Consider the following 56,314-nt stretch of genomic DNA (forward strand, 5'->3'; position numbering starts at 1 on the left):
CACGGCAAAGAGACCAGATCCAGCAACCCGCGACCCCGCCGAACAGGTTAAAACTCAAGCTAGGTGCTGTCCTGCAAGTTCGTTCAGTGAGAGGCGCGGGCGAGCGACCCGGAGACGGTGCCGCCGCCACGCCCTCATACCGGGCCGTATCCGGGCGTTGCGGCGGTGCCGTCTCCGGGGCCCTCGGCCGCCACTGTCGCCCAACGAACTCGCAGGACAGCGCCTAGCTCTTGCGGCGGCGAGGTGCGGCCGACCGCGGTGGGGTCGAGCGCATGTGGTCGCGCACCGGCGCGAGCAGTCCGGCGAGGGTGTGGACGTCGTCGCGGGAGAGCGGTTCGAAGAGCAGTCCGCTGACGACCTCGACGTGTCCGGGCAGCACCGCCGCGAGCAGCGTGCGTCCGGCTTCGGTGATGGTCACCGTGACGCTCCGCTCGTCGTCGGCGGACGGCGTGCGTTCGGCCAGGCCCGCCTTCTCCAGCAGCCCCACCTGGTAGGTCAGGCCGCTGCGGCTGTAGACGACGCCGTCGGCCAGGTCGGTCATGCGGTGGCTGCCCGTCGGCGAGTCCCCCAGCCGCGCCAGCAGCTGGAACTGCACGTAGCTCAGGTCCCCGGCGTCCTTGAGCTGCTGCTCGACCGCGTGGCGCAGCAGGCTGGTCACCTCGACGAGGGCGAAGTAGGCGCCGAGCTGGACGGGGTCGAGCGACGGCGGTGAGTCGGCCATGGCGCCAGCTTACTGCTTCGAATTCGAAGGAGCAGTTGGGCAGCGCTGGGCACGGGTGAGCACCGCGAGGCGTGGCGGCCGGGCAGCGGCGCACACCAGGGTCTGCAGGCAGGAGGCGGCGCCGCCGTCCCCACCGACCCCCGAGGACGACCTTGAGCATCCCTCACCTCGCCCAGCGGGAGGACCAGCAACAGCTCGAATGGATCGGCGGCAGCGTGTTCAGCGTCCTGCTCGACGCCGAGGCGACCGGAGGGCAGCTGACCGTCGGGCGCTTCGACGCCGCGCTCGGCGAGGCGCCGCCGTGGCACATGCACACCAACGAGGACGAGGTCTTCCTCCTGCTGTCCGGTTCCGCGCTGGTGTGGGCCGGCGACGAGGAGCACGAGCTGCGCGAGGGCGGCATCGTCTTCCTGCCGCGCCGCATCCCGCACAGCTACCGGATCACCTCCGAGAAGGCCGACCTGCTGCTCATCTCGACCCCCGGCGGACTGGAGAAGATGTTCCGCCACGCGGGTCGCGACCTGCGCGAACCGCGCCCCGAGGGGTTCGCGATCCCGCAGTCGCTGCTCGCGGAGGCCGCCGAGATCTCCGGCAACGTCGTGCTGGGCCCTCCGCGCTGACCTCCGGCGTGCCGCACGTCACTTTGCTTCGAATTCGAAGTAGGTCTACTGTCAGTTCCAGATGCTTCAAGTTCGAAGCAAAGTTGAGGGAGAGAAGCCATGAAGGCAGTGCGTTTCCACGAGTTCGGCGGTCCCGAGGTCCTGCGGTACGAGGACGTGGAGCAGCCCGTCGCCGGAGCCGGTGAGGTCCTGGTCCGCGTCACGGCCACGACGTTCAACCCCGTCGAGGGCAACATCCGCCTCGGCGTCATGCAGGGGCCGATCCCCGTCGAGCTGCCGCACACCCCCGGCCTCGACGTGGCCGGCACGGTCGACGCGCTCGGCGAGGGCGTCGAGGGCTTCGCGGTCGGCGACGAGGTCGTCGGCTTCCTGCCGATGACCAAGCCCGGCGCGGCGGCCGAGTACGTCCTCGCACCGGCAGAAGCGCTGACCCCGGCCCCCAAGGGCATCCCGCTGGCCGACGCCGCCGCGTTGCCGCTGGTGGGCCTCACCGCCTACCAGGCGCTCTTCGACCACGGCCGGCTCGAGGCCGGGCAGCGCGTGCTGGTCAACGGCGCGGGCGGACCGGTCGGCGGCTACGCCGTCCAGCTGGCCAAGCAGGCCGGTGCCCACGTGATCGCCACGGCCAGCCCTCGCAGCGCCGAGGCCGTGCGGACCGCCGGCGCCGACGAGGTCGTCGACCACACCTCCACCAGCGTGCTCTCGGCGGTGGCCGAACAGGTCGACCTCGTGCTGAACCTCGCGCCGGACCCCGAGGTCCTGGCCGGGCTGGTCACGCTGGTCCGCCCCGGCGGAGCCGTCGTCAACACGACGATCTGGATGCCCGCGCCGACCGACGAGGACCGCGACGTGCGCGGCGTCAACCTCTACGTCCGCAGCGACGCCGAGCAGCTGGCGAAGCTGGTGGCGCTGGTCGACTCCGGCGACCTGCGGGTCGACGTGGCCCAGCGCGTGCCGCTGACCGACCTGTCCGAGGTGCACGTCCAGGCCGCTTCGGGTGGCGTGCGCGGCAAGGTCGTCATCCTCGTCTCCGCCTGACGGCCCCCTGTGCCGGGTTCACCTCACCGCGACGAGCCGTGCGGTCGCCGTTCCCCTGCGGAACGGGAAGGTGTGAGCGCCGCTGACGACCACCGACCGCGCGTCCGGCGCGGCGGTGGTCAGGTGGTCGACCAGCGGCTGAGGGGAGAACGCGTCGTGCTTGCTCCGAGCCAGCGGCACCGGGCGCAGTTCGCCGACTCCAGCGGTCTCAGCGCGTTGGCTCACAGCCGGTCACTCGTCGACGACCGCGATCGCGCGCACCGGCATCGTGCCCATCCCCACGACCGGCATCGGCAGAGCCGTGAAGCGGGCACCTCGCGGGGGCACCTGCTCCAGGTTCGTCAGGTGCTCGACGATCGGGATGCCGGCACCCAGCAGCCCCTGGTGCGCCGGACGGTTCAGATCGGTGGCGTCGTCGATGTTGAGCGAGTCGATCCCGACCAGCGCGGGCTCCACCTCGATGAGCGCGCCGACGACGTCCGCGGTGATGAAGGGATGTCCGTTCTGGTAGGCGTCCGTGCCCCAGTTCCGGGACCAGCCCGTGTGGAACAGCACCGCGTGTCCCTTGAACTCCGGGAGGATCGGATCGCCGAGCCGCACCACGGCGACGGGCACGTCCACGACTCGCTCCAGCGGCAGTCCCGCCGTGTCGTAGCCGCCCGAGTGGTAGTGCGACGGCGTGTCCAGGTAGGTGCCGGTGTTCGCGATCAGGTCGATCTGCCCGATCTCGAACGACACGCCGGGCCCCATGCGGGCCGCGGTGTCGTCCCGGCTCACGTAAGTGGTGACACGAGGCGGCCTCATACCGCCCATCGTCACCATGCCGTCGACGATGGGGTGGCTGAGGTCCACGATTCGGCGCATGCGCAACATTGTTGACCATCGCCGAGCGACGGGCTTCGAGGGTCCACTGAGGACTCGCCCCGGCGATCAGGCGAGGAGCTTGCGGATGACCTCGGTGGCGGTGTCGATGTCCGGCGGGGCGCCCGTGATGACGTCGGAGTAGCAGAAGGACTCGGCGAGCCGCACCACCGCGTACGCCAGTTTGGTCGCCGGGATCTCCGACGTGTCGTCGCCGCGTTCGGCGCGGATGAGGTCGGCGAGTCCGGTCACGAGGCGGTGCTGCACGACCCCCTTCTGCGAGGTCAGCACTCGCAGTGCGGTCTCGGGGTCGCGTTCGAGCAGAGCGCGCAGGGCCGGTGAGCCGACGGTGTCGCGCATCGCCTGGTCGAGCACCGCCACCACCCTGGTCATGCCCCGTTCCGGGCTGGCCTGCCACAGGCGCGCCCACGCCCGGTGCGTGATGGCCCACAGCACCTCGCCCAGGACGCGGTCGCGGTCGCCGTGCCGCCGGTAGAGGGTGGCCCGGCCGATGCCGGACTCGGTGGCGAGGTCGCCCATGTCGATGCGGCTCTCGCGGAGGAACTGCCGCAGCGCGCGGGCGATGACCGGGTCCACCTCGGGCTCGGTGGTGAGGTCCGTGTTGGCCGCGGCGTGAGACAGCATGTATAAAGTGTCTCACTGAGACATTCAGACGGAATGTCTCACCCTGCGCGAGGAGGACCGCATGCGGCGGGTATGGGGCATGCTGCCGTTCGTCCTGGTCGGGGTCGCGTTGCTGCTGGCCCCGGCCACGGCGGGGCTCGCCTGGTGGAACCTGGTGGTGCAGGTCGTGCTGTTCACCGCGGCGGCGGCGATCCCCGGGCACCTGACCCGGCACGTGTCGTACGTCGACGTGGCGTGGCCGTGGGGTCTGGTGGGCATCGGCCTGGTCACCGTCCTCACGTCCGGTCCGCTCACCGCGACGACGGTCGCGATCGCCGCCGTCTACCTCGTGATGGGGGCGCGAATGGGGCTGTGGAGCCTGGTGCTGACCGTGAAGCACGGCTGGTGGAGGCCCGGCTCCCCCAAGGCCGAGCTCCCCCGCTACCAGTACCAGCGGCGGCGCTGGGAGCGACAGGGGTTCCGCAGCGAGGCGTGGTCCGTGCAGTACGAGATCTGGTTGCAGGGGCTGGCGAACGCGTCGGTGCTGGCCGTTCCCGCGTTCCTCGTCGCCGCCGACCACGATCGGCAGCTGTCGTTCTGGTCCGTGGCCGCCCTGGTCCTGTGGGCCGCGTCCTACGTGCTGGAGTCGGTGGCCGACAGGCAGAAGCAGCGGTTCGCCGCCCGCGGCCGGCGGGAAACCTGCGACCAGGGGCTGTGGGGCTACAGCAGGCACCCGAACTACTTCTTCCAGTGGATGCAGTGGAACTCCCTGGCGCTGCTCGCACTGCCGTCACTGTTCGCCCGGTTCCAGGACACCACGCCGCTGGTGGCCGCGGTGCTGGCCCTGGGCCTGTTCTTCGCCTCCTGGACGTTGTACGTGACGCTGACCAAGCACACCGGCGCCCGGCCGGCCGAGTACTACAGCCTGCGCAAACGGCCGGACTACGCGCAGTACCAGGCCACCACCAACATGTTCTTCCCCGGTCCTCGCAAGACCGCGCACGTGAGCGCGTCCGACTAGAAGGCGTACCGGACGCGCAGGTACGGGGCGTGCTCCTCGACGAGCGCGAGGAACGAGTCGAGGAGCTCCCGCTTGAGCCCCCGCCGGTAACGGACGTTGATCCCGCCGCCCTCGCTGCGCTTGACCTCCTGCAGCTCCGGGCGCCACAGGAGGTCCTCGGCCTTCGGGTGCCAGCGCAGGTTGACCTCGTGCAGCTGCTGGTTGTGGGTCAGCATGATCACCTCGGCCGCCAGCTGGTCGCGCGTGGCGGGCGAGGTCGCGTCCCCGAGCGACTCGAGCAGCTGCCGCCAGTCCTCGAGCCAGCCGTCGTGCACGACGACCGGGCTGAGGTTCACGTGCACCTCGTAGCCCGCCTCGCGGAAGTCCTCGAGGGCGGCGAGGCGTTCCGCGATCGGGGTGGTGCGGATGTCGAGCAGTTTCGCGGTGCTCTCGGGCATCAGCGAGAACCGGATACGCGTGCGGCCCCGCGGATCCCACCCCAGCAGGTCGCGGTTGACGTACTTCGTCGCGAAGGACGCCTTGGCGGTGGGCAGGCCGCGGAACAGCCGCACCAGGTCCCGCACGTTGTCGCTGACCATCGCGTCCACCGAGCAGTCGGAGTTCTCGCCGATGTCGTAGACCCACGCCCGGTCGTCGATCTGGCCCGGCTCGGTCATCGGGCCCTGCCTGCCGACGTGACGGGTCAGGTAGCCGGTGATCTGCTCGATGTTCGCGAACACCGTGATCGGGTTCGAGTACCCCTTGCGCCGGGGCACGTAGCAGTAGGCGCAGGCCATCGCGCACCCGTTGGCCGTGGACGGGGCGATGAAGTGCGCCGAGCGCCCGTTGGGCCGCGCGCTGAGCGACTTCTTCACCCCGAGCACCAGCGCTTCGCGTTTGATCCGCACCCACCGCCGCGCGTTGGCCTCGTCGCCGTGCAGCTCGGGGATCTGCCAGTGGCTGTCGACCTCGACCCGGTCCGCGTCGGGAAACCTGTCGAGCACCTCACGGCCCCGCGGCAGCAGCGCGGCGGCAGGCTCCACGTAGATCCGGGTCGGGCTCAGCAGCGGTGTCGAGGTGCTCACCCTTGCAGTGTCCGGACGACACCGACAAAAACGCCGCTTGCACCGACCGCGGTGGTGGCCGTCACCGTCAGTGCGCTCCAGCCGGCACCGGGGACCGGACACCGCGGACGAGCAGGTAGAGCATCAGGCCGAACTCGGCCAGCGACGTGGGCACCGACACCAGATCGCGGACCAGGCCGGGCGCGCCGGGCAGGGCGAACGCGATCACCGGATCGGCGATCCACGCGAAGCCGCCGACGACGAGCAGCACGCCCAGCGCCTTCGGGAACAGGGCGGAGCGCAGGGCGAGATAGCCCATGGGCAGCAGCCACAGACCGAAGAACACGCCTCCGAGGGTGTAGCCGTACCCGTGCAGGTCGAGCAGCAGCAACGCGAGGTCGTCGGAGTACGCGGGATCGGTGGCCACTCGCAGGGCTCCGAAGTGGAACGCGAGGTTGAGCAGGATGGAGCCCGCGCCGACCGAGACGAAGACCAGGAGCGCTGTCGCGGCGCGTTCGTCGACGTGGTGCAGCAGCCGGTGCAGGGCGAGCCCCAGGAAGGCGAAGACCACCGCCATCAGCACGTCCGCCGCGAGACCCCAGCGGAAGAGCGCTTCGTGCGCCACGAGGTTCGCCGCGGTCGTGGCGGGATCGCCGGGCACGTGCACGCTGTCGCGCACGACCAGCTCCGCCCACGTGCCTAGGACGACGAGTGCCAGGTACAGCAGACCGGCTGCTCTCGCGAGTGTCGTGGGCTTGGTCATGGAATCTCCTCGGGGCGCGCTGTGATGACGCCGCCAACGTTGTCCTGGCCGGGCCCCGGGCAACTCCCCATCGGGGCTCGGCCTTCTCCACCCCGAGGTGGAGGCGGTCGAGCCTTGCGACGGATCTGCGTCCCGCTTCGCGCCCTCTACGCTTCGGCCATGCCGGAACTGCCGCGTCCGTGGTCCCGCGCCTGGCGCTACCTGCTCGCGGCGGCCGTCGGCGTGGCGGCGTGGTGCGCCATGACCGCGGTGGTGCTGTCCGGGCCGTTGACCGCAACCCAACAGGACGTCGTGGGCGCCGTGCTGGTGTTCGACCTCGTGGTCGGCGCGGTGACGCTCGCGCTCCTGCCTCTGCGGCGGCGCCATCCTCTGGCCGTGGCGTGCTTGACGAGCGCCGCCTGTGCCGTGTCGGTGACGAGCATGGGCCCGGCCGCGCTGGCCGTCGCCTCACTGGCCACACGGCGGCGACGGGTGCCGATCGCCGCGGCCGTGTTCCTCGCGGGCTCGCTCATGTCCGAGTTCGTCTACCAGCCTCGTTTCCTGTTCACCGAGGTCAGCGGCGTCGGGGCGGCAGGCGGCGTCGTGCTCGGCGGAGCCTTCTTCGCCGCCGCCGCGGCCACCGGCTACTACGTCGCCGCCCGCCGCGACCTGCTCGACTCGCTGCACGAGCGCGCCCTCACCGCCGAACGGGAGCAGGCCCTGACCGCGACGGTCGCCCGCGAGGCGGAGCGGAACCGGATCGCCCGGGAGATGCACGACGTGCTGGCGCACCGCATCTCCATGGTGGCGCTGCACGCCGGCGCGCTCACCTACCGCGAGGACCTCGACCGCGCGCAGACGGTCGAGACGGCGCAGACCATCCAGGAGAACGCCCGGCTCGCTCTGGCCGAACTCCGGGAGGTGCTGGGCGTCCTGCGGGCGGGCGACCCCGCGGACACCTCGGCCGGGAGTCCGACGCTCTCGCAACTGCCCGCGCTGCTCGCCGACGCGCGGGAGGCCGGGTCGGAGGTCCGCCTCGACAGCGGCGGCCTGCTCGCCCACCGGTTCCCGGAGACCTTGTCCCGCACGGCTTTCCGCATCGTGCAGGAGGCCCTGACCAACGCCCGCAGGCACGCACCCGGCGAACCCGTCGCCGTGCGGCTCACCGGCGCCGCCGGAGGTGTGCTCGAAGTGGAGGTCCGCAACCCGTTGTGCGAGCAGGTGAACGCGGCAGCGCCGGGAGTGGGGCTCCTGGGGCTCGCGGAGCGCGCCGAACTCGCGGGCGGGACCTTCGCCCACGGGCCACGCCCGGACGGGTCGTTCGTCGTGACCGCGAGGCTGCCGTGGCAGAGCTGAACAAGGTGCGGTTGGTCGTCGTCGACGACGACCCGCTGGTGCGAGCCGGTCTGCTGATGATCCTGGGCGGCGCCGAGGACGTCGAGGTCGTCGGCGAGGCGTCCGACGGGCACGACGCGGTCGACGTCGTCGTGCGCGCACGCCCGGACGTCGTCCTGATGGACATCCGCATGCCCCGGATGGACGGCCTGGCCGCCACCCGCCGGCTGCGCGACCGCGGATCGCCGGCCAGGGTCATCGTCCTGACCACCTTCGACACCGACGAACTCGTCCTCACGGCACTGCGCGAGGGCGCGGCGGGATTCCTGTTGAAGGACACCAGACCCGCCGACATCGTCGCCGCCGTGCGCCGCGTCGCGCTCGGCGAACCGATGCTCTCGCCGAGCGTCACCAGCAGGCTCATCGCCGTGGCCACCAGGCAGGGCGACGGCTCCCGGCAACGCAAGGCCCGCGCCCTGCTCGCCCGGCTGACGGAACGCGAACGTGAGGTCGCCCGCGCGGTCGCCGAGGGGTTGTCCAACGCCGAGATCGCCGACTCGCTGCACCTCGGCCTGGCCACGGTCAAGACGCACGTCGGGAGCGTGTTCGCGAAGCTGGAGGTCACCAACCGCGTCCAGGTCTCCCGGTACGTGCACGACGCCGCATCGGTGTCCGAGGCCGACGAGGCTTGACTTCAGTCAACACTGAAGCAATAGAGACCATCACGCGTGCCCGAGCAGGTGCGCGCTCTCCTCGGCCCGCCGCAACGCACCGAGCAACGCGGCCCGCCCGGTGTCGTCGATGTCGCGGGTCAAAGCGTCCGTCGCGATGTCTCCGCCCTGCCGCAGTTCGTCGACCAGCGCACGGTGGACGGCAGCCATGCTCGCGGCGTCGAAGTCGGGGCGGACGAAGGTGAGCAGCAACCGCACCTCGTCCTCGCAGCGCCGGTAGCTGTCGAGCAGGTGCCGGTTGCCGGCGGCCGCGACGATCGCCCGATGAATGGCGCTGTGCACGCTCGTCAGCTCCCGCCACGACGGCTGCGGCGAGCGCTCGGCCAACGCCTCGAGGCGCTCGATCTCGACCAGCACCGGCTCCAGGTCCGCCCCGGCGGCCAGCGCCATCCGCAGCGCGCCCAGTTCGAGCACCTTGCGGTAGTCGAAGATCTCGTCGATGCGGGCTTTGCTGAGCGGCGCGACCACCGCTCCCCTGTGCCGTTCGTGGGCCACCAGCCCGCGCTCGACGAGCAGCCGCAGCGCTGAGCGAACCGTGTGCCTGCCGACGTCGAACCGCGCGGCCAGGTCCTCCTCCCGGAAGCGGGTGCCCACCGGGTGCGCGCCGTCGAGCAGCTCACCGCGCAGAGCTGCAGCGATCCGCTCGGGAGCTGCCATGACGTTGTCCACGCCTCGGATTGTGTCACAATCGCAGAAAGGTTGTTCTACGATCCAGTTCTGGGCTGAGTCACAATGGGGAGCACAATGCAGATCGAAGACGTGCGCGTGTACGGCGAGTCCGGTCCCCCGGTGCTGCTCCTGCCCGGCGGCGCCGAGTCCTGCGACGGCTTCTTCCCCGGTCTGCGCGAGGGCCTGACGACCAGGGCCCAGGTGGTCGAACACGACCGGCCGGGCACCGGGACGTCCACCGCGGACGGTTCGCTCGCCGGCGCCACCGCCGCGCTCAGCGCACTCGTCGAACGGCTGGACCGCGGCCCGGTCGTCGTGGTCGGCCAAAGCCTCGGCGGCGCCGTGGGAGTGCTGCTCGCCCGTGACCACCCCGAGCAGGTGGCGGGCCTGGTGCTGCTCGACCCGACACCGATCAACGACGCCCGCACCTGCAAGAACGTCGAACGCACGGCAAGCGTGCTCGCCAAGCTGGCGGCGGTGCCCGGCGTCCGTCGCCTGCTCGCATCGGGGCTGCGCGCCGCCGCGCTCCGCAACACCGGCGACCTCCGCCCCGACTGCGCCGCGGCGCTCGCACGGACGGCGAACCTCGACCTCCCGACGCTGGGCCGCGCGGTCCGCGGCCTCACCGACCTCGCCCGCGGCCTGCGGGAGTCCGACCTGCCCCAGCGCCCGGCCGTGGTGGTGACGGCCGACCGCGCACCGGACCACGCGGTCCACCTGGCCCACCGCCGCCTGGCCACCGCGTTCGGCGGCGAGATCCGATGCTGGCCCGGCGCAACGCACAGTGTGCACCTCGACCACCCCGACGAGGTCCTGGCGACCGTGCGCGAACTGGTCGACCTGGTGGCCGCGGCCACGTGAGCCACCCGCCGACCCCATCACCTGGGTTGAGCGGCTCCCCCGCGGGAATGTCCCCGAGGTTCACGACCGATCTCCCGGCGAGGTGAACTGCGCATGGCGGCCTCCGCACGTGGCATGCCCTCGGTGGCCGCGTCCAGCACCTGGCACGACGCAGACGACGTGCGGCCCGGCTGAGACGGTTCTGGCACGTGCTGTGGGTGGACGCCGCGTGGATGGAACAGAGCCTGATGCCCCAGTCATGTCCTTCGTGGACCGGACCGCGTCAGGTCGGCTGTTCGCCCGACGGCAACGCCGTCTGCATGTTGATCTCGCGCTGGTCGGCGTCCGCGTCGCGCTGCCGCACAAGCTGTTCGCGGTCGTCGAGGGCCGCGCCGCGGCGGCGTTGCGCGGCCTCGGACTCCCCCAGTTCGGCCTCGCGGCCGTCCAGTCCTCTCCGGAGTTCGTCCAGCTGTTCCTCGCGGCGGTCCAGGGCGCGGTCGCGTGCGTCGCCGGGCGCCCTCGACAGGGCGTCTGCCGAGGCGGCCACCTCGGCGTCGATCTCGGCCTGCTGACGGATCTCGTCGCCCCTGTCGCCCGGCCTGCTCATCCGCTCATTTGACCACCCGTGGCGTGGAACGCGAAGTTCGTGACGGCGCAAGGAACAGCGGGGTCAGTGGTTCGCCAGTCGCAGGACCGTGGTCGCGAGCACGTTGATGCCGGCCGTGCACGCCTCGGGAGTGGAGTACTCGCGGGGGTTGTGGCTGATGCCGTCGTACTCGCCGCGCACGAAGACCATGGCCGTCGGGGTGATCGCGGCCATCTCCTGCGCGTCGTGGCCCGCCCCGGACATCAACCGCATCGTGTCGTGCCCGAGGTCAGCGCAGGCGGCCGCGATCACGTCCTGCACGCCCTCGTCGAACGGGACGTGCGTCGTCTTGGCCATTCGCCTGGTCTCGACCCGCAGGCCCGGCTGGGTCCCGGGCAGCGTGGTGAGGAACGCGGCCAGGTCGGCTTCCGCCTCGGCCATGTGCGCGTCGTCGGGGTTGCGCAGGTCGACGGTCAGCTCGGCGCGGTCGGGCACGACGCTGGGCAGTCCCGGTGACGTCCTGAGGTGGCCGACGGTCGCCCGCAACCGGCCGTAAGCGCCGGAATCGACCATCTCGCGGAGCTTCACGACGATCTGCGCGGCGGCGAGGCCCGCGTCCGCCCTCAGTTCCGTCGGGGTGGTGCCGGCGTGGGCCGCGCGGCCGTGGACGGTGACCTTCTGCCACGAGATCGCCTGCACGCCGGTGACCACGCCGACGTCGTAACCCTGCTCGGCCAGCACCGGTCCCTGTTCGATGTGGCACTCCACGTAGGCGTGCGGCGGGTCCAGGCGCACCGGGCGGTCGCCCCGGAAGCCGATGCGGACCAGTTCGTCGCCGAACCGCAGCCCCTGTTCGTCGACCAGGTCGTAGGCGTAGTCGAGCGTCAGGCGTCCCGCGGCGACCGCGGAGCCGAGCATGTCGGTGCCGAACCGGACCCCCTCCTCCTCGGTCCAGGCGGTGACGACGATCGGGCGCCGGGTGGTGATGCCCGCGTCGTTGAGGGAGCGCACGACCTCCAGCGCCCCGAGAACGCCGAGGCAGCCGTCGAACGCGCCGGCTGTGGCGACCGAATCGATGTGCGAGCCGGCCAGCACGGGGGCGAGCCCCGGCTCGGAGCCCTCGCGGCGGCCGAAGAGAGAGCCCATCTCGTCGATGGTGACGTCGAGTCCGGCGGCGGTCATCCACTCGATCACGAGCCGGCGGCCCGCGGCGTCCGCGTCGGTCAGCGACTGCCGGTCGACCCCGGTCAGCCCGGTCGCCTCGTCGGAGTACGCGCCGATCTCCGCCAGCTCCATCAGCGAATCCCACAACCGCTCGCCGTTCACGGTCAGCAGCGTGCTCAGCACATCAGTCATGGCGCCCACGCTAGGAAGCGACTCACGATGAACCCAGACCACGAGTTCGACTGATACTCATGACGGAAAACGACGGGAGGCCGGGATGTACAACGTGCGGCGACTGCGCCTGCTGCGCGAACTGAGCCACCGCGGCACCCTGGCCGCCGTCGCCGAGGCGTTGGGGCACAACCCCTCGTCGGTCTCCCACCAGCTCACGATGCTCGAACGCGAGGTCGGCGTCCGCCTGCTCGAACCCGCCGGGCGCAAGGTCCGGCTCACCGCGGCGGCGCTCGTGCTCGTCGAGCACACCGAGACCATCCTGCTCGAGCTCGAACGGGCGGAGGCCGCCATGGCCGCCACCCGCACCGAGGTGACCGGCACGATCCGGATGGCGACCTTCCAGACCGCGGGCCACGCCCTGATGCCCGCCGCCATCGCGACCCTCGCGGCCACCTACCCCGGGTTGGACGTCGACCTCACCCACGTCGACGCCGAACAGGCGCTGCCCGCGCTCGTCGCCCGTGAGTTCGACCTCGTCCTGCACGAGCAGTACCCCGGCGCGCCCGTGCCGCCCATCACCGGCGTCACCGTCGACCGGCTCGCCGAAGACCCGATGCTGCTCGCCACCCCCGCCGGCGTCACCACCCTCGACCAGGCCGCACGGCTGCCCTGGGCCATGGAACCGGAGGACACCCGCGCCGGCGCCTGGGCCAGGTCCGTCTGCCGCGCCGCGGGGTTCGAGCCGCTGGTCCGCTACCGGTCGTCGGACGTGCTCCTGCACCGCGAACTCGTCCGCCACGGACTGGCCGCGTCGCTCCTGCCCGAGCTGGTGCTCACCGACGCGTCCGGGCTGCGCGTGACACCGCTGCCCGGTGCCCCCTGTCGATCGATCATGCTCGCCGTCCGCACCGGCAGCCTCACCACCCCAGCGTTGACCGCCGTGATCGACGTTCTGAAGACACTGCGGTGATAGCGCGCAGAACGTAGCCGGGTCCACTTTCGAGTGGTTGTGACGCGTCGAGGAAGATTCCCCTCCCCGTCGGCTATCCCTCCCGCAGTCAACCGGAGGTGCCTCGATGCGGGTGGACAACGGCCGTTTGCGTGATCGCGTGGCCTCGCGGAAGCGCTGGTGCCTCGTCGCGGTGATGTCCATGGCGGCGACGAGCTGCACCGGCGGACCGTTCGGACTCATGTCCCACGGCACGTCCGGTGCGCTGACGGCCGACGTGGCCGCACCCTCCGAGAAGACCGCCGTGCTGGACGCCGAACCGGGTCCGGCCTCCGCGATCGCCATGAGTTCTGCCCTCTTCCGCAGCGCTCCCGTCGTGGTCGTCGCAGCGGAGTCGGACCCGGCGGCCTCGGCCGGAGCGGGCACTCTCGCGAAACGGCTGGGGGTCCCGGTGCTCCAGATCCCCGCTGCGAAGGACTCCGCTCCTGAACAGCACTCCACGGCCGTGCGCGACGAGGTGAAGAGGTTGTCGCCCAAGGCGGTGCTCACCGTCGGCGTCGAGGCGCGCCGTGAGGTCCAGGCGTGGGCGGGGACGATCGAGGTGGTGGGGATCGACGCACGGGGAGGCGACGTCTCCACGGACCTGCCCGCGGGGCTGCCGGACGTCGAGCCCGCCCACCCCGTGGACGTGACGGTGCTGGCGGACACCGACCGGGACGACGTCGCCGCGATCGCCACGGCACGGGCGGCGGGCGCGCGGATCGTCGAGGTGCGCGGCACCGATCCGAGAAACGACCAGGCCGTGATGGACGCGTTGCACGCGGAGCCGTCCGGCGCGTTGCTGGCGCTGGGCAAGGACTTCGGCCCACCGGACCGGCTGCGCAAGCGGGTGGACGCGGTGGTCAGCGGCGGCGCGCTGCCCGGCGGCGGGCAGGTCCTCTTCCCCGGCAGGATGCTGGTCTGCCTCTACGGACACCCGGAAGGTCCCGCGCTCGGCGCACTCGGCGAACAGGACCTCGACGGCACCATCGCGCGCGCGAAGAAGCTGGCCGCCGAGTACGAGCCGCTCAGCGACGTGCCCGTCGTGCCGACCCTGGAGATCATCGTCACCGTCGCCCACGGCTCGCCCGGACCGGACGGCGACTACTCGGGCGAGTCCGACGTCGAGTCGTTGCGCCCGTGGGTGGAGAAGGCGGGCAAGGAAGGCCTGTACGTGATCCTGGACCTGCAGCCGGGCAGGGCCCGCGTGGTGGACCAGGCCAAGCGGTACGCGCCGTTGCTGGAGATGCCCCACGTCGGCCTGGCCGTCGACCCGGAGTGGAAGCTCGGGCCGGACCAGGTGCCGCTGCAGCAGATCGGCGGTGTCGACGCCTCGGAGATCAACGAGGTCACGGCCTGGCTCGCGGACCTGACCGCTGCCAAGTCCCTGCCCCAGAAACTGCTCGTGGTGCACCAGTTCCAGCTCACGATGGTGCGGAACGAGCAGGCGCTCGACACCAGCCGTGACGAGGTGCAGCTGCTGATCCACATGGACGGTCAGGGCACGACCGGGCAGAAGGTGTCCACGTGGGAATCCGTCGTGGGAGCCCGGCCGGGCGACCTGCCGATGGGCTGGAAGAACTTCTACGACGAGGACAAGCCGATGCTCACGCCGAAGCAGACCATGGCTTACGAACCGAAGCCGTCGATGGTCTCCTACCAGTGAGCCGGAGATCAGTCGGTCACCTGACTCCGCTGGACCTCAGGTGTCTTCCGGCGTTGCGCTGTGCCCCACGCCCACCCGGCCACCAGCGCGCACGCCAGCGCACCGGTCATGTGCCCGAGTCCCAACGCGACCACGGTCAGCAGCCCCGCGACGACCATGAGGGCCGTGCAGGCGTAGCCGTGACGTCCGCGCTTCACCGGCCAGTCAACGCTTTTCAGGGTCTGGGCGAGTTTCGGATCGTCGTCGCTGAGTCCGCGTTCGATCTCGCACAGCGTCTCGCGTTCACGGTCACTGAGCACGGCGCACCTCCACGGTCGCCCGCCCGTAGGGCACCGCGTTCAGCAACGTGACGGAGACCAGAGCACCGCCGGGTGTCCGGTAGGTGCGCTGTTCTCCTTGCCCGGCACCGTGAACCGCCGCTCCCAACGGCGAGTCCGGCGAGAAGACGTCCATCGTGCCGTGCTCCGCGCCGCGTGCGCCGAGCAGGAACGTCTCAGTCTCGCCGGTGTCGTCGAAGCGGACGGTGAGGAGCATGCCGGGTTCGGCGACGCCGTCGTCCGGAGGGTCCTCGCCCACGACCGCCTTGGTGAGCAGGTCGTTGATCTGGCGGATGCGCGCCTCCCGGTCCCGCCGGGACGCGAAGCCCGGATCGTCGTCGGGGCTGCTGCGGGGCGGCGCGAGCAGGGCAGCGAGTTCGTTGCGGAGCCGGTGGTGCGCCTGCGGTGTGAGCCACACGCGCGGGGTCGTGCTCGTCATGATGCCTCCGTGGCAGGAGTAGGTGCCGTCAGGGCGGTCTGGGGGGAGGCGCCGCCCTGACGGCGGGGGTGTCCGTGTCGGCCGGGTTCGGTCGGCCCGCGACCCGCACGGACAGGAAGGGGGTCAGTGGTGGCGTTCGCCGCGCAGCACGGCTTCGAAGTCGTGGGCGTAGCCGGACGCCACGCGCAGGAGGATGTCGCGCTGGACGCGGAGGAAGTCGTTCTCCTGGCGCAGCCACGTCAGTTCGGCCCGCTCGTCGCCGGTCAGCGGGGGTTCGGCCGTCACCTGAGCGGGTCGAACTCGCGCAGGGCGGCGGGTTGTTTGCCGGTGGTGATCTGCTCCGCCAGCAAGCGCCCGGTGACGGGCCCCTGGGCCAGACCCCACATGCCGTGCCCGCCGGCGACGTACACACCCGGCGTGCGCGTCGCGCCGATGAGCGCGCGGCCGTCCGGGGTGACCGGGCGGGGACCCACCCAGACGTCGGTGCGGTCCTCCCACGACACGCCGTCCAGCAACGGCCGCACCGAGGCGATGATCGCGTCCACCCGCGCCTCGTCCACCGGCGCGTCCGGCCGGCGGAACTCCATCGTGCCCGCGACCCGGAGACCGCCCCGGTAGGGCGTGCACGCCACGCGCACCTCCGGCAGGTACACCGGACCGGGAACCGGCCTGCGCACGGGCACGGTGAACGAGTACCCGCGCCCGGCCCGGACCGGGGTCCGGACGCCGAAGCGTGCGGCGAGCCCCGGCAGCCAGGCGCCGGTGGCCAGCACGGCCACGTCGGCGGTGAGCGTGTCGTCCCGCGTCCGCACAACCACACCGGCGCCGTCCTCGCGGACGCCGGTCACCTCGGAAGAGAGGATCGTGGCACCGCGGGCGACCACGGCGCGTCCGAGTGCCTGGACGAACCCTCCGGGGTCGGCGAAGCGCTGCCCGTCGATGCGCACACCGACGGCGAGGGCGGAGGACGTCAGCGGGACCTGGTCGCGCAGGTCCGTTGTGGACAGCCGGGTGTGGTCGACCCGTTGCCCGGCGGCGGCGAGCCGTTCCAGCTCGCGCACCAGGCCCTGCGCCTGCGTGGCGGAGGTGAAGGCCGCGGTGATCGGGGCGTCCACGGTGGGGGCGTCGACGCCGTTGGCGGTGAGCACCTCGTAGGCCTCGATGCTCTCCTCGTTGAGAGGGAGGTTCGCCTTCGCGACCCTGGTCCACGACGACCACCGGCAGTGGGCGGCGAAGCGCGTCAGGAAGGACCAGAGCTTCGGGTCCGCGGTCAGCGGGATGTGCAGCGGCGCGGCCGGGTCGAACAGGGACCGCAGTCCGTAGCGCAGGACCGACGGTTCGTTCAGCGGGATCGCGAGCCCCGGCGCGATCCACCCGGCGTTGCCCCAGGACGCACCGGCGGCGACACCCGTCCGGTCGACGACCGTCACCTCGATACCGCGCTCCTGCAGGAACCACGCCGTGGACAGGCCGACCACACCAGCACCGACCACCACCGCCGAGCGCGGACCGCCGTCAAGGCGTTCGACGCCGTTCATCCCGACCTCCTGTCATCGCTTCCCTCGATGCCAGGATGCTGTGGTTACGACGGCTACCGCTTGTCCGTTTCCTACAATCGCGGATCAGCGGTTGTAGGAATCCGACACCGTCGCCGCGAGGTCGATCATCATCGCGACGCGCTTGGCGGGGTCGTCCAGACCGAGGCTGGTCATCTCGCTCATCTTCCGGAGCCGGTTGCGCACGGTGTTGCCGTGGACGCCGAGCCGTTCACCGGCGACCGCCAGGTCCCCCTGCGCCTCGAGCCAGGCGCGCAGCGTCGCGACGTAGTCGGTGCCGTGTTCGCCGTCGTGCCGGCGCAGGTCCGCGACCGGGCCGCGCGCCGAGGCCCGGCCGACCCGTGCGGCGGTGCGCAGGCGCTGGAGCAGGATCTCGTCCCACGACTCGTCGTACGCGGGCGGTGCCGTGCCACCCGCCCGCACCTCGTGCAGCGCCAGGCACTCGTCCGCCTCCTGGCGGGCCGCGGGAAGGTCGGCGGGCTCGGCGACCGCGCTGATCCCCGCCACTGTGATCACGTTGGCCGGAAGGGCCGCCCTCAACGCGGCCAGCCAGTCCCGCGCGGCCGCGACCTGCTCGCCCGGCAGGACCGTGTAGATGCTGTTGCCCGCCAGCGCACTGCGTCCCGGCCGCGACCAGCCGAACCCGGTGGTCGCCTGTTCGAACGCCAGCAACACGGCCGCGTGCCGCTCGTCGCCGACGTGGGCGCGCACCGCGACCACCCTGGCGGGCCCCGGCGGCAGCCCGAGCTGGCTGATCACGGTCGCGGCGTCCGCCGTGCCCTCCAGCAGCCGCAGCACCCAGTCCGACTCCACCTGGCGTTCCAGGTCGGCACTGGCCCTCAACCGCAGCAGGTGCAACGCGACGATCCGGGCGCCGTCGGTCAGCGCCGTGAGCCGGGCGCCCTGCAGCGGGGCCGGGCACGCCACCCAGATCGCCCCCAGCAGCTCCCTGCCGACCCTGACCGCGACCACCATCCGCCCGGTCAGGCCGCGTGCGGGCTCCCCGGAGACGAACAGCGGCTCGTCGGACGCCAGCAGGTGCGTCCGCACTCCCGCCGCGTCGAACAGCTCCCGCACCCACGCGGGCACCTGCCGGCCCATGATGGTCTCCAGCCGCGCCGCGTCGACCTCCTGCTGCGGGCCGGAGTAGGCGAGCACGCGCAACAGCGGGTCCTCGATGGTCACGGCACCACCGGTGGCGGTGGCGAGGCTGTCGGCCAGCGCGAACAGGTCGGTGGGGCCGCGTCCCGACTCGGTCTCGCGGCCCTCCAGCACCAGGCCGTAGACGACACCGGCGAGCTGGCTCCACGACAGGGCCGGATCCGCCAGCATCACCGCGACGCCCTCGGCCTCCCCCACCGCGACGGCGTCCGCCAGCAGGTCCTCTCCGCCCCGCACGAGCACGACGACGGCACGCGCCGACACCGCCTCGCGCACCGCCTCGGCCACCGACCCGGCGCCGACGGCGAGGTACACGTCGCCGACCTCGGGCCGGTCGTCGGCGGCGTCGCGCAACACCACCCCGCGCAGCTCCGCCGACCGGGACACCGGGCAGCAGCACAACCGGACCCCGTACCCGCCGAGCACGTTGACCAGACGGTCCAGCCTCACCATCAGCGAACTCCCTGCCGCGCCACGGGCGTCACCGTAGCCGCCGGGGTCGTCGCGGGCAGCGCCGACCAGCCGGGTCAGGACGGGTCGAACTCCGGGATGAGCTCCCCGATGAGCCTGATGCTCGTCATCACCTCGTCCGCCCCGATCGGCCCGATCTGCTGCAGGCACATCAACCGGTCGATCCCGAGGTCCGCGTACGCCCGCAGCTTCTTGCGGCACGTGTCCGGGCTGCCGACGATCAGCGACTGCTGCGCCGACAGCACCTCGAACACCTCGTCCTCCGGCACGTCCTCGCCCTGGATGATCCGGCCGATCACCAGCTGCGCCTCGGTGGGGGCGGCGTCCACCTCGGCGCGCAGGAAGTCGCCGGTGAGCCCGCCGTCGCCGGCCGCGAGGACGTCCTGGTGGCGTTGCATGGTCGCGGCGAACTCGGCGGCGGCGTTGAAGAAGCGCAGCGCCGTCACCGTGTACCAGGCCGCGGCGGCCGCGGCCCCGTTGCGCATGGCCTGCTCGTCGGTCTCGGCGCAGTGCACGAAGGTGAAGTAGGCGACCTGGTCGTTGACGAACGACCCGACCGGCGAGGTGCACTGAGCGGCGGCCGCGCGGTAGAGGTCGATCATGCGGGCGACCCGGTCGAGGGACTCCCAGATCGTCGTTCCCAGCACGCCGACGCCACGACGACCGGCCTCCTCGAACGACGTGGGCGACGCGGCGGCCTGCCACAGCGGCGGGTGCGGGCTCTGCAGGGGTTTCGGGACGATCGAGACGTCGGAGACGTCGTAGTGCTCACCGGTGTGGGAGAAGCGGTCGGTGGTCCACATCTTCGGCACCATCTCGAACGCCTCGGCGGTCTGGGCGCGCGCGTCGGCGGGCTCGACGCCGAAGAGGTTCCACTCGGGGATGGTGGAGCGGGTGAGGCCGAGCTCGACGCGGCCGCCGCTGAGGTGGTCGAGGGTGGCGGCGCGCTCGGCGACGCGGATCGGGTGGTTGAAGCGGCCGGGCGCGAGCACGGCGGCGTGGCCGAGGCGGATGCGGGAGGTCTGCTGGGACAGGGCGGCGAGCATCAGTTCGGGCGCGGAGGACAGGCTGAACTCGCCCGCGCCGTGGTGCTCGACCTGCCACCAGCAGCCGTAGCCGAGCTCGTCGGCGAGGCGGGCCTGGTCGAGGGCCTGGCGGAAGCGGAACTGCTCGGGGGCAGGGCCGGGGTTCTGGATCTCGTTGAACAGGTCGATCTTCATCGGCACACCCTCACCTCGCGCGGACACCAAGGCCGATGTCTCCGTGAGCGATCGGGTCGTTACGCGGGGCTACGCAGGAACGCCCGAACGGAGCAGCCCCGGCTGACCGGGACCGCTCCGGGGCGTCGTCACCTGAGCAGGAACGCGTCGACGACCGTCTGGGTGACGGAGTTGCCGGCGGTGTCCTTCGCCGATGCCCGCAGCGACACCGAGGTGGCGCCCTTCGGGTGGCTCAGGACGGTGAACCAGTCGTCGTGGTGGCTCACCAGCGGAGCGGTCCGCCAGGTGGCGCCCCTGTCGTGCGACACCTGGACCCCGGTAGGCCGCGCGTCCGCCCCGGTGTTGTGGTTGACCGACAGCGGCACGATCGTCGACGTCGCCCGGCTCGCCCTGTTGTGACCGTCCACGGAGGGCGCGAACTTCACGGCCATCAGCGGCAGCGGCTGGGCGGGCCCCTCGGGGACGGTGTCGGAGGCGAAGGTCCAGTCGGCGACGATCTTGCTGGTCAGCGGGCGGTCCCGGGTGGCCTCCACGTGCAACCTGTAGGTGGCCGGACCGGCTCCCGCCTCGAAGAGCCCGCTGGCACCGGTGTTCCTGCCGATCTCGACGCCGTCCCGGTAAAGCGTGGCACTCCCGGTGTGCGCGGAGAACCCCTCCCGGTCGTCGCGGGAGTCGGCGAACAGCGGGATCTGGAACACCATCGTGTCCGCGGAACGGCCGGCGTACCGGGACGGCCTGTCCGGGTTCGAGGGCAGGTCGGGGCCGAACACGGCCAGGTTGAACGAGTCGGTGGCCGTCCTCCCCCGCGGAAAGCTCGTCGGAGCGCTGGAGAACAGCCTCGACTGGAACTCCCCGCCGGTCGTCGCCTCGAGGAACTCGTTGTACCACGGCGTTTCCGGCGAGTAGAGCTCCTCGAGGGCGTACGGAAGCGGTTTGGTGATCATGCCTTCACGGGTGCCGAGGGTGCCGGGCACGGTGGCGCCGTGCGTGGTGCGGACCTTGACCAGGTCCCTGTCCCGCACCCGGAGCACGGGATCGGCCGGCATGCGTCCGTCGACGTCCCCCCGCACGTTGTAGAGGTACGGGCTGGCGTCGAAACCGCCGCTGCCGTCCCGCTCGGCGAACCTGCCGCCGACGGAGTACCGGAACTGGCCGGGCGCCGAGGTCTTCGACGGGCTGATCAGGACGTCGCCGTACTGCGGCGGGCTGATCCTGGTGCGCAGGAAGTCCTTGCCGCCGTAGGAGGTCGAGCGGGCGAACTCCACGAACCGCTGGCCCGCCTCGGCGCCACGCCGGTCGAGCAGGAGGCCCGAAGGCCTGCCCTGCCGGGCGTCCGCCGTGATCGTGGTCGCCGCGGTGAGGTTCACGTCCGGTTCGACGGCGACGGAGAGCCGACCGTCCGATGTGTACACCTGGGACTCGAAGTAGTAGTGCCCCTTGGGCGCCCGGACCGTCAACGACCCCGACTCGTCGTACGGCACCCGTGCTTCCGGCTTGCTCAGGTCGACCAGCCGGAACGCGTAGTCCGGCGTGGGCTTGCCGTCGGTGCCGAGGAGGTTCACCTCGAGGTCGTAGCTCTCCACCTCGCGCGTGACGGTGATGGGTGTGCGGACGTCCCCGGCGGTGACCACACCGCTGTAGATGCCGTCGGCGCCCTCGACCTTCGTGTTCGTGGTGACCGCGGCCTGAGCGGCCGCGCCGGGAGCGATCGTCAGGGTCGGCGGGGCGACGGTGAACATCCCCGCGGGAGCGGCTTTGCCGTTGGGGTCCTTGACTTCCGCGGTCAGGTTCAAGGTCACGGGTGACGTGCCGGAGTTGCGGTACGTCACCGTGGTGGCGATCGGCGTGTCGTCGGTGTGCGGCCACCGCACGACGCCGTTGTTGATGCTTCCCACGGACGCGTGCACCGTCGTCGTCACCGCCTTGGCGACGTCGACCCGGCCTGCGCCCTGCTCGAACGGGGTCAGCGCCGGGTTCGGCTTCGCGCTGCCCATCAGGGCCGCCTTGAGCTGCGGCGCCTTCCAGTCCGGGTGCTGACCGGCGAGGATCGCGGCGGCGCCCGCCACGTGCGGGGTGGCCATGGACGTCCCGGACAGGGCGACGTGGTCCTGCCCCACCGGCGGGAACTGCCGGCCGACGGCGCTGTCCTTCGCCAGCGCGGCGACGATCTGCACGCCGGGCGCGGTGATCTCCGGCTTGATGGCGTTGTCGCGCAGTCGCGGGCCGCGGCTCGAGAAGTCGGCCAGTGCGTCGGCATGGTCGACCGCGCCGACGGTGAGCGCGGAGCTCGCGGCCGCCGGCGAGCCCGGCGTGCGTCCGTTGTTGCCCGCGGCGATCACGAACAGGGCGCCCGTCCGCGCGCTGATCCGGTCGACCGCCTGCGACAGCGGGTCGGTGCCGTCGCTGGGGGCGTCGCTGCCCAGGCTCATGTTGATCACCTGGGCGCCGGCGGCCGCGGCCCACTCCATGCCGGCGATGATCCCGGACTCCGTGCCGCTGCCGGAGTCGCCGAGGACCTTGCCGACGAGCAGCCTCGTGTCCGGCGCGACGCCCCGGTACTTCGTGTGGTCACCCGTCACGATGGACGCCACGTGCGTGCCGTGACCGTTCTTGTCGACGGTTCCGCTCGCGCTGCCGGTGAAGTCCCTGGCTTCGACCACCGCGCCGGCGAGATCGGCGTGGGTGGGCTCGATCCCGGTGTCCAGCACCGCGACCGTGGTGTTCTCGCCGGTGTGGCCCGCCTGCCAGGCGGCCGGTGCCCCGATCTGCGGGACGCTCTTGTCCAGCAGCGCGTGCACGGGACCGTCGAGCCAGATCCTGGTGGCGTCGCGAGTGGACCAGAACGCGGTGTCCTTGGCCGCGACCACGGCCGCACCGCCGATGCTCGGCAGCTCCCGCACCGTGCGCGCGTTGGGGTTGCCCGCCTGGGTGACGATCAGCGGGATGTCGCCGCGCTCGGCGTCGCCGTAACCGCTGTCCAGCAGCTCGGAGACGTTGAACAGCCGGGGGTCGAGCTGCCCGGACCGGAGCATGCCGAGCGCGTCGGACGGGGTGACGCTGACGTCGCCGTCGACGTCGGTCCGGGTGAGGAAAGCGATGCCCTCTCTGCCCTCGGCCGCACGCACCTCGGCGTGACCGGATCCTGTGAGCACCACCTGGTCACCGGTGACGAGCGTGATCGTGCGTGCCGGGCCGGTCGCCGCCGCCGGCGTGACCGGCGCCGCGGTCGCCTGGATCACCGGCCCGACGAGACCGGTCGCCGCGATCACGACGACCGAGGCACACCGTCTCCACCTGTCGCTCATACGCCCCCTTCGGAGATTCCGTGCGCCCACTCAGACATCTACTGGTTCCGCAGCCGGTTTCCACGCCTTGCCAGTTGCCAGTATTGGTCTAAACCTCTGGGGCGACGGTGCGCGAGCTCAGCCGGTGAAATGCGCGCGGCTCAACACGAGGAGCTTCTCTTGGACGGCGGGGTCGTGGGACACCGGCGGGGTGCGCGACTCCTCGTCCCGGTTGAAGTACCGGCTGGTGACACCGGCGAGCGCAGGGTCGGTGGCGAGGCGGAGCGCACTGCTCGCGCCTTCGGCGGGGGTGAGCAGGCTGCGGCGGATCAGCGGGCCCACCGGGCGCAGCAGCGAGGGCACCAGGTCGTCGATGATGCCGGTGGCGACGAGTCCGGGGTGCAGCGCGTTGACTGTCACCCCGTCGGCGGCGAAGCCGGGGGCGAGGGCGTAGCCGGCGGTGACGGTCATGAGCTTGGCGCGGGCGTAGGCCTCGAACGGCACGAAGCCCTTGGCGGAGTTCAGTTCGGCGAGGCTCTGCACGCCGGCCAGGTCCACTGTGGCCGGTCGTGGCCTGCCGGCCAGCTTGATCTGGCGGGTGTCGTTGAGGGTGTCGCTGGCGACGTTCACCACGCGGGCTCCGCCCCGGCGCAGCGGCTCGTCCAGCAGGGTCGTGAGGCCGAAGGCGGCGAGGTGGTCTAGGGCGACGTGCATCTCGACGCCGTCGACCGAGAGGCGGTGCTCGGAGAAGTGCGCGCCGGCGTTGTTGACCAGCAGGTGAATCTCGCCGTAGCGGTCCCGAATGGTCTTCGCCGCGGTCAGGACGTCCGCGCGGCGGGACAGGTCTCCGGCGATGACGTCGAGCCGGTCCGCTGCTTCCGCACCGATGCGTGCGCGGAGAGCGTCCGCTCGGGCGGGATTGCGGGCGATGGTGATCACGTGCGCGCCGGCACGGACCAGTTCGGCGGCGATGACCTGGCCCATGCCGCCGGTCGCGCCGGTGACGACGGCGACCTTGTCCGTCAGGTCGGGCACGGGCGCGTTCACCGGGTGATCCGCGGGCAGGCGTGGACGAAGCGCGGGTTCTCGGCCTCGTCGAGCAGGAACGCGGCCAGGTCGGCGCGTCCGATGGAACTCCAGAGCCGGATCCGCAGATCGGTGCCCGCCTGGTACTTCCCTATCGCGTCGTGGTCCGACAGCTTCGGCGGCCGCACGATGGTCCAGTCCAGGCCGGAGGCGGTGATCAGAGGTTCCATCGCCTCCTTGTCGCGCATTCGCTCGCCCACGTTCGCCCACACCGCCACGGAGTAGAGCGACTTGTCGTGCGTCTCCAGCACGCCGTGCGCGCTCACGGCGATCAGGCGGGTGGTCCCGGTCGCCTTCATGGCGGTGACCGCGGAGCGGACGCCGTCGGCGCAGACCGTCGTCGGCCCCTTCTCCGCGCCACCCAGTGCGCTGATCACCACGTTCGCGCCGGACAGGGCGCGGGTGAGGGCCGGGGCGTCCGTGACGTCGGGCCAGACCACCTCGTCGAGCCCCTCGACCGGCGCGAACGACCCGGCCCGGCGGACCAGGGCGACCACGCGGTGCCCGCGTTCGAGCGCGGCCGACACGACACGGCGCCCGGTCGCTCCCGTCGCGCCGAGGACGGCCACGACCTTCTGTGATACATCCTGTCTCATAGTCGAAGCATGCACAACCGGCCTGCAATGAGTCAAGTTGTCTCATAGAATCGGCGCGTGACCAGTGATGCGGACCCGAGGTTCCTGCGCAGCCGGGAAGCGATCCTGAACGCCGCGCGCGAGCTGCTGCTCGAAAGCGGCCCGACCGCGGTGACGCACGTGCAGGTCGCCGAACGGGCGGGCGTGGGGCGCGCGACGGTCTACCGCCACTGGCCCCAGGCCGAACCGCTGCTCGTCGAGGCGATGGCCACCGTCCCGATGCCGTTCCTCGACAAGCCCACGGTCCCCACCCGCGAGTGGCTCCGGCGGGAGCTCACCGCGATCGCCCGCCAGCTCGACCTCGACGACGTGCGCGCGGTGTCCACCACCCTGGCGAACACCGCGTTGTGGGACGAGGACATGGACGCGCGCCGCGCCCAGTTCGCCGGCATCCTCACCACTCGGCTCGCCGCCGCGCTCGACGACGCCCAGGCGCGCGGCGAGATCACGCTCGCACTCGCCAGTCAGGACGCGGCGGCCATGACCATCGGGCCGATGTACTACCGCAGCACGATCGAACGCGCCCCGGCCGATCCCGCGCTCATCGACGCCGCCGTCAACGCCCTGGGCACCTGGGCCGCAGGCTAGGTGCACGTCGGTAGCGCCCGGGCCCGCTCAGGCGGGCGGGTACTGGGCCTGCTTGAGCAGCCGCGCCAGGTGCACGGCGTTGCTCGCCAGCTTCTTGTTGGCCGAGGCGACGGCGTCCGGGGTCTGCTCCAGGTCGAGGTAGTCCTTGGGGTTCATCGCCTCGTTGTTCCAGTACGTCCCGCCGCTCGCCGGGATCGTGAAACCGACGTCGTTGAGCGCCTGGAAGCAGTCGGCGATGATCTTGTGCGCGCCGTCCTCGTTGCCCACCACCGCGACCACGGCGACCTTGCCGTACATCGACGGGCGGCCCTCGTCGTCGGTTTCGGACAGCTCGGCGTCCAGCCGCTCCATCACCCGCTGGGCGACGCTGGACGGGTGGCCCACCCACGTCGGCGTGGCCAGCAGCAGGACGTCGGCGGCCAGGATGCGTTCACGAATGGAGGGCCACTGGTCGCCCTCCCCCATGTCGGTCTCCACACCGGGGCGCACGTCGAAGTCCACGACCCGGACCAGGTCGCCCTCCACGCCGTGGGCGGCGAGCTCGTCCAGCACCTCCCTGGCGATCTTGTCGCTGCTGGACGGTGCGGGCGAGGGCTTGAGCGAACAGGTCAGCGCGAGTGCGGTCAACGTCGTGGGAGCCATGCCCAAGGCCTACCCGTTCATCTCGGCCTCAACCGAATGCGCGCCGGAAACCCGTCAGTCCTGAGTGGACTCGCGCGGCAGCACGACGCTCGACGGTTCCCGGTCGGCGCGCAGTCCTCGCCAGGCCGGGTGCCGCAGGCGGCCGTCCGAGGTCCACTGGCGGAACTCCACCTCACCCACCAGCTCGGGTTCGACCCAGAGGGCGTCGCGGGCGTGCTCACGGGGCACCTCGACGTCGAACGGGCTGGTGGGCCGTGCGAGCCGCTCCAGGTCCCGCTGCAGGTCGGCGAGGACGACCTGGCTGAAGCCCGTGCCCACGTGCCCGACGTAGACCAGGCCGCCCCGGCCGTCGTGGGCGCCGAGGAGCAGCGACCCGATGCGGCCCGCGCGGTTGCCCTGCCCCACGCGCCATCCCCCGATGACGACCTCCTGGGTGTACCGGAACGGCGTCTTCACCCAGGCACGTGACCGGCGGCCCGGTTCGTACCGGGACTTCACCCGTTTCGACACGATGCCCTCGAACCCGTACTGGCTCGCCACGTGCAGGACGTCCGCCGGCTCGGTGTCCGTGAAGGTCGGCGGCACCTGGACCGCGTGGTTCCCCGGCAACGCCAGCTGCACGAGCATCGCCCGACGGACGTCGTACGGCGTGGACAGCAGCGACCGACCGTCCAGGTGCAGCAGGTCGAACACGAAGTAGGCGATCCGCGGCCGCCGCAGGTCGTGCACGCCGGGAGCGGCCTTGTTGCGCTGCTGGAGCAGCCCGAAGTCGGGCCGCCCCTCCTCGTCCAGGGCCACGATCTCGCCGTCGAGCACCGCGGTCCGGTGGTGCAGCAGGTCGGGCAGCACGGCCAGTTCGGGGAACCGCCCGATGAAGTCCAGGTCGTTGCGGCTGATCAGGCGGACGTCGCGGCCCTGGCAGTGCGCCACGCCCCGGAAGCCGTCCCACTTGAACTCGGCCGCCCAGCCGTCGTCCTGCGGAACGCCGCCCTGCGTGGCGAGCATGGGACGGATGACGTCGAGCGGTTCGTTCGCCGGTGCCGCACTGCCCACCTGGCCTCACCCTCCTCCGCACGCCGTTCCCAGGTCATGGTCAGGCAGAATCGACCAGATCGCAGGGTGACGAACGGGGAGTTCCGAGCCGATCACGTGACGTCAACGGAACGCGGCGAGATGCGACATCCCGACGAACGAGATTGACGCCTTCGTGCGTTTGAGCCGGCCGCGTGCGGGGTAGTGCCATGCCGCACGGCTTCGATGAAAGGTGCCCAGCTTGACCAGCGGCGAGGATCCACCACGAACATCGCACGTCCTGGAGTTGGACGACGGTGTGCCCGACATCTCCGAAGTCCGCCAGTGGACCCGAACAGCCCTCTCCAGACTGCACGAGGACGACGCCCTCGACGTGCTCCTGATCGTCACCGAACTCGTGTCGAACGTCTACGACCACGGTCGTTTCCCCGCGCGGCTCTGCCTGCACGAGCGGACGGAACCGCGCGCCGTCAGGATCGAGGTCGAGGACGCCTCCTCGAAGCCACCCGTGCTGCAGCCCACGTCAGCGGGTGCGCAACGAGGCCGCGGCCTGATCATCGTCGACCAGCTGGCACAGGGGTGGGGCGTGGCACAGCACACCGTCGGGAAGACCGTGTGGGCACTGATCTCGTGCGTGAGCACACCTGCTTACGAGGCACGCCTCTGAGCGGGCACCGCGCGAAGGCCGGCAAGAGCGTCCGCGACGCTCGGGAACAACGGGAACTGCATGCGCACCCCGGTCATCGTCAACGGCTTCAGCACCGCCGGATGCGACGCGACGACTCCGAAGGGGACGCCCCTGCGTCTGGCCTGCTCCTCCACGGTCACCAGCAGGTTGATGCCGGAAGATCCGAAGAAGCCCACCGACCGCAGGTCCACGACCAGTCCGGCCGGGGCCAGTTCCAGGACACCCAGGGATTTCGCGAGCGGAGCCCCGGCGTTCGTCATGTCGATCTCACCGGTGAGGACGACCACCGCGACACCGTCGTGGCCGACGGCGGAGGTGACGTCCAGGGTCTCGTTGAGCTGGCGTTGCACAGCAGCACTCCTCTCGGCTGACCGCGAAAAGCGCCGACGCGAGCCGCTGCCCCACTCGGAAAACCAGTAGATTTACCTCATCAGATCGATCGCAATTTCCAGAAATCCATCCCCCACGGTATGCCCCTATTTGGTGAAGCACAACCGAGCACCGCATTCGGTCGAATTCGCCTCGTCGACACAAACCGGTATTCCCCGGTTGCGCGGAGGCGTGCGGCGCAGCCAGTATTGACGTATGTCGAACCAGGACTGCGAGCCTCTGCCGGAGGGCCTCACCGCCGAGAAGGCGGCGGAGTTGTCGACGATGTTCAAGGCTTTGGGCGACCCCGTGCGTCTGCGGTTGCTGTCGATGATCGCCTCACGCCCCGGCGGCGAGGTCTGCGTCTGCGAGCTCACGCCGGCGTTCGACCTGTCCCAGCCGACCATCTCGCACCACCTCAAGCTGCTGCGCCAGGCCGGTCTGGTGGGCTCGGAGCGCCGGGGCACCTGGGTGTACTACCGGCTGCGGCCGGAGACCACCGCCCGCATGGCAGCGGCGCTGAGCTGCGTGAACGACCGTCACGCCGTCACCGCCTGACCGTCACGGTCGCCGAACTGCTGGACTAGCGCGGCACGCTGGCGGTCGACAACGCTGCCGCGAGCACTCCGATCGCGCCCAGCACCACGAACACGGCCGGGAAGCCACCGAGCCAGGACGCGAGAGCGCTGCCCGCCCACGGCGCGATGGCCGCCGTGAGCATGACCGGAGCGGTGAGCAGACCGTTCAACTGTCCGTAGTGGACAGCGCCCCACCTGTCGGTGATCGCGGTCGCCTGCACCAGCGTGAAGATCCCGCGCGTGACACCGGCGAGGACCGAACCCGCGATCAGCAGCAGGGCCGGACCGGGCACCACGCCCAGCAGCACGGTCACGGCCGCGCTGACCAGGAGGACCAGCAGGGTGCGGGTGCGCACCGACGTCCTGGCGGCCAGCCTCGCGTAACCGAGCCTGCCGAGCACCTGCCCGATCCCGCCGAGGCCGAGTGCGACCGCGGCGGCCGTGGTCGTCATGCCGCGTTCGGTCAGCAACGGGACGAGGTTGATGACGACGGCGTACACGCTGAACGCGGCGAGGCTCATCGCGATCACGAGCACCAGGAACGGCCTGCTGCGCGCCACCGCCGACGGGGTGTGCGCGGTCTCGTGCTCGATGGCGGGCCACGGCAGCCGCAGACCCCACAGGTGCAGTGGAACCGTTGTGACAGCGAGGAATCCCGCCAGCACGAGGTAGGTTCCGCGCCAGCCCACGTGGTCGTTCAGCACGGCCGTCAACGGCGCGAACACGGTGCTGGCCAGGCCGGCGAACAGGGTCAGCGCGGTCAGCGCCGCCACCCGGCGCGGCCCGTACCACCGCGTCAGCGCGGCGAACGCCGGCGCGTAGAACACGCCGGCCATCGCCACACCGGCCAGCAGCCACGAAGCGATGAACAGTTCCAACGAGCGCGCGGTCGCCAGCGCGACGAGTGCGAGCACGGCGATGACCGAGCCGGTGGTCATGATGGCGCGTGGTCCGTGCCGGTCGAGCAGCCTGCCCACCGGAATCCCCACCAGGCCCGCGACGACCTGGCTGGCGGAGAAGCCCGCGGTGATCGCCGCGAGCGACCACCCCGTGCGGGCGCTGATGGTGGGCAGCAGCACGGGGAAGGCGTAGGAGAGCACGCCGAAGCTGATGATCTCGGTGGTGCACAACACGACCAGCACCCGGCGCAGCCCGGCGTCCAGGCCGGGCCGTGCCGTCGTGGTGTCAGCGGACACCGGGCACGAGGCCGATCGTCACGTCGCAGCCGCCCTTCTGGTCTTCGGGAGCGTCGAACACACCGGCACCACCGCACACCCCGAGCTCCGGCGGCACGAGCTCGACCCGGTCGGTCGGCGCGTGGCCGTGGCTGTTCATGCCCACCAGGTAAACGTTCGGCTCGGGGTGCCGCAACTCCCGTGCGGGTACGTCAGCTGGAGTGCCAGGTGACCGCACCCGCGGCATCCGCGCGACTGGTGCGGAACTTGTTCACCGGGTGCGCCACGTCGGGATAGCCGAACGAGACCCCCACGACCACCCGCCTGGTGTCCGGGAGCCCGAAGTGGTCGCGCAGGAAGCCGGAGTACCCGGCGAGCGCCGCCTGCGGAGCCGCCGCGAGGCCGAGGCTCTGCGCCGCGAGCAGGAACGTGCTCAGGTAGAGGCCGCAGTCGACCGCGCCGTAGACGCCCAGGTCGGCCTCCGTGGTGATGATCGCGACGTGCGGGGCGTCGAACAGTTCGAAGTTGCGCAGCATCTGCCGCCCCGCGGCTTCGTGGTCTCCGCGCTCGATCCCGACGCTCGTGTAGAGCTGCTTTCCGCACTCGCGGCGTCGTTCCTGGTAGACGCCGGCGTACTGCACGGGGAACGGGAAGTCGGGCTGGCCGGGGTGCTCCCGCAGGTGCGCGAGCAGTTGTTTGCGCAGCCGCTCGGTGCCCTCGCCCTCGGTGACGACCACCTGCCACGGCTGGGTGTTGCACCACGAAGGGGTGCGCTGCGCGAGGTCGAGCACCTGCTCGATCGTGTGCCTCGGAACCGGCTCCGGCAGGAACTGCCGACAAGTCCACCTGTCCTCGAGCAGTTGGCCGAGCGTCTCGTGCGGCTCTTGGGGCGCGTTGGTCACGGTGCCCACTTAACCCTCAAAGCCACCACTTTTCGACACCCGGACACGTGCGGGCGCCGCGGTGCGACGTGCCCGGGATAGGCCCCACCTGGCCCGGGCAGCCACACCGCGACGGGTCATCCGCGACGGGGTTCGGCGGTGCCGGTCACACCTGGCCGTTGCCGGAACCGTTCTGAGCCGGGCGGTCGACGTCGCCGCGCCAGGCACCGGTCTCCGCGCCGTCGCGCTGCTCGATGTAGGTCTTGAACCTGTCGAGGTCGCCCTGGACCCGGCGGTCGAGGATGCCGAGCTTGTCGGCGACGTTCTCGACGAACCCCTCCGGGTCGATGTCCATCTGCACCGTGACGCGGGTGTGGGCGTCGTCCAGGCGGTGCACGGTCACCACACCCGCGTGCTCGGGCCCGGTGTCGGAACGCCAGGCGACCCGCTGGTCGGGGTGCTGCTCGGTGATGGTGGCGTCGAACCCGCGCGACACGCCGGCGATGCTGACCGTCCAGCGGGTGTGGGTGTCGTCGAGCTGCTCGATCCGGTCGACGCCCTCCATGAACCTCGGGAACTCGGTGAACTGCGTCCACTGGTTGTAGACGCTGGTCACGTCTGCCTCGACGTCGACGGACTTGGTGATCGTGCTCATGGGTGACAGCTCCTAAGCCGCTGAGATGGCGTGTAGCGGGTTGAACGGCATGACGAGCCGAGTGCCAGCTCGTGTCGAACACGGCTCACGACTCGTCATCCCGCTACAGCAATACCCATCAAATCGACTCAGAAACGACTCATTCCCCACGTCCTCAGAACAGCGAAAAGTGGTGCCCTCCCGGACCTGAGGTCTGGGAAGACACCACTCGTCATGCCGCTAGGAGCACTTGCGCCCGTCGTTGACGCACTTCACGATCTTCGCCATCGTCTGGTCGGAGTTGACGTTCGCGAAGTCGTTGTGGTCGGAGAACGGGTTGTGGTTCTCCTCCGGGAACGCGTCCAGCTGGTACTGGCCCTTCTGCTGGACGTCGCGGGAGATGTTGTAGGAGATGCTGATCCGCAGCTGCGGGATCGCCTTGAAGCCCTGCGGGCACGCGCCGGACTGCTTGTCGGCGAACCGGACGTGATCGCGGTGGTTGGCGCTGTCGGCGTTCTGACCGTCCCAGCAACCCGCGAAGTCGTGCACTCGCATGACCTTGCTGCCGTTCGGGCAGATCACGTACTTGTCGGACAGGCGGTCCTCGAACCCGCTGCAGGTCCACGTCGCGCGGGCGTTGGCGGGACCGCGGCTGGTCGGCTTGGCGTCACCGACGACCATCTTCAGGAACTTCGGCATGCCCGTGACCTTGCTGGCCGCGTTGCCGCGGTACTCGATCTTCACCTGGGCCGGCCGGACGATCTTGCCGTTGTTGCCGACGAGCTCGAGGTTCTTGCCGGTGGGAGCGGCCAGCGGCGGGGCGGTGGTGGCAGGAGGCGCGGTGGTCGTGGTGCCACCGTTGTTGTTCCCGCCGTTGTTGTTCCCGCCGTTGTTGTTCCCGCCGTTGTTGTTCCCGCCGTTGTTGTTCCCGCCGTTGTTGTTGTTGCCGCCGTTGTTCTCGTTGCCGTTGTTGCCGCCGTTGTTGTCACCGGCGCCCTCGTCCTCGTTGAGGCCGCACTTCGCGAGGCGGTCCAGCCCCTGCGGCTTCTCCGCGTTGCGACCGATCGCGATCGCGATCCGGTCGAGGGTCGCGGCCCGCTTGTCCTTCAACGGCCCGAGGATCGCGTTGTCGATGAAGTTCGCCCCGCCCTGGCCCTTGCTGGTCACCAGGCGCTGGTTGGCCTCGGCGATCTGCTTGTCGAGCTGGTCGAGGTTGTTGTCCACCTCGTCGAGGGCCTGGTCCGGCACACCCGGCAGCGCCTCGCGCGCCGACGGGCACTTGATCGTCGGCGTGGCGGCGTCCTGCTCGGCGCCGTTCTGCCCGGCTGCGTTCTGCTCGTTGTTGTTCTGCTCCGCCTGCTGGAAAACGCCTTCCGCGGCGAACTTGCGGGGCTTCTGCGTGTGGCTGCCGTGGCCGCCGCCACCGCCGTGGTTGCCGTGACCGAAGCGCAGGTCGCAGTCGGCGAGCGAGGTCAGGTTCGGCTTGCGCCCCGACCGGCTCAGCGCGGTCGCGATGCGGTCGAGCGTGGCGGCCCGCTTGCTGCGCAACGGACCCAGGACGGTGTTGTTGACGAAGTTCGGGTCGGCCGGGTTCTGGGCGCGGACCACCCGGTCGTTGGCCTCCCTGAGCTGCTGGGCGAGCTGCTGGAGGTTCCTGATGATCTCGTCGCGCACGCGCTGCGGCACGGCGGGCAGGCGGGTCGAGACGCCGGGGCACGCGACCTCGCCCGGACCGTTCTCCTTGACCTTGTCCGGGTTGGAGCCCACGTCCTGCGGGTTGGCCTTGGGGTTGATGCGCACGACCGGCCAGAAGTAGGACGACTTGTCGCCGTTGCGGCACGTCGTCTCCGAGTCGACCAGGCTCTCGTCGGTCGAGTCCGCGCTGATCGACAGGTTGCCCACGAAGTCGTGGACGTGCTGGGCGCCGTGCTTCAGACCCGGCTGGGCGACCGGGTTGTCGGCGCTGAACTTGCCGTTCTCGTTGGTGCCGCAGTCGACCGTGAAGACGCCACCGGCGCCGTTCTTGCCGATCTTCGGCTCCACGACGTTCTTGCCCACCTGCTCAATGGGCACGAACGCACCGAGTGGTGCCGGGTCACCGTTCTTGGCGGCGAGCGCCACGGTGGCAGTGCCCGCTGCGACAACGGCCACCGCCGACAGCGAAGCGATCAGGCGGAACTTCCGTCTGTCCGTCACGCGGTGCGTCATTCGTCCTCCTCGTACATGCGGCGCATGACCTGGAGTACGTACGGCACCGATCATCGGCTCAAACTGATTCACATTGGTTGGCGAAGTGTTTCGGCCCGGGTCAGGAAATCGCGGTGTCGCAGACCAGCCGCACGGCGAGCGCACGGGCCGAGGTGGGGTTATGTCCGGTGTGGAGAATCCCGTCCAAGACGACGCCTTCCAACCAGTCCTCCGGCGGCCGGCTGTCGCGGCCACCCTCGGCCTTCAACCTGTCCTCCACCAGTCACTTGGCGAGCGGGGCGGTCCCGACGGCGTGCGATTCAACGCGAGCTTCACCGCTTGGTCGACGGACACCTGCGGGCCTGCCAGTGACGCGGTACAGCGCCGTTCTCAGACCGCTATCTCGCGCCTGCGAACCGCAGCAGCACCTTGCTCGACTCGGCGGGATCCCGGGCCGCCTTCATGGCCTCCTCGGCACGCTCCGCCGCATACTCCGCCGTCACGATCGGCTCGAACAGGTCTCGATGATCGGCGATCGTCCTCAGGGTCGGCTCCATCCCGCCCGCGAACCGGCTCGACCCCGACACCACCAGCTCACGCCCGACCGCGAGGTGGAGTGGAACCGTGACGCCCTTGCCGGGCAACTGACCGACCTGGATCAACGTCCCACCTGGCCGCAGCGCGCGCAGTGCCGAGGCCAGCGCCTGTGCCGCGCCGGACGACTCGAAGACGACGTCGGCTTCCGGGAGGCTCTCCTCGGCGGACACCGCACGCTCGGCGCCCACCTTCCGCGCGATCCACAGTGGATGGTCGTGCAGGTCGGTCACGACGACGGATTCGGCGCCCGCGATGTGTGCGAGTGCCACCACGAGCAGGCCGATCGGGCCCGCTCCGGTGACCAGGACGCGTTTGCCCCGGACGCCGCCGGCCAGGGCCTCGGCGCGCGTGAGGGCGTGGGCGGCGACGGAGGCCGGTTCGGCCAGGGCCGCCACGCCCAGGTCCAGGCCTTCGGGTACCGGCACCAAGCGGTGGGAGGGCACGAGCAGGCGTTCGGCGAAGCCGCCGTCGGTGTGCGGTCTGCGGGCCGCGCTGCCCAGGTAGCGCAGGTGCGGGCAGAGGTTGTTCCGGCCGGCGCGGCAGAAGTCGCAGCGCCCGCAGGTGGAAGCCGGATGTACTGCGACGGGTGTGCCGGCTGGTGGGCCCGAGCCGTCCGGGGCGGCCTCGCGCACGACGCCGACGATCTCGTGCCCCAGCACCATCGGGTCCACGAGGACGGACTCGCCGACTTCGCCGTGCTGCCAGTAGTGCAGGTCCGAGCCGCAGATGCCGCCGTAGGCCACGTCTACAACGGCGTCGCCTTGTCCCGCCTCGAAAAAGGGCAGGTCGCGGCGTTCGAGCCGGTCGGCGCCGAGCACGGTGACCGTGCGGCCCATCGGGATCACGGTCATGTCAGATCACCGCCGTCAGGCCGCCGTCGACGTAGATGACCTGGCCGTTGACGAAGTCCGATGCGGGCGAGGCGAGCCAGACGGCGGGACCGGTGATGTCCTCGGGGGTGCCCCAGCGGCCCGCGGGTGTGCGGCGGGTGATCCAGTCGGTGAACTCGGGGTCGGCCACCAGGCTCGCGTTCAGCTCGGTGTCGAGGTAGCCGGGTGCCAGGCCGTTGACCTGGAGACCGTGGCGCGCCCACTCGGCGCACATCGAGCGGGTGAGGCCGCCCAGTCCGCTCTTGGCCGCGGCGTAGGGGGCGGTCGTGGGGCGGACGAGGTGGTTCTGGACCGAGCAGATGTTGATGATCTTGCCGCTGCCCCGGGCGATCATGCCGCGGGCCACGGTGCGGCCGACGACGAAGGCGCTGGTGAGGTTGACGTCCACGACGCGTCGCCAGTCCTCGACGGGCAGTTCGGTGAGCGGGCCGCGGAGTTGGATGCCGGCGTTGTTGACCAGGACGTCCGGGTACCCGTGCTCGTCGAACAGCGAGGTCAGCGCCGCATCGGCGGCCTCGGTGTCGGAGACGTCGAACGCGCAGGTGAGGACGTTGTCGCCGAGTTCTGAAGCCGTGGCCTCCAGGGCGGTGGCGTCAGGGCTGTTGAGGATCACTCGGGCGCCCGCGGCCAGGTAGGCCTCGGCGATGGCTCGGCCGATTCCCCGCCGTGAGCCGGTGACCAGGGCCAAGCGGCCCGCCAAGTCGAAAGTCGGCAATGTCAGTTCTTCCCTTCTGATGTGCCGAGCACCTCGGCGCGGGCTTCGCGGACGAGCGTGCGCGACGCCGCCTCGGCGCCCGCCTCGTCGCCCGCCGCGACGGCGTCGACGAGCTCCGCGTGGCGGACGAGCGACAGGGCGGTCGCATCGCCGAACGAGCGGTGACCCGTGTAGCGGGCGTGCAGTGTGGCCAGGACCGTCTGCACCAGCTGGCTGAGGACGTCGTTGTGGGCGGCGCGCAGCAGGGCCTCGTGGAACGCCGTGTCGGCGGCGGCGAACTCGTGCGGTTTCTCGTCCTGGAACGCCGCTTCCATCCGCCGGAGCGACTCGCGCAGCGTGCGCACGGCTTCGGCGTCCGGTTCGGCCGCCGCTCGTTGTGCCGCCACCGGTTCGAGCGCTTCGCGCAGGGTGAGCAGCTCGCTCAGCTGTCTGCTCGAGTCGGGCCCCTCCGAGCGCCAGGCGATCACCTGCGGGTCGAGCAGGTTCCAGGCGTGCACGGGCCGGACGACGGTGCCGACGCGCTGCCGCGGCTGCACCATGCCCAGGCCGGTCAGGGTCCGCAGCACCTCGCGCACCACCGAGCGGGAGACGCCGTGCTCGGTCTCGATCCCCTCGGTGGACAGCACCGCACCGGTCACCAGCGCCCCGGTCGCGATGCGGCGCCCGATCACGTCGACGACCTGCGCGTGCAGACCGCCGGGTCCACTCAACGGGTTCACATTGCCTCCTGCTTGAGTATGATAAATCATACTTTAACGAACGGGGTAGGTATGCGAGTGATCAACGTCGAGACGTTCCTCGTCGCGCCGCGCTGGATGTTCGTCAAGGTCTCCACCGACGACGGCGTCCACGGCTGGGGCGAGGGCGGGCTCGAGGGATCGGCCGACGTCACCGCGGCCGCCGTCACCGCGCTGGCCGAACAACTGGTGGGCGAGGACCCGACCCGCATCGAGGATCACTGGCAACGTCTTACCAAAGGCGGCTTCTACCGCGGCGGACCCGAGCGCTCTTCGGCGATCGCGGCGCTCGACCAGGCGCTGTGGGACATCGCCGGACGACGCCTGGGAGTCCCGGTCCACGAGCTGCTCGGCGGCCCGGTGCGCGAACGCGTCCGCGTCTACGGCTGGATCGGCGGCGACTCGCCGGGCGACGTGGCCGCCGCCGCGGCGGCACAACGCGAAGCGGGGATGACGGCCGTCAAGATGAACGCCACCGCGCAGTTCCCGCCGCTGCCCAGCGCGCGGGACGTCGCGGAGGTCGCCGACCGCGCCCGGCAGGTGAGGGCCGCGCTGGGCGACGACCGGGACTTCGCCGTCGACTTCCACGGCCGGGTCAGCGCCGCCGCCGCTCCACGGCTGATCGAGGCCGTCGAGCCCTTCGACCCGCTCTTCATCGAGGAGCCGGTGGTGCCGGAGCAGAACCACACCAACCTGCGCCGGCTCGTCGAGAGCACGAGCCGGCCGATCGCCACCGGGGAACGGCTCTTCTCCCGCAGCGACTTCCTGCCCGTGCTGCAGGCCGGGGTGCGGGTGGTGCAGCCCGACCTGTCCCACGCGGGCGGCATCTCCGAGGTGCGCCGCATCGCCACGCTGGCCGACACCTTCGGGGCGGTGCTGGCACCGCACTGCCCGCTCGGGCCGCTGGCGCTGGCCTCGTGCCTGCAGGTCGACTTCGCCACGCCCAACTTCCTGATCCAGGAGCAGTCGCTGGGCATCCACTACAACCGCACCGGCGAACTGCTCGACTACCTCGCCAACCCCGAGGTCTTCACCTTCGTCGACGGGCACGTGGCGCGCCCCACCGGTCCCGGTCTCGGCGTGGAGATCGACGAGGGGGCCGTGCGCAAGGCCCACGAGCGCGGCATGCACTGGCGCACGCCGATCTGGAACCACCCCGACGGCTCGTTCGCGGAATGGTGATGTGCGCAGGGCGCAACAACGCCGCCGATTCGTTCGCGAAATCTTGACAGCAAAGAACCTCCACCGCAGTGTTCCGCGCAACAGCGCATATTTCGCACCAGGGTGTGCACATCGCGCAACAAAGGAGTTCGCCATGACCGTTCGCCGCACCCGGACAACCACGACCGCGATCGCCGCCGCGGCATTGCTCGTTCTCACCGGATGCTCGAAAGCGTCCGACGGCGCCCAGCAGGAATCGAACCAGAACATCGCGAAGCTGACCGGCTCGACCGAGTTCAACGACCAGCGGCTGGGCGAGCTCGCGGGGAAGATCAAGCAGGCGGTGCAGGGCAGGGACCTCGCCGCGGTGCGCGTGGCGATGGTCATCAACAGCCCGTCCGCGTACTGGACCGAGGGCCGCACCGGCATGGAGAACGCCGCGAAAGAGCTTGGTGTGCAAGCGAACTTCCAGGCTCCCGCCGGTGGCGACCTCAACACCCAGCTGTCCATCCTGGACACCCTGCGCGCCGACAAGATCGACGGCTACACGGTCTCCGCGGTGGACCCGAAGGCCGTCGCCGGCCCTGTCGGAACAGCGCAGAAGGCCGGGATCGGCGTCGTCGCCATCGATTCCCCGCTTTCCGGGACAGCGGATCCCACCGTCTACCTCGGCACTCCGAACACCGATGCCGGACAACGCGCGGGAGAAGCGATGAAAACACTTCTCAACGGCACCGGAAAGGTCGCTATCCTGACCGGTTCGCTGACCGCCGAGAATGCGGTGCAACGCATCGCCGGATTCAAGAAGGCGCTCGAAGGAACGAACATCCAGGTCGTCGACACGCTCAACGACGACGCCGACCCGTCCAAGGCCCTGTCGAACGCGCAGGCCGCACTTCAGGCCAATCCCGACCTGAACGCCTTCTACACGGTGTGGTCCTACGACGGCCCGGCGGCGGGTCAGGCGGTCAAGGCGGCGGGCAAGTCCGGCAAGGTCCTGATCGTCGCCGACGACGCCGAACCGAAGACCGTGGAGTTCGTGAAGGACGGCACCGTCCAGGCGATGATCCTGCAGCGGCCCTACCAGCAGGGCTACCTCGGCGTGTACGTGCTCACCGCGATGAAGGTGCTCGGCAAGGAGGCGGCGGCCGAGCTGCTCGAGCCCTACCTCGAGCAGAAGGATGGCGCCAGCACGCTCAGCTCCGGCATCGGCCTCGTCACCAACGACAACCTGCAGACCTACCTGGACGACCTGAAGAAGCTGGGTGTCTCCCAGTGACGGCTCACGTCGTCGCGACCGGCCTGCGCAAGCGGTACGGCACCGTCGAGGTGCTCAACGTCGACCGGCTGGAGCTGCGCGGCGGCGAGGTCGTCGCACTGCTCGGGGAGAACGGCGCCGGCAAGTCGACCCTGGTCAAGGTGCTGACCGGTGCCACCGCCGCCGACGAGGGCGAGGTCACGATCGGCGGCGCGGCACTGCGCAACGGCGACCCGGCACACGCCCAGGAGCTCGGCGTCGCCACGGTGTCGCAGGAGTTCCCGCTCGTGCCGGAGCTGTCCGCAGCGGAGAACCTCCTGCTCGGCAGGCGCGCCGGGACGAGCGGTGTCCTGTTCGACCGGCGGGCGACCGAGCGCACGGCACGGGAGATGCTGGCGCGGATCGACGCCGACATCCCGGTGCGACGGCCCGTCGCCCGGTTGTCGGTGGCCCAGCGGCAGCTCGTGGAGATCGCCAAGGCCCTCGGGCGGGACCCGTCCGTGCTGGTGCTCGACGAACCGACGTCGGCGCTCGGACCGGTCGAGTCCCGCCGCGTCCTGCGGTGTGCCCGCGACCTCGCCGCGCAGGGCAAGGTCGTGATCTTCATCGGGCACCGGCTGGACGAGGTGCGCGAGATCGCCGACCGCGTGGTCATCCTGCGCAACGGCCGCATGGTCGCCGACCTCCCGCCCGAGCGGGCGAGCACCCAGGCGATGATCAGTGCGATGGCGGGCGACGAGGCCGAGGTCCTCGTCGAGGGCGACCCTCCCCCCGTCGGCGACGAACCCGTGCTCACCGTGCGGGCGCTCGAAGCCGCCGGGATCGGCCCCGTCGACCTCGAGGTCCGCCGTGGCGAGATCCTCGGAGTGGCGGGCCTCATGGGCTCCGGCCGCAGCCGCCTCGTCCACGCTCTGATGGGTGCCCTGCCGGCTACCGCCGGGTCGATGTCCCTCGCGGGAAGCCCGTACGCGCCCAAGCACCCGGCAGACGCGGTGCACGCGGGTGTCGGCCTGATCCCGGAAGACCGCAAGCACCAGGGACTGCTGCTCGACGCCTCGGTCCGCTGGAACATCTCCCTCGCCTCACTCCCCCGCATCGCGAAACGCGGTTACCTCCGGCCGCGCGCCGAGAAGGCGTTCACCGACGAGGTCCGGCAGTCGGTGAAGGTGCGGTGCGCGACGCAGGAACAGCCGATCGGCACGTTGTCCGGCGGCAACCAGCAGCGCGCGATCTTCGGCCGCTGGTTCGCCACCCGGCCGAAGCTGCTCCTGCTCGACGAGCCGACCCGAGGCGTCGACGTCGGAGCCAAGGCCGAGATCTACCACCTCATCGAGACCTTCGCCGCACAGGGCATGGCGGTCGTCATCGCGTCGTCGGAGTTGGAGGAGCTGATGCGGCTGACGCACCGGACCGTCGTGCTCGCCGGCGGGCGCGTCGCCGCGACTCTCGAACGGCGTGAGTACAGCAAGAACGCGCTCATGACCGCCACCAACGACATCCCAGGAGGGGTGAGCGCATGACCGCCACCCGGACGGAGCCCGCGCTCGCCGCGAAGAGAGCGGACGGGCTCGCCACCTCGTTCCTGCAGACCAAGGAACTCGGCGTGGTCGGCGCGGTCGTCGTCGTGTTCGCCGCCTTCGCCCTGGCCAACCCGAACTTCGCGAGCGGCGCGAACCTGCAGACCATGGGCGTCGACCTCGCCCAGTACGGGCTGCTCGCGCTCGGCGTCAGCTTCGTGATCATCACCGGCGGGATCGACCTGTCCGTCGGTTCGGTCGTCGCCCTCTCCGGCGTCTGGTCGGCGTGGCTGAACGTCCACGCGGGCCTGCCCGACGTCGTCGCGATCGTCGTCACGCTGCTCACCGGTGTAGCCATCGGACTGGTGCACGGATTCGCGGTCACCTTCCTGGGCCTGCCCCCGTTCGTCACCACGCTGGTCACGCTCGTGGCGGCACGCGGGGCGGCGCTCGCGCTGACCCAGGGCTTCCCGATCGACGGCATCGGCGAGACGTTCGGCAGCATCGCCCAGTACCGCCTGGCGGGCGTCCCCATTCCCGCGTTGCTCTTCGTCGGGGCGTGCGTGATCGCGTTCTTCTTCCTCGAACGCACGCACGTCGGACGTCAGGTGTACGCGGTCGGCGGCAACTCCGAGGCGGCGAGGCTCGCGGGCATCCGCACGCGCCGACGGATCATCCTCACCTACGTCGTCAGCAGCACCTGCGCCGCGGCCGTCGGCGTCCTCGTCACGGCCAGGCTCACGGTCGGCCAGCCCGGTGTGGCGGTCGGCTGGGAGCTCAACGCCATCGCGGCCGCCGTGATCGGCGGGATCAGCCTCAGCGGCGGCGTGGGCCGGGTGCTGGGCGTCGCGTTCGGCGCGATCCTGCTGGTCTGCATCAACAGCGGCCTCGTGATCCTGCACGTCTCGCCCTACTACCAGCAGATCGTGCTCGGCGCGGTCCTGGCCGTCGCCATCGTCACCGACCGGTTGCGCGCCCGCCGCTCCGAACGCCTCCAGAGCTGAGGAAGGTCACCATGAGACGCATCCTGCTCGCGGCGCTGGCCCTCGTCCTCACCGCGACCTCCGCCACCGCCGTTCACGCCCAAGCGGACCCGACCTTCACCATCGTCGAGCCGTCCAGCGGCAACGTCCTGGGCCTCACCCGGTCCGGCACCGACCCGGTCGTCACCGTCGACCCGTACTCGAACGACCGCAGGCAGCTCTGGCGGCTCGCCGACATCGGCGACGGCTACTCGCGGATCATCAACGACGGCACCGGGAAGTCGCTGTCCACGGTGGACGGACAGTCCGGCGACGGCGCTGTCGTGCACCTCTGGGACTTCCTCGGCAGCTTCCCCGACCAGCACTGGCGCGTCACCGGCAACGGCGAGATCGCCAACCGCGGCACCGGCGACCGGCTGTTGTCCACGAAGGACGGTCAGACGGCGGCAGGCACCGAGACCCAGCTCTGGAGCCGGACGGCCGGTCGCGCCGGTCAGACCTGGAAGCTGGTCCCGACGGCGCTCGACCGCGGCATCACCGTGCGCACGGACGTCGTGAGCCAGGCGCCCAGCACGTCCGTCGCGACCGGCATGGAGGACGTGAACCACGAGATCTACGGCGGCATCTACAGCCAACTGGTCTTCGGCGAGGCCTTCCAGGAACCCGCGCAGGCCACCGGTGTCAGCGGCATGTGGCGGCCCGTCACCACCGGGAACGCCCGGGGCTCCCACTCGCTCGACACGACGTCGCCGTTCAAGGGCAGGCAGAGTCAGCGCGTCACGTTCGACTCGGGCCGCGGCAGCGTCGGCGTCGAGAACCGCGGGCTGAACCGGCAGGGCATCGGCGTGGTCGGCGGCAAGCAGTACGAGGGCAAAGTCACGCTTCGAACCGACCGCCGGCAGACCATCGTCCTCGCCCTGCAGAGCGAGGACGGCAGCCGCACCTACGCGCGGACTTCGGTGCGCGCCACGGGCACCGGCTGGCAGACCTACAACTTCTCGCTCGTCCCGTCCCGCACCGACGCGCACGCCCGGTTCGTGGTCGAGCTGACCGCCGCCGGCTCGATCGACATCGGCTACTCGTTCCTGCAGCCGGGCACGTGGGGCCGCTACCGCGGCCTGCCCGTGCGCAAGGACGTCGCCGAGATGATGGTCCAGCAGGGGTTGCAGGCGATCAGGTTCGGTGGCTGTGCGAACAGCGGCTGCGGCGACGTCTCCGAGTACAAGTGGAAGACCATGATCGGCGATCCGGTCACGCGGCCGGTCACCAAGGGCTTCTGGTACCCCTACGAATCCAACGGCTGGGGCATCTTCGAGTTCCTGCGGCTCGGTGAAGCCATGGGCATCGAGGCGGTGCCCTCGCTGAACATCGATGAAACCCCGCAGGACGTCGCCGACCTGATGCAGTACCTCTACGGCCCGGCTTCCTCGCCGTGGGGTGCGAAGCGGGCCGCCGACGGCCACCGGGCGCCGTACGCGGTGAACCGCATCCAGCTCGGCAACGAGAACGCCATCGACGAGCCGTACTGGCGGAAGTTCAGGGCGCTCGCCGAGGTGATCTGGGCGCACGACCCGAAGATCAAGCTCGTCGTCGGCGACTTCACCTACAGCGACGTGATCGTCGACCCGTTCCGCTTCACCGGCGGCGGCAAGGTGAACACGCTCGCCGCGCACCAGAAGATCCTGGACCTGGCCAGGGAACGGGGCACCGAGGTGCAGTTCGACATCCACCTGTGGACGCAGAACGTCCGTGACGTGCCGTCCCAGATCCGCGCGCTCGACAGCTACGCCGACCAGCTCGGGAAGATCTCCCCCGGAGCGAACTACAAGGTCGTCGTGTTCGAGCTCAACGCCGACAGCCACGACCTGGCGCGGGCGATCGGCAACGCCTACGCGATCAACGCGCTGCAGCGGCGGCCGAAGGTCGACGTGATCGCCTCGGCCAACGCCCTTCAGGTCGACGGTCAGAACGACAACGGCTGGAACCAGGGGCTGGTGTTCTTCAACCAGCTGCAGGTGTGGGGCCAGCCGCCGTACTACGTGCACCAGATGAAGAGGGCGTCCTCGCAGCCCGGTGTCCTGCGCACCGACGTCACCGGCGGCGACGAGCTGTTCGACGTCACAGCGCTGACCAGCCCGGACGGCAGGAAGCTGACCATCGACGTCGTCAACGGCACCGATGCGCCGCTCACCTACACCGTGCAGCTCGACGGGCTTCGCGGCCGGGCCGCGGTGAGCGTCCTGCAGGGACGACCCACTGCGGTGAACACAGCCGGGAACCCGCGCAACACCGTTCCCGAACAGTCCACTGTGGACCTTTCGAGCGGCTCGGTGACCCACACCTTCCCCGCCCGCTCGTTCACCTCGTTCCGGATCGGATAGGAGCACCGTGCGCACCTACCAGGCACAGGTCTGCCTCGACGAACGCGCCGGACACGCGGAAGGACCGGTGTGGGACGACGTCCGCGGTGAGTTGCTGTGGGTCGACGTCTACGCCGGCCTCGTCCGGCGCGCGCGGTGGTCGGCGGGCCGGCTCGTGCCCGTGCGGACCTACGCTCTCGGCCAGCCGGTGGGCGCGGTCGTGCCGTGCACCGACCCGGACGACGGCTGGGTCGTCGCGAGCGAGCTCGGTTTCGCCCTGCTGGGCGTCGAGGGCGAGGTGCGGGTGCTGGCCGAGCCCGAACGCGGCCGGGGCACGCGGATGAACGACGGCGCCGCCGACCCGCGGGGCCGGTTCTGGGCGGGGAGCATGGCGCACGACCGCACACCGGGCGCGGGCTCCCTGTACCGCCTGGACGGCACCAAGGCGGTGCGCGTGCTCGCGGACGTGACGATCTCGAACGGCCTCGCCTGGCGCAACGCCGACGAGTTCTACTACGTCGACACCCCCACCCAGCAAGTGGACCTGGTCGATCGGGAAGGGTGCCGCGAACCCGCGTTCCCGATCGACCCCTCGCTGGGCGCTCCCGACGGCATGTCGATCGACGCCGAGGGCGCGTTGTGGGTGGCGATGTGGGGCGGGTCCGCCGTCGTCCGGTTCAGCCCGCGCGGCGAGGTGCTCGCCCGTGTCGAGGTGCCGGCCACCCAGGTCAGCAGCTGCTGCTTCGGCGGGCCCGGCCTGACCACATTGTTCGTCACCACCTCGCAGGAGGGGTTCGGCGCGCGGCAGTCCGCCGACGAGCCGGAGGCCGGGAAGCTCTTCGCGGTCGAGACGGACGTCGCCGGCCTGCCCGCGGATCGCTACCGACCGGAAGGAGTGAGCTCATGACCAACGTCGCGTTGGTCGGGTGCGGCGCGATGGGCGAGATCGTCGCCCGCACCGTCTACCCCGCACTCGGCGGCCTCGTCGCCGCGATCGACCCCGACCCGGCCCGTGCCGCCGCGGTCGCGGAACTGACCGGCGCACGGCCGTTCACGTCGCTGGCGCGAGCCCGGCAGGAGGTGGGGATCGACGCCGTCGACGTCCGCGTCCCGCACCACCTGCACGCCACCGTGGTGCTGGAGGCGCTCGGCGCGGGGTGTCACGTACTGGTCGAGAAGCCTTTCGCCACAACGCTTGCCGATGGCCGTGCGATGGTCACCGCGGCGGAGGAGTCCGGCCTGGTCCTCGCCGTGGCCGAGAACTACCCGCACATGCAGGCCGTCCGCGACGCCCGCACCGCGGTGAGGACAGGCGTCATCGGTGAGGTCCTCGCACTGCGATCGACCCGCGCCTACCAGGTCGGCGGCGTCTGGGTGCGCGACGGCTGGCGTCACGGCACCGGGCCGTCGGGCGGGATCCTGCTGGACCAGGGCACCCACCAGGTGAGCCTGGTGCGCTGCCTCGGCGGGCCTGTTCGGGCGGTCTCCGCGGCCGGTGGCGCCGACATGGTCTCGCTCACCCTGATGATGGCGAGCGGCGTCGTCGCCCAGTCACTGCTGACCTGGTCCTCCCCCGGTCCGGCCGATCAGGCGGAGGCGACCGTCATCGGCAGCGGCGGCCGCCTCGACGTCCTCGTCGACTACGACGCCGACGGCGGTGGGTGCGACATCTGGACTCCGGGCGGGACTTCGCTTCTGGGCAAGGAGAACTACTACGACAGCCACCGGTTGATGGTCGAGGACTGGCTCCAGGCCATCTCGTCCGGGACGGAACCCGTTGTTCCCGGCAACGAGGGCCTGGAGGACCTGCGCGTTGTGCTCGCCGCGGCCAGGTCGCTGGACGAGGGCGGCGGTTTCGTCGAGGTGGCCTCGACGGAGGGGAGCTGACATGTCCCAGTCCGTCGACAGGGCGGCGACCATCCTCGACGCGTGCGCCCGCGGTCCGCAGCGCATGGCCGATCTCTCCCGGTTGCTCGACGTCCACCGCTCCACCGCGTTGCGCCTGTTGCAGACCATGGACCGGCACCGGCTCGTGCGGCAGCTGGAGGACGGCACCTGGGCGATCGGCTTCGGCCTGATCGGCATGGCGCTGGAGAGCCTCGACCGCATGGACCTGCGCACCGCCGCGCGGCCGCGGCTGGAGCGGCTCGCCCGCGAGGTCGGCCACACCGTCCACCTCGCCGAACTGCTGGGCAACGACATCGTCTACGTCGACAAGGTCGAGGGCCACGGCGCGGTGCGGATGGCGTCCCGCATCGGCGCCCCGGTCCAGGTGCACACCGCCGCCGTCGCGAAGACGATCATCGCCGGGCTCACGCCGGAACAGCGCGACACGATCCTCGCGTCGGCGACGTTCCAGCGGTTCACGGCCTCGACGATCACCAGGCCGTCGGACTACGCCGTCGAACTGGCCCGTGTGCGCAAGCAGGGCTACGCCGTCGACGACAGCGAGCACGAGAGCGTGCTGGCGTGCGTCGCCGTGCCGGTGCGCGACCACACGGGCACCGTCCACGCCGGGGTCTCGATCACCGCGCTGTGCGCGCTCGAACCTCTCGACCGGCTCAAGCGCCACCTCCCGCTGCTCTGGCGGATGGCCACGGAGATCTCCCAGCACCTCGGCTGGGACGGGACCACGGGGGTGCGCCGCCATGCCGGCTGACTTCTTCGAACGCCACCTCGTCGTCACCCCGGCGATGGTGATCCTGCGCGGGCACGACATGGCCACGACCCTGCTGCTCTGCCGCGCCGCGTACGCCCAGGGGGTCGCCCTGATCGAAGTGCCCTGGCACGGCGAGGAATCCAGGAAGTCCCTGATCGCCGCGGTCGACTGGGCCCGTCCGCTGGCCGGTGTGACGGTCGGTGCCGGAACTGTCGTGTCCCGCGAGGTCCTCGACGAGGTCGCGGAGATCGGCGCCCGGTTCACCGTCGCGCCGGGCTTCCACCCCGAGGTGGCGGCCGCGAGCGTCGAGCGCGGCCTGCCGCACCTGCCCGGTGTCGCCACGGGCACCGAGGTGGGCACCGCGCTCGCCGCCGGATTCCGGTGGCAGAAGGCCTTTCCCGCGAGCGTGCTCACACCCGCGTGGATCACCGCACTGCGTGCGCCGTTCCCCGGCGTGCGGTTCGTCGCGACCGGCGGGATCGACGCGGGCAACGCGCGGTCGTTCCTCGACGCGGGCGCCCGCGCGGTCTCCTTCGGCAGCTCCTTCACCCCGGAAGCCCTGTCCGCCCTACGAAACTGACGTGCGAGATCGGAGTACAACGATGTCCCAGCACTCTCGTCGTTCCTTCTTAGGCGCTGGAGCGGCGTTGGCCGCCACTCCCCTGCTCCAGCCCGCGATCGCCTCCGCCGAACCGTCGGCCAGAGCCGGGCGGGAACTCCTGCGCGACAACTTCGGCGCCGTCAGCGGGTGGGAACGGCGCGGCGTCGTGATGAAGCAGGACCTGCCGTGGGAGACCTCCCTCCTGCAGGACCCCTGTCTGGTCTACAACCAGGGCGGCGGGCCGAAGTTCAAGCTCTGGTACGGATCCCTCTACTACGTCGGTTACGCCACCAGCGAGGACGGCGTGAACTGGACCAAGAAGCCCGATCCGGTGCTCGTGCGTTCCATCGACGCCGACCACAACAACCTCAACCAGCCCAGCGTCGTCCACCACAACGGCACCTGGCACATGACCTACTTCGGCATCGACGCCGCCGGCAAGGGCCGCGTCCTGTACGCCACGGCCTCGAAGCCCGAAGGCCCGTGGACCAAGCACGGCGTCATCCTCGAATCCACCATGCCGTGGGAGGACGACTACATCTACAACTCCGCGCTGCACCACGACGACCGCGAACGCACGTGGAAGATCTGGTACACCGCGGGCAAGATCGCCTCAGCCGGTGGCGAACCCGAGTACATCTGCTACGCCACGGCCTCCAACCCCGCCGGCCCCTGGACGAAGTACCCGGGCAACCCGGTCCTGCGCCCGATGAAGGACGGCAGCTGGGCGTCGCTGGGCATCGGCGGGCCGAACATCCGCCGCACCCGCGACGGCGGCTACGAGATGCGCGTCGTCGGCTGGCAGGCCGACTACCCCTCCCGCAGCGGCAAGCTCCTGTCCCGCGACGGCATCCGGTGGGAGCTCACCCGCGCGAACCTCGACCTCGACCTGGGCGTCGTCGGCGGCCCCGAGGACTCGATGGTCTACCGGACGTTCGTGGTGACCCACAACGGCGCCGACCACGTCTTCTACAACGTCAAGAACCACCGCCCCGGCTGGAACGAGACGATCCAGCTCGCCGTCTGGCGCGACCGGCTGCAGATCGTCGACCCTGCCAAGTGGACGGTCACACAGGGCGTCGCGATCCCCAGCGGCGCGTCGTTCGAGGTGAGGGACAACCGCGCCACCACCCTCGGCAACGCGGCCGGAGCACCGACGCAGACGTTGCAGGGCAACGTGCCCATCCGCGCGCTGGACTACGAGCTGCAGGCCGACGTCACCCCGCACAGCGCGGCCGTGCCCGACCGGGACGCGGTGCTCATGACCCGCTACACCCAACGCGACTCGTACTACTACGCGGGAATCGCCTCGTGGGGCAACAAGTACGCGATCGGCGTCGTCGACGGCGGCACCAACGTCAAGCTCGCGGGCGTCGGCTCGGCCTCCGACATCGTCCCCGACCAGAAGCACACGCTGAGGTTCGCGGTCCGCGGCTCGACCCTGACCTTGTTCGACAACGGCCGTGAAGTCCTCTCGGTCGTGGACCCGACGTTGATCCCGCAGGAGAGCTACGTGGGCCTGCAGAGTTCCACCGGAACCGGACGGACGTCGTTCGCGAACGTCACGGTCCGCGCTCTCTGAGGACTATCGGCGGCTCCGGCCTCCCCGTGTGAGGCCGGAGCCGGTCACACCAGGCCCAGCTCGTAGGCGATGATCACCGCCTGCACCCGGTCCCGTGCGTTGATCTTGAACAGCACCCGCCCGACGTGGGTTTTGACGGTGGATTCCGAGAGGTGCAGGCTCTCCGCGATCTCGGAGTTGTTCATGCCCTTCGCGATGGCCACGAACACCTCCGACTCGCGTTCGGTCAGGTCGGCGATCCGCGGGTTCGCGCCCTGCTCCGGCCTGGGGATCCGGCTCGCGAACAGGTCCAGCATGCTGCGGGTGACGCGCGGGGAGACCAGCGCCTCGCCCGCCGCGACGACCCTGATCGCACGGGTGAGCTCGTCGGGCGGTGAGTTCTTGAGCATGAAGCCGCTCGCCCCGGCCCGCAGGCCGCCGAACGCGAACTCGTCCAGGTCGAAGGTGGTCAGCACGAGCACCTTGCTCTTCGGGGTGTCGAGCACGATCCGCCGCGTCGCCTCGATGCCGTTCATGCCGGGCATCCGGACGTCCATCAGCACCACGTCGGGCGTGAGGACGGCGGTGTGGTGGACCGCCTCCTGACCGTTGGCCGACTCGCCCACGACCTCCATGTCGTCCTCGGCTTCGAGAACCATCCTCGTGCCTCGTCGCATGAGCTCGTGGTCGTCGACGACGAGCACTCGAATCGGTGGCTTGGTCATTCGTTTCCTTTGGCTTGCGGCATTTCGACGTGTACTCGCCACCCACCCCCGGGCACGGGGCCCGCGGTGGCCGTGCCGCCGTAGAGGATCGCCCGCTCGCGGATCCCGATGATGCCGCGCCCCAGGCCCACCGAGTCGGCGGGCGGACCGGCGGCACCGTCGTCGGTGATCGTCACCGACGTGCCCTCGGCACCGGAGTTCATCGACACCGTCACGCTTCGCGGGTTGCGCGAGTAGCGGAGCACGTTGGTCAGCGACTCCTGGATGATCCGGTAGAGGGCGTTCTGCGCGCCGGGCGAGGACGGCGGGGTGCCCTCGACGTGCAGGCGGACCGGCAGCCGCGCGGCGCGGAAGGTCGTGATCAGGCCGTCCAGCTCGTCGAGTCCGGGGCTCGGTCGCAGCGACTGCCGGTCGTCACGGTCCGCGGACTCCTCCTCGCCGAGCGCGCCGAGCAGACGTCGCATCTCCGACAGCGACTGCCGCCCGAGCCCGCCGATCTCGCGCACCGCGTCCCGGCAGCGGACCGGGTCCTTCTGCGCCAGCGCGCCGGCCCCGTCCGCCAGCGACACCATGACGGACAGGCTGTGCGACAGGACGTCGTGCATCTCCCGGATGATCCGGGCGCGTTCCGCGAGGGTGGCGATGCGGGCTTGCTGGTCGCGCTCGTGCGCCAGCTGGTTCGCCCGGTCGACGAGGGTCTGGACGTAACGGCGCCGGCCCGCGACGGAGACGCCGACCAGCGCCGCGATCAACACGACGACGGTGTAGAGCAGACCGGCGACGGTGAGCGAGAAGGACGACAGCGTCTCGCCCCGCACGACGATCGACACGACGGGGCGGATCACGACCCCGATCCCCACCGCGGTGGCGAAACCGGCCCAACCGTCGCGAGTGGACCGGTAGACGAACAACGCGTAGACGGCCAGTGCCAGACCCAGTGGGTCGATCGCGTCGTCGACCACCGTGGTGGCCAAGGCGGCGCCCGTCGCCACCGCGAACGTCAGCCAGGCGCGGGACCGGCGAACCAGCAGCGCGCCGGCGGTGAGGAGGACACCGGCCGCCGACACGACCAGAGGCCCGGCGGGCTCCCACTCCCCCGACGAGAGCGGCGTGATCAGCGCCCACGTCGAGGCCGTCACCAAGTACGCGAAAGAAACCAGAACGTCGACGAACCTCGGGTGCGCACTCCAGAAACGCCGCATTGCACCGTGGGGCTGCGGCAGTTCCACCTGACCGCCGGTCGTTTCCCGAGAAGCTGACACCGCAGTACTGTACCCGGAGCGAATAGAAATACGCATTTCCGCCACGAGTTCTAACTCACTCCGACGAGCTCGGAATCACTCTGCTCCACATCTTCGCCCGACTCCGGCCGTGCGGGGAGAAACGTCACCGCCGCGCCGATCACGGCGAGCCATCCCATACCGACGGTGGTCGCGGCGAACTCGAGCAGGCTGCCGATGTCCGTGCGGACGTCGAGCAGGCACGAAACACCACCCGCGGCGGCGATCACCGCCACCAGCACACCGCACGCCCGCGACAGCCGCCGAAGCGCCGGGTGCGTGTCGGCGACGGACACCTGCACCATGGCGAGCGCGGCGAACGAGAAGCCCGCCACAGCCGAGACGACGTGCGTCAGGTCCTGCCAGGTGAAGGTGTCGCCGAGCGGCACGGGACACCCGTACGTGCACGGCACCTGCGACGCGACGAGGAAGAGGGACGACGAGATCACCACCGACAGCGAGGGCGTCCAGCGACCGGCCGCACCGAGGGCGGCTGCGCGCAAGGCCCAGGCGACCGCGTACCCGCCGGCCACGAGCAACAACAACGCGACCTCGAACGCGCCCGCGGTGGGCTCACCGTCCGCGCCCAGTCCGCTCACGTAGATCGTGCGGTCGACGCCGGCTTTGGCCGCCCAGATGATGACAAGCGAGACGCAGACGGAAATGCTTCCGCCGAGTGCGGCCAGGCGGTGGAGGTTCGGTGCGGATTCCTTTGCCTGTTCCATGAGCCCGACGGTAGGAACAGCCGGGCTTCGGCCGCGTCGGCTCGAAGTGCCGTTCCGGCGCCCGTGTAGTACCTGGGTACCACCTATTCATCCGGGCGCGCTTCCATTCGAAAGGGTTGCGTGGTCGTCATTCAGTTCTGCGTGGTGTTCACCGTTGTCCAATCATTTCGAGTGAGGAGAACGCTGAATGTCTGGGCCGCCCGGCGGGACCGCCCAGATCAGGTTCACACCGCTGCCGCGTCAGCGACCGAGGTGCGCCTGCAGCAGGTTGGGGTCCTTCGCGGTGAGGTACGCGGCGCTGGGCACGTAGACGGTGCGGCCGCGGACCGCGATCGCCGTCGGGCCCTGGAGTCCGTCGGCTTCGGTGAGGACCACTGTGTGCGAGCCGTCGGGCTTGACGAGCGCGACCTGGTTCACGGTGTCCAGCGCGGCGATGATCTCGGTGCCCCTGCCGGTGAAGGCGAAGTCGTCGATTCCGGTCAAGCCGGTGGCGACGGTCCGCGCAGGACCGGCACTGCCGTTGGCGCGCAACGGGATTCGCACGATCGTGCCCTGGTCGAGGTTGGTCACCCAGACCGCTCCGCCGCGGAGCTTGAGGCCGTTCGCGCCGAGGAAGCCGTTCGGTGCGAGCTCTCGGCCGGTCGACCAGACGCCGGCGGTGCCTCCTGTGGTGGGCACGCTCCAGATGGCACCCGCTGAATCTGCGATGTAGAGGGTGCGGGTGCTCTGGTCGAGCGCGAGACCGTTCGGCAGGCTGGTGGCGGGCAGGGGCGCGATGCGTCGTGGCGTGCCGCCGGGACGCAGGCTCCACACGCCGGTGAGGTCGGCGGTTCCGGTGGCGTAGAGGAAGTAGAGGGTGCCGTCGGCAGCCCGGTCGATGCCGAGCGTCAGGGGGAATCCCAGTGCGGGGGTGTTGACTCCGCCGTCCGCGGGTGCGGGCAGCGTGGCCAGGACGCGGACCGCACCGGTGGGCGAGATCTCGGCGATCTGCCGCGCCTTGGCGAAGGCGACGTAGGCGGTACCGCCCGGAGACAGCACGATGCTCTCCGGGGTCTGGCCCTTGCCGAGGTCGAAGTGCTGGACGACGCGAGCCGCGCAGAGCGGGGCGGTGACGGCCGACGCCGGAGTGGCACCGAGTGCGACGAGCGAGCTCGCCGCGAGAACCGCGGCCGCGAGTGCCTGCCTGGCTGACTTGGTGGACATGCTTTCCTCACTGTTTTCGGGCATGCGGCAGCGCCGCGCCCTTCAGGTGTGATTGCTGCCCGGGCGTGCTCCGCCCGGACGGCTGAGGTGGCGGCTACGCCTGCATCAGCTGGTGCGAAGCGGATCAGCCGACGAGGCCGTGGCTGGAGGACGTTCCCGCAGCCGTGCAGATCCGCTCATGGATTCGAGTATGTGCCGCGCTGTGCCGGGTTACCTGTCCCAGGCGGGGATACGCACGGCCGGGGACGGCTCGGCAGAGTTCGGAACGGCGGCTAGCTCGGCAGGTTATAACCTTCTACCGGCCATGGGACCACGTCGCTTCGCCTGTTCAGACAAGTGAGATGCCTCATAAACCGAGGTTCCCGTGGCGGTTCAACCTCACCGGTTCTGCCAACAGGTTATAACCTGTGAGCACCCGACAGGAGGCCGCATGACGCAGCCGGCAGAGCCGCACTCGACCAAGAGCGACTTCGCGTACGACCGCGTGCGTGAGCTGATCCTCTCCGGCGACCTCGAACCTGGTGCCGTCCTCAACCAGGCCCTGCTCGCCAAGCAGATCGGCATCAGCACCACTCCCCTGCGCGAGGCGCTGCGCCGCCTGCGGCAGCAGGGACTGGTGGAGCTCGACGCCCACCGGGACGCACGGGTCACGTCGCTCAACGCCGAGGAGGCGCGCGACCTGCTGGAGGTGCGCCGCTCCCTGGACCCGATGGCCGCCCAGCTGGCGGCGGAACGGCGTGCGAAGCAGGACATCGCCGAGATGCGGGCGAGCCTGGAGGGCCTCGAGTCCCTCGCGGGCAACGCGACCGTGGCACAACTCATCGCGCACCGGCGGTTCCACACCGCGATCTACCGCGCCTCGCACAACACGATGCTCATCCAGATGCTCGACGGCCTCTGGGACACCGCGGACCGCTACCGCCGGCACGGCCTGAAGGTCGAACCGAGCGAGGAAGAGCGCGCCCTGAAGGCCCACGAGCACACCCTGCTGTTCCAGGCGATCGTCGAGGGCGACGGTGAGACCGCCGCGGACGTGATGCGCGCGCACATCCGGACCAGCCTCGGCGCGAAGGCGGCCTGGCGACTGTCCAAACCGGACACTCCTTGACCGGCGTGCCGCGGCGTCGCGTGCTCGCCCTGCTGCTCGTCCACTCGGTCCTCGCGCAGGTCATCACGTTCGTGCTGCGCCCCGCCGTCACCTACCGGGCGATCGAGCTCGACGTCCCCGGCGGGTGGCTGGGCGCGCTGGCCGCCTCGTTCGCCGTCGTCCCCCTGGTGCTCGCGGTCCCGTCGGGCCAGGCGACCGACAGGTTCGGCGAGCGGCGGGTGATGATCGCCGGAGCGGTGCTGATGACCGCGTCGGCCGCGGTGCTGACGTTCGCCGGGGCGACGCCCGCCGGTCTGGCGGCCGGGATCGTCGTGCTCGGAACCGGGCACCTGCTCTGCGTCGTGGGGCAGCAGGCCGCCGTCGCCAACGCCGCTCCGACGGACAGGTTCGACGCCGCGTTCGGCTACTACACCTTCGCGGCCTCCCTCGGGCAGGCCCTCGGGCCCGGGCTGATCATCCTGACGGGCGGCGGACAGGCCGTTCCCGACACCGGCGCCCTGTTCGTGGTGTCGTTCGGCATCGGGCTCGTGCTCACCCTCTGCGCCCTGTTCCTCCGCATGCCCGCCCGGCCGCCGGCCTCGCGCGAGCAGGAGTCCGGTGGGATGCGCGGACTGGTCCGGCTGCCAGGCCTGCCGCAGGCCCTGCTGGTCAGCTGCGTCGTGCTCGCCGCCGTCGACATCACGCTCGTCTACCTGCCCGCGCTCGGCACCGACCGCGGCCTCACCGCCGGGTTCGTCGGTCTCCTGCTGACCCTGCGGGCGGTCGCGTCGATGACGTCGCGGCTCTTCCTCGGCAAGCTCGTCGTCGTCCTGGGCCGCCAACGCCTGATGGTCGGCACCACGGTCCTGTCGGCGTTGTCGATGGCGGCCCTCGCTCTGCCGCTCCCACCCGCCGCCATGGCCTGCCTGGTCGTGCTCCTCGGTCTCGGCCTGGGTGTGGGCCAGCCGCTCACCATGGCGTGGCTCGCGACCTCGACGCCACCGGGTCTGCGCGGCCGTGCCATGTCCCTGCGCCTGACCGGGAACCGGCTGGGTCAGGTCGTGATCCCGAGCGCGGTCGGCGCCGTTGCCGTCGGCGCGGGAGCAGGAGGCGTGCTCTGCGCCACCGCGGCCGCCCTGGCCGCCGTCGCGGTTCTGGCCCGCCGGACGTCCAACGGACCAGCCGCTGGTTGAGGTGCTCGCGAGGTGCTGCCACCGGCGGTCTGGCACGGTGTTCGGGGAGCCGAGTCGTGCCGCCACCCGCTCGGACGCCGGCTCGTCCGGGGGGACGAGCCGGCGTCGCGGTCAGCTGGTCTCAGCAGCGCACTTCGTGTCGTTCGGGCGTTGCCCGCCAAGGAGGTACTCGGTGACCTCGTCGTTGGCGCACTTGTTCTTGCCGATGACGTAGGCGCCGTGCCCGCCCTGGTCGATGGTGATCATCGCTGCCCTGTCGCCAAACGCGCGGCGCGTCGAGCGGGCAGCGGCCAGCGGCGTCGCGGGGTCGCGTTCGTTCTGCACCAGCAGCACGTTGCGCGGGCCCCGGTCGGACGGCAGCACCTGCTTCTCCACGGGCTTCGGCCAGAACGCGCACGGCTGGATGTTCGCCGCGGCCGCGCCGAACATCGGGTGGCGGAGGCGGTCGATCTCCACGTTGCGCTCGTACGTGCGGACCGACGACGGCCAGGCCGAGTCGCCGCACATCACGTTCAGGCGGCCCGCCAGCAGGGCCTGGACGCGGGGGACCTCCGGGTACTCCACCGGCGGCTGCGGCTGGCCGGTGTCGTAGGCCTTCCAGGAGGCGGCGAGCGCCGAGAAGGCCGCGTCACCGGTGGCGTACAGAGACGTGAAGGTGCTGAGGCGGAACACCCTGCCGTCGATGCCCTCCACCGAAGGCTTCTCGTCGAGCCGTGCGGCGAGGTCGAAGAACTTGGCGCGCACCTGCTGCGGCGTCGTGCCCAGGTTGTACTCGGGGTGCGCCGCGGCCCACTTCGCGAAGTCGGGGAACGTGTCCTCGACGCCGCGGCCCATCAGCCGGCCGCCCTCGACGTCCCAGCCGCCCTTGGGCAGGTTGCTGTCGATCACGACGCGGTCGGAGGTCTTCGGGAACAGCGTGGCGTACACCGAACCCAGGTACGAGCCGTAGGAGTACCCGAGGTACGACGCCTTCTTCTCGCCCAGCGCCGCACGGACCGAATCCAGGTCACGCGCGATGTTCGCGGTCGTGTTGTACGGCAGCTCGTCGGCCGACGACGACCTGAGGCACTGCTCGGCGATCTTCTTCACCTCGTCGGCGCGCTGGCGCACCTCGGCGGAGTTGTTGGCGTACGGCGGGATGCTCCCGTCCGCCATCTGCTCCTCCGTCATGTCGCACGTGGACGGTGAGCTGAAGCCGATGCCGCGCGGGTCCATGCCGATCACGTCGTACGCGTCCAGCACGCTCTGCGGCAGGCCGAGGGCCTTGAGCAGGAACGGGAACGTCAGCCCCTCGGC

General features: G+C 70.8%; 58 protein-coding genes (1 of these 58 cut by a window edge). 23 read left to right on the plus strand and 35 right to left on the minus strand.

Annotated elements, in window-relative coordinates:
- Positions 1-223: 223 nt before the first annotated feature.
- Positions 224-721 carry a MarR family winged helix-turn-helix transcriptional regulator gene (locus IE307_RS14185; protein ID WP_191298404.1) on the minus strand — a complete coding sequence of 166 codons (498 nt, stop codon included), beginning with the start codon at positions 719-721 and terminating at the stop codon, positions 224-226.
- A gap of 152 nt (positions 722-873) precedes the next feature.
- Here IE307_RS14185 and IE307_RS14190 point away from each other — a divergent pair, with 152 nt between their 5' ends.
- Together IE307_RS14190 and IE307_RS14195 are read left to right on the plus strand one after the other, a co-directional pair.
- On the plus strand, positions 874-1,341 hold the full coding sequence (locus IE307_RS14190) for a cupin domain-containing protein (RefSeq protein ID WP_191298405.1): 468 nt from the start codon (positions 874-876) through the stop codon (positions 1,339-1,341).
- A gap of 99 nt (positions 1,342-1,440) precedes the next feature.
- Positions 1,441-2,379 carry an NADP-dependent oxidoreductase gene (locus IE307_RS14195; RefSeq protein WP_191298406.1) on the plus strand — a complete coding sequence of 313 codons (939 nt, stop codon included), beginning with the start codon at positions 1,441-1,443 and terminating at the stop codon, positions 2,377-2,379.
- Between the two features lie 18 nt (positions 2,380-2,397).
- Here the strand turns inward: IE307_RS14195 and IE307_RS14200 are convergent, their stop codons facing one another.
- From IE307_RS14200 to IE307_RS14210, 3 genes are all read right to left on the minus strand, one after another.
- Positions 2,398-2,604, minus strand: a complete 207-nt coding sequence (locus IE307_RS14200) for a hypothetical protein (protein WP_191298407.1) — start codon at positions 2,602-2,604, stop codon at positions 2,398-2,400.
- 6 nt (positions 2,605-2,610) lie between these two features.
- Entirely contained in the window at positions 2,611-3,243 is a 633-nt protein-coding gene (locus IE307_RS14205) for a cyclase family protein (protein ID WP_229904704.1), read from the minus strand.
- 66 nt (positions 3,244-3,309) lie between these two features.
- Positions 3,310-3,885 (minus strand): QsdR family transcriptional regulator, encoded by a 576-nt coding sequence (locus tag IE307_RS14210; protein WP_191298409.1) that lies wholly within the window; start codon positions 3,883-3,885, stop codon positions 3,310-3,312.
- 61 nt (positions 3,886-3,946) lie between these two features.
- On the opposite strand from IE307_RS14210, the gene IE307_RS14215 reads away from it, so the two are divergent.
- A complete protein-coding gene (locus IE307_RS14215; RefSeq protein ID WP_191298410.1) occupies positions 3,947-4,885 on the plus strand; it encodes a DUF1295 domain-containing protein in 939 nt (312 codons plus the stop codon).
- On the opposite strand, the gene IE307_RS14220 is transcribed toward IE307_RS14215, so the two are convergent.
- Positions 4,882-5,949, minus strand: a complete 1,068-nt coding sequence (locus IE307_RS14220; protein ID WP_229904705.1) for a spore photoproduct lyase family protein — start codon at positions 5,947-5,949, stop codon at positions 4,882-4,884. The genes IE307_RS14215 and IE307_RS14220 overlap by 4 nt on opposite strands.
- Positions 5,950-6,016: 67 nt before the next feature.
- Positions 6,017-6,691 carry a DUF4386 domain-containing protein gene (locus tag IE307_RS14225; protein WP_191298411.1) on the minus strand — a complete coding sequence of 225 codons (675 nt, stop codon included), beginning with the start codon at positions 6,689-6,691 and terminating at the stop codon, positions 6,017-6,019.
- Positions 6,692-6,850: 159 nt separating this feature from the next.
- Between IE307_RS14225 and IE307_RS14230 the strand changes: the two genes are divergently transcribed.
- Positions 6,851-8,026, plus strand: coding sequence for a sensor histidine kinase (locus IE307_RS14230; RefSeq protein ID WP_191298412.1), 1,176 nt, complete (start codon positions 6,851-6,853; stop codon positions 8,024-8,026).
- The gene (locus tag IE307_RS14235) at positions 8,014-8,697 is read left to right on the plus strand and encodes a response regulator (protein ID WP_268250373.1); all 684 of its coding nucleotides are present in this window, start codon (positions 8,014-8,016) and stop codon (positions 8,695-8,697) included. Before IE307_RS14230 ends, IE307_RS14235 begins: the two co-directional genes overlap by 13 nt.
- Positions 8,698-8,727: 30 nt before the next feature.
- Here the strand turns inward: IE307_RS14235 and IE307_RS14240 are convergent, their stop codons facing one another.
- The gene (locus IE307_RS14240; protein WP_191298413.1) at positions 8,728-9,405 is read right to left on the minus strand and encodes a GntR family transcriptional regulator; all 678 of its coding nucleotides are present in this window, start codon (positions 9,403-9,405) and stop codon (positions 8,728-8,730) included.
- Positions 9,406-9,480: 75 nt separating this feature from the next.
- On the opposite strand from IE307_RS14240, the gene IE307_RS14245 reads away from it, so the two are divergent.
- Positions 9,481-10,266, plus strand: a complete 786-nt coding sequence (locus IE307_RS14245; RefSeq protein WP_191298414.1) for an alpha/beta fold hydrolase — start codon at positions 9,481-9,483, stop codon at positions 10,264-10,266.
- Positions 10,267-10,528: 262 nt separating this feature from the next.
- Here IE307_RS14245 and IE307_RS14250 read toward each other — a convergent pair whose 3' ends face one another.
- Positions 10,529-10,852 (minus strand): hypothetical protein, encoded by a 324-nt coding sequence (locus tag IE307_RS14250; RefSeq protein WP_191298415.1) that lies wholly within the window; start codon positions 10,850-10,852, stop codon positions 10,529-10,531.
- Between the two features lie 63 nt (positions 10,853-10,915).
- Positions 10,916-12,187, minus strand: a complete 1,272-nt coding sequence (locus IE307_RS14255; protein WP_229904706.1) for a M20 family metallo-hydrolase — start codon at positions 12,185-12,187, stop codon at positions 10,916-10,918.
- 85 nt (positions 12,188-12,272) lie between these two features.
- On the opposite strand from IE307_RS14255, the gene IE307_RS14260 reads away from it, so the two are divergent.
- Positions 12,273-13,139 carry a LysR substrate-binding domain-containing protein gene (locus IE307_RS14260; protein ID WP_191298416.1) on the plus strand — a complete coding sequence of 289 codons (867 nt, stop codon included), beginning with the start codon at positions 12,273-12,275 and terminating at the stop codon, positions 13,137-13,139.
- 106 nt (positions 13,140-13,245) lie between these two features.
- Complete coding sequence (locus IE307_RS14265) at positions 13,246-14,823, plus strand: hypothetical protein (RefSeq protein ID WP_191298417.1); 1,578 nt, start codon at positions 13,246-13,248, stop codon at positions 14,821-14,823.
- A gap of 8 nt (positions 14,824-14,831) precedes the next feature.
- Here the strand turns inward: IE307_RS14265 and IE307_RS14270 are convergent, their stop codons facing one another.
- The 9 genes from IE307_RS14270 to IE307_RS14310 all read right to left on the minus strand — a co-directional run bounded on the left by IE307_RS14270 (position 14,832) and on the right by IE307_RS14310 (position 24,953).
- Positions 14,832-15,122 (minus strand): DUF3040 domain-containing protein, encoded by a 291-nt coding sequence (locus tag IE307_RS14270; RefSeq protein ID WP_191298418.1) that lies wholly within the window; start codon positions 15,120-15,122, stop codon positions 14,832-14,834.
- Positions 15,112-15,579 carry a GreA/GreB family elongation factor gene (locus tag IE307_RS14275; protein ID WP_191298419.1) on the minus strand — a complete coding sequence of 156 codons (468 nt, stop codon included), beginning with the start codon at positions 15,577-15,579 and terminating at the stop codon, positions 15,112-15,114. The genes IE307_RS14270 and IE307_RS14275 overlap by 11 nt, the downstream gene beginning before the upstream one ends.
- A 123-nt stretch (positions 15,580-15,702) precedes the next feature.
- Positions 15,703-15,864 carry a hypothetical protein gene (locus IE307_RS14280; protein WP_191298420.1) on the minus strand — a complete coding sequence of 54 codons (162 nt, stop codon included), beginning with the start codon at positions 15,862-15,864 and terminating at the stop codon, positions 15,703-15,705.
- Positions 15,861-17,117, minus strand: coding sequence for an NAD(P)/FAD-dependent oxidoreductase (locus tag IE307_RS14285; RefSeq protein WP_191298421.1), 1,257 nt, complete (start codon positions 17,115-17,117; stop codon positions 15,861-15,863). The genes IE307_RS14280 and IE307_RS14285 overlap by 4 nt, the downstream gene beginning before the upstream one ends.
- A gap of 84 nt (positions 17,118-17,201) precedes the next feature.
- Positions 17,202-18,749, minus strand: coding sequence for a PucR family transcriptional regulator (locus IE307_RS14290; protein ID WP_191298422.1), 1,548 nt, complete (start codon positions 18,747-18,749; stop codon positions 17,202-17,204).
- A 74-nt stretch (positions 18,750-18,823) separates the two neighbouring features.
- Entirely contained in the window at positions 18,824-19,987 is a 1,164-nt protein-coding gene (locus tag IE307_RS14295; RefSeq protein ID WP_191298423.1) for an LLM class flavin-dependent oxidoreductase, read from the minus strand.
- A 128-nt stretch (positions 19,988-20,115) separates the two neighbouring features.
- Positions 20,116-23,292, minus strand: coding sequence for a S8 family peptidase (locus tag IE307_RS14300; RefSeq protein WP_191298424.1), 3,177 nt, complete (start codon positions 23,290-23,292; stop codon positions 20,116-20,118).
- Between the two features lie 117 nt (positions 23,293-23,409).
- Positions 23,410-24,318 carry an SDR family NAD(P)-dependent oxidoreductase gene (locus IE307_RS14305; RefSeq protein ID WP_191298425.1) on the minus strand — a complete coding sequence of 303 codons (909 nt, stop codon included), beginning with the start codon at positions 24,316-24,318 and terminating at the stop codon, positions 23,410-23,412.
- Positions 24,315-24,953, minus strand: coding sequence for an NAD(P)-dependent oxidoreductase (locus IE307_RS14310; protein ID WP_191298426.1), 639 nt, complete (start codon positions 24,951-24,953; stop codon positions 24,315-24,317). The genes IE307_RS14305 and IE307_RS14310 overlap by 4 nt, the downstream gene beginning before the upstream one ends.
- Positions 24,954-25,010: 57 nt before the next feature.
- Here IE307_RS14310 and IE307_RS14315 point away from each other — a divergent pair, with 57 nt between their 5' ends.
- Positions 25,011-25,580, plus strand: coding sequence for a TetR/AcrR family transcriptional regulator (locus IE307_RS14315; protein WP_191298427.1), 570 nt, complete (start codon positions 25,011-25,013; stop codon positions 25,578-25,580).
- A 27-nt stretch (positions 25,581-25,607) separates the two neighbouring features.
- On the opposite strand, the gene IE307_RS14320 is transcribed toward IE307_RS14315, so the two are convergent.
- Together IE307_RS14320 and ligD are read right to left on the minus strand one after the other, a co-directional pair.
- Positions 25,608-26,222: a flavodoxin family protein gene (locus IE307_RS14320; protein WP_191298428.1), complete on the minus strand. Its 615-nt coding sequence runs from the start codon at positions 26,220-26,222 to the stop codon at positions 25,608-25,610.
- A 54-nt stretch (positions 26,223-26,276) separates the two neighbouring features.
- Positions 26,277-27,275 (minus strand): non-homologous end-joining DNA ligase, encoded by a 999-nt coding sequence (ligD, locus tag IE307_RS14325; RefSeq protein ID WP_229904707.1) that lies wholly within the window; start codon positions 27,273-27,275, stop codon positions 26,277-26,279.
- Positions 27,276-27,495: 220 nt separating this feature from the next.
- Between ligD and IE307_RS14330 the strand changes: the two genes are divergently transcribed.
- Positions 27,496-27,921 (plus strand): ATP-binding protein, encoded by a 426-nt coding sequence (locus IE307_RS14330; protein ID WP_191298429.1) that lies wholly within the window; start codon positions 27,496-27,498, stop codon positions 27,919-27,921.
- Here the strand turns inward: IE307_RS14330 and IE307_RS14335 are convergent.
- The gene (locus IE307_RS14335) at positions 27,903-28,292 is read right to left on the minus strand and encodes an STAS domain-containing protein (RefSeq protein ID WP_191298430.1); all 390 of its coding nucleotides are present in this window, start codon (positions 28,290-28,292) and stop codon (positions 27,903-27,905) included. The two genes, IE307_RS14330 and IE307_RS14335, sit on opposite strands and share 19 nt — an antisense overlap.
- Before the next feature lie 235 nt (positions 28,293-28,527).
- On the opposite strand from IE307_RS14335, the gene IE307_RS14340 reads away from it, so the two are divergent.
- Positions 28,528-28,869, plus strand: a complete 342-nt coding sequence (locus tag IE307_RS14340) for an ArsR/SmtB family transcription factor (protein WP_191298431.1) — start codon at positions 28,528-28,530, stop codon at positions 28,867-28,869.
- A gap of 25 nt (positions 28,870-28,894) precedes the next feature.
- Here IE307_RS14340 and IE307_RS14345 read toward each other — a convergent pair whose 3' ends face one another.
- The 9 genes from IE307_RS14345 to IE307_RS14385 all read right to left on the minus strand — a co-directional run bounded on the left by IE307_RS14345 (position 28,895) and on the right by IE307_RS14385 (position 36,687).
- Entirely contained in the window at positions 28,895-30,085 is a 1,191-nt protein-coding gene (locus IE307_RS14345; protein WP_191298432.1) for an MFS transporter, read from the minus strand.
- A complete protein-coding gene (locus IE307_RS14350) occupies positions 30,075-30,224 on the minus strand; it encodes a hypothetical protein (RefSeq protein ID WP_373306012.1) in 150 nt (49 codons plus the stop codon). The genes IE307_RS14345 and IE307_RS14350 overlap by 11 nt, the downstream gene beginning before the upstream one ends.
- A 52-nt stretch (positions 30,225-30,276) precedes the next feature.
- The gene (locus IE307_RS14355) at positions 30,277-30,966 is read right to left on the minus strand and encodes a nitroreductase (RefSeq protein ID WP_191298433.1); all 690 of its coding nucleotides are present in this window, start codon (positions 30,964-30,966) and stop codon (positions 30,277-30,279) included.
- Between the two features lie 145 nt (positions 30,967-31,111).
- Positions 31,112-31,600: an SRPBCC family protein gene (locus tag IE307_RS14360; RefSeq protein ID WP_191298434.1), complete on the minus strand. Its 489-nt coding sequence runs from the start codon at positions 31,598-31,600 to the stop codon at positions 31,112-31,114.
- Positions 31,601-31,819: 219 nt separating this feature from the next.
- Positions 31,820-33,787 (minus strand): DUF1996 domain-containing protein, encoded by a 1,968-nt coding sequence (locus tag IE307_RS14365; protein WP_191298435.1) that lies wholly within the window; start codon positions 33,785-33,787, stop codon positions 31,820-31,822.
- Between the two features lie 100 nt (positions 33,788-33,887).
- Positions 33,888-34,034 carry a hypothetical protein gene (locus IE307_RS14370; RefSeq protein WP_191298436.1) on the minus strand — a complete coding sequence of 49 codons (147 nt, stop codon included), beginning with the start codon at positions 34,032-34,034 and terminating at the stop codon, positions 33,888-33,890.
- Positions 34,035-34,164: 130 nt separating this feature from the next.
- A complete protein-coding gene (locus IE307_RS14375) occupies positions 34,165-35,214 on the minus strand; it encodes an alcohol dehydrogenase catalytic domain-containing protein (RefSeq protein ID WP_191298437.1) in 1,050 nt (349 codons plus the stop codon).
- Position 35,215: 1 nt separating this feature from the next.
- Positions 35,216-35,968, minus strand: coding sequence for an SDR family oxidoreductase (locus IE307_RS14380; protein ID WP_229904708.1), 753 nt, complete (start codon positions 35,966-35,968; stop codon positions 35,216-35,218).
- 2 nt (positions 35,969-35,970) lie between these two features.
- The gene (locus IE307_RS14385) at positions 35,971-36,687 is read right to left on the minus strand and encodes a FadR/GntR family transcriptional regulator (RefSeq protein WP_191298438.1); all 717 of its coding nucleotides are present in this window, start codon (positions 36,685-36,687) and stop codon (positions 35,971-35,973) included.
- Positions 36,688-36,738: 51 nt separating this feature from the next.
- Here IE307_RS14385 and dgoD point away from each other — a divergent pair, with 51 nt between their 5' ends.
- The 10 genes from dgoD to IE307_RS14435 all read left to right on the plus strand — a co-directional run bounded on the left by dgoD (position 36,739) and on the right by IE307_RS14435 (position 48,826).
- Positions 36,739-37,887 carry a galactonate dehydratase gene (gene dgoD / locus IE307_RS14390; protein WP_191298439.1) on the plus strand — a complete coding sequence of 383 codons (1,149 nt, stop codon included), beginning with the start codon at positions 36,739-36,741 and terminating at the stop codon, positions 37,885-37,887.
- A gap of 133 nt (positions 37,888-38,020) precedes the next feature.
- Positions 38,021-39,145 carry a substrate-binding domain-containing protein gene (locus tag IE307_RS14395; RefSeq protein WP_191298440.1) on the plus strand — a complete coding sequence of 375 codons (1,125 nt, stop codon included), beginning with the start codon at positions 38,021-38,023 and terminating at the stop codon, positions 39,143-39,145.
- Positions 39,142-40,644, plus strand: coding sequence for a sugar ABC transporter ATP-binding protein (locus tag IE307_RS14400; RefSeq protein WP_191298441.1), 1,503 nt, complete (start codon positions 39,142-39,144; stop codon positions 40,642-40,644). Before IE307_RS14395 ends, IE307_RS14400 begins: the two co-directional genes overlap by 4 nt.
- Entirely contained in the window at positions 40,641-41,645 is a 1,005-nt protein-coding gene (locus IE307_RS14405) for an ABC transporter permease (RefSeq protein WP_191298442.1), read from the plus strand. The genes IE307_RS14400 and IE307_RS14405 overlap by 4 nt, the downstream gene beginning before the upstream one ends.
- Before the next feature lie 11 nt (positions 41,646-41,656).
- Complete coding sequence (locus IE307_RS14410) at positions 41,657-44,005, plus strand: alpha-L-arabinofuranosidase family protein (protein ID WP_191298443.1); 2,349 nt, start codon at positions 41,657-41,659, stop codon at positions 44,003-44,005.
- 7 nt (positions 44,006-44,012) lie between these two features.
- Complete coding sequence (locus tag IE307_RS14415) at positions 44,013-44,891, plus strand: SMP-30/gluconolactonase/LRE family protein (RefSeq protein WP_191298444.1); 879 nt, start codon at positions 44,013-44,015, stop codon at positions 44,889-44,891.
- Complete coding sequence (locus tag IE307_RS14420) at positions 44,888-45,871, plus strand: Gfo/Idh/MocA family protein (protein WP_191298445.1); 984 nt, start codon at positions 44,888-44,890, stop codon at positions 45,869-45,871. The genes IE307_RS14415 and IE307_RS14420 overlap by 4 nt, the downstream gene beginning before the upstream one ends.
- Before the next feature lies 1 nt (position 45,872).
- Complete coding sequence (locus IE307_RS14425; RefSeq protein ID WP_191298446.1) at positions 45,873-46,643, plus strand: IclR family transcriptional regulator; 771 nt, start codon at positions 45,873-45,875, stop codon at positions 46,641-46,643.
- Positions 46,633-47,223, plus strand: coding sequence for a bifunctional 4-hydroxy-2-oxoglutarate aldolase/2-dehydro-3-deoxy-phosphogluconate aldolase (locus IE307_RS14430; protein WP_191298447.1), 591 nt, complete (start codon positions 46,633-46,635; stop codon positions 47,221-47,223). The genes IE307_RS14425 and IE307_RS14430 overlap by 11 nt, the downstream gene beginning before the upstream one ends.
- Positions 47,224-47,290: 67 nt before the next feature.
- The gene (locus IE307_RS14435; RefSeq protein ID WP_191298448.1) at positions 47,291-48,826 is read left to right on the plus strand and encodes a glycoside hydrolase family protein; all 1,536 of its coding nucleotides are present in this window, start codon (positions 47,291-47,293) and stop codon (positions 48,824-48,826) included.
- 44 nt (positions 48,827-48,870) lie between these two features.
- Here the strand turns inward: IE307_RS14435 and IE307_RS14440 are convergent, their stop codons facing one another.
- The 4 genes from IE307_RS14440 to IE307_RS14455 all read right to left on the minus strand — a co-directional run bounded on the left by IE307_RS14440 (position 48,871) and on the right by IE307_RS14455 (position 52,738).
- Entirely contained in the window at positions 48,871-49,530 is a 660-nt protein-coding gene (locus IE307_RS14440) for a response regulator (protein ID WP_191298449.1), read from the minus strand.
- A complete protein-coding gene (locus IE307_RS14445) occupies positions 49,527-50,669 on the minus strand; it encodes a histidine kinase (RefSeq protein ID WP_191298450.1) in 1,143 nt (380 codons plus the stop codon). Before IE307_RS14445 ends, IE307_RS14440 begins: the two co-directional genes overlap by 4 nt.
- Before the next feature lie 173 nt (positions 50,670-50,842).
- Positions 50,843-51,535, minus strand: coding sequence for a DUF998 domain-containing protein (locus IE307_RS14450; protein WP_191298451.1), 693 nt, complete (start codon positions 51,533-51,535; stop codon positions 50,843-50,845).
- A gap of 240 nt (positions 51,536-51,775) precedes the next feature.
- Positions 51,776-52,738 carry an SMP-30/gluconolactonase/LRE family protein gene (locus IE307_RS14455; RefSeq protein ID WP_191298452.1) on the minus strand — a complete coding sequence of 321 codons (963 nt, stop codon included), beginning with the start codon at positions 52,736-52,738 and terminating at the stop codon, positions 51,776-51,778.
- 430 nt (positions 52,739-53,168) lie between these two features.
- Between IE307_RS14455 and IE307_RS14460 the strand changes: the two genes are divergently transcribed.
- Together IE307_RS14460 and IE307_RS14465 are read left to right on the plus strand one after the other, a co-directional pair.
- Positions 53,169-53,846 (plus strand): GntR family transcriptional regulator, encoded by a 678-nt coding sequence (locus IE307_RS14460; RefSeq protein ID WP_191298453.1) that lies wholly within the window; start codon positions 53,169-53,171, stop codon positions 53,844-53,846.
- 5 nt (positions 53,847-53,851) lie between these two features.
- Complete coding sequence (locus tag IE307_RS14465) at positions 53,852-55,018, plus strand: MFS transporter (RefSeq protein ID WP_229904709.1); 1,167 nt, start codon at positions 53,852-53,854, stop codon at positions 55,016-55,018.
- A 111-nt stretch (positions 55,019-55,129) separates the two neighbouring features.
- Here IE307_RS14465 and IE307_RS14470 read toward each other — a convergent pair whose 3' ends face one another.
- Positions 55,130-56,314: the 3' portion of an alpha/beta hydrolase gene (locus IE307_RS14470; protein WP_191298455.1), read on the minus strand. The gene runs 273 nt beyond the window's last position; the window shows 1,185 of its 1,458 coding nt (coding positions 274-1,458); its start codon lies off the right edge, out of view; it ends in the stop codon at positions 55,130-55,132.

Origin of the sequence: Lentzea cavernae (assembly GCF_014653695.1) — a bacterium.
In the GTDB taxonomy this organism is placed as follows: Bacteria; Actinomycetota; Actinomycetes; order Mycobacteriales; family Pseudonocardiaceae; genus Lentzea; species Lentzea cavernae.

Coding starts and splice junctions, on each gene's coding strand:
- IE307_RS14185 (WP_191298404.1), bottom strand. CDS start 721: ATGGCCGACTCACCGCCGTCGCTCGACCCCGTCCAGCTCGGCGCCTAC.
- IE307_RS14195 (WP_191298406.1), top strand. CDS start 1,441: ATGAAGGCAGTGCGTTTCCACGAGTTCGGCGGTCCCGAGGTCCTGCGG.
- IE307_RS14205 (WP_229904704.1), bottom strand. CDS start 3,243: ATGCGCCGAATCGTGGACCTCAGCCACCCCATCGTCGACGGCATGGTG.
- IE307_RS14210 (WP_191298409.1), bottom strand. CDS start 3,885: ATGCTGTCTCACGCCGCGGCCAACACGGACCTCACCACCGAGCCCGAG.
- IE307_RS14215 (WP_191298410.1), top strand. CDS start 3,947: ATGCGGCGGGTATGGGGCATGCTGCCGTTCGTCCTGGTCGGGGTCGCG.
- IE307_RS14225 (WP_191298411.1), bottom strand. CDS start 6,691: ATGACCAAGCCCACGACACTCGCGAGAGCAGCCGGTCTGCTGTACCTG.
- IE307_RS14230 (WP_191298412.1), top strand. CDS start 6,851: ATGCCGGAACTGCCGCGTCCGTGGTCCCGCGCCTGGCGCTACCTGCTC.
- IE307_RS14245 (WP_191298414.1), top strand. CDS start 9,481: ATGCAGATCGAAGACGTGCGCGTGTACGGCGAGTCCGGTCCCCCGGTG.
- IE307_RS14250 (WP_191298415.1), bottom strand. CDS start 10,852: ATGAGCAGGCCGGGCGACAGGGGCGACGAGATCCGTCAGCAGGCCGAG.
- IE307_RS14255 (WP_229904706.1), bottom strand. CDS start 12,187: ATGACTGATGTGCTGAGCACGCTGCTGACCGTGAACGGCGAGCGGTTG.
- IE307_RS14260 (WP_191298416.1), top strand. CDS start 12,273: ATGTACAACGTGCGGCGACTGCGCCTGCTGCGCGAACTGAGCCACCGC.
- IE307_RS14265 (WP_191298417.1), top strand. CDS start 13,246: ATGCGGGTGGACAACGGCCGTTTGCGTGATCGCGTGGCCTCGCGGAAG.
- IE307_RS14275 (WP_191298419.1), bottom strand. CDS start 15,579: ATGACGAGCACGACCCCGCGCGTGTGGCTCACACCGCAGGCGCACCAC.
- IE307_RS14285 (WP_191298421.1), bottom strand. CDS start 17,117: ATGAACGGCGTCGAACGCCTTGACGGCGGTCCGCGCTCGGCGGTGGTG.
- IE307_RS14290 (WP_191298422.1), bottom strand. CDS start 18,749: ATGGTGAGGCTGGACCGTCTGGTCAACGTGCTCGGCGGGTACGGGGTC.
- IE307_RS14295 (WP_191298423.1), bottom strand. CDS start 19,987: ATGAAGATCGACCTGTTCAACGAGATCCAGAACCCCGGCCCTGCCCCC.
- IE307_RS14300 (WP_191298424.1), bottom strand. CDS start 23,292: ATGAGCGACAGGTGGAGACGGTGTGCCTCGGTCGTCGTGATCGCGGCG.
- IE307_RS14310 (WP_191298426.1), bottom strand. CDS start 24,953: ATGAGACAGGATGTATCACAGAAGGTCGTGGCCGTCCTCGGCGCGACG.
- IE307_RS14320 (WP_191298428.1), bottom strand. CDS start 26,222: ATGGCTCCCACGACGTTGACCGCACTCGCGCTGACCTGTTCGCTCAAG.
- IE307_RS14340 (WP_191298431.1), top strand. CDS start 28,528: ATGTCGAACCAGGACTGCGAGCCTCTGCCGGAGGGCCTCACCGCCGAG.
- IE307_RS14350 (WP_373306012.1), bottom strand. CDS start 30,224: ATGAACAGCCACGGCCACGCGCCGACCGACCGGGTCGAGCTCGTGCCG.
- IE307_RS14360 (WP_191298434.1), bottom strand. CDS start 31,600: ATGAGCACGATCACCAAGTCCGTCGACGTCGAGGCAGACGTGACCAGC.
- IE307_RS14365 (WP_191298435.1), bottom strand. CDS start 33,787: ATGACGCACCGCGTGACGGACAGACGGAAGTTCCGCCTGATCGCTTCG.
- IE307_RS14375 (WP_191298437.1), bottom strand. CDS start 35,214: ATGACCGTGATCCCGATGGGCCGCACGGTCACCGTGCTCGGCGCCGAC.
- dgoD (WP_191298439.1), top strand. CDS start 36,739: ATGCGAGTGATCAACGTCGAGACGTTCCTCGTCGCGCCGCGCTGGATG.
- IE307_RS14395 (WP_191298440.1), top strand. CDS start 38,021: ATGACCGTTCGCCGCACCCGGACAACCACGACCGCGATCGCCGCCGCG.
- IE307_RS14405 (WP_191298442.1), top strand. CDS start 40,641: ATGACCGCCACCCGGACGGAGCCCGCGCTCGCCGCGAAGAGAGCGGAC.
- IE307_RS14410 (WP_191298443.1), top strand. CDS start 41,657: ATGAGACGCATCCTGCTCGCGGCGCTGGCCCTCGTCCTCACCGCGACC.
- IE307_RS14420 (WP_191298445.1), top strand. CDS start 44,888: ATGACCAACGTCGCGTTGGTCGGGTGCGGCGCGATGGGCGAGATCGTC.
- IE307_RS14425 (WP_191298446.1), top strand. CDS start 45,873: ATGTCCCAGTCCGTCGACAGGGCGGCGACCATCCTCGACGCGTGCGCC.
- IE307_RS14430 (WP_191298447.1), top strand. CDS start 46,633: ATGCCGGCTGACTTCTTCGAACGCCACCTCGTCGTCACCCCGGCGATG.
- IE307_RS14440 (WP_191298449.1), bottom strand. CDS start 49,530: ATGACCAAGCCACCGATTCGAGTGCTCGTCGTCGACGACCACGAGCTC.
- IE307_RS14450 (WP_191298451.1), bottom strand. CDS start 51,535: ATGGAACAGGCAAAGGAATCCGCACCGAACCTCCACCGCCTGGCCGCA.
- IE307_RS14455 (WP_191298452.1), bottom strand. CDS start 52,738: ATGTCCACCAAGTCAGCCAGGCAGGCACTCGCGGCCGCGGTTCTCGCG.
- IE307_RS14460 (WP_191298453.1), top strand. CDS start 53,169: ATGACGCAGCCGGCAGAGCCGCACTCGACCAAGAGCGACTTCGCGTAC.